The organism is Bacillus cereus group sp. N21 (assembly GCF_016483395.1).
GTDB classification, from domain to species: domain Bacteria; phylum Bacillota; class Bacilli; order Bacillales; family Bacillaceae_G; genus Bacillus_A; species Bacillus_A pseudomycoides.
This window is the reverse complement of the sequence record NZ_JAEHBX010000013.1, coordinates 1-57,671: the sequence shown is the minus strand read 5'-3', so window position 1 is coordinate 57,671 and position 57,671 is coordinate 1. Positions and strand designations below refer to the sequence as shown.

Below are 57,671 nucleotides of genomic sequence, written 5' to 3'. Positions count from 1 at the left end.
TCAGTTATGGAAAAAGATGAACGTTTTAAACAGGCCGAGTTTGGTGCCATTGTTGGAATCGTTGGAAATATTGTCTTAGCGATTGTAAAAGCGGTAATCGGCTATATTGGGAATAGTAAGGCGCTTTTAGCGGACGCAGTTCATTCAGCGTCAGATGTAGTTGGTTCGTTAGCTGTGTTTTTTGGATTGCGTGCAGCGAAGCAACCCCCCGATGAAGATCATCCGTATGGGCACGGAAAAGCGGAATCGATTTCAGCGATTATTGTTGCAGTGTTATTATTTATTGTTGGGATTGAAATTGCGATTTCTTCTATAAAGGCTTTTACGCAGTACCTTGAACCACCGAAGGGAATTACAATTTTTGCGGTTATTCTTTCTATCGTGGTAAAAGAAGGGATGTTTCAGTATAAGTATCGATTAGGGAAACGGATAAATAGTGATGCAATTATTGCAAATGCATATGAGCACCGTTCAGATGTGTTTTCTTCAATTGCAGCTTTAATCGGGATTTGTGCAGCTATTATTGGCAATAAACTAGGTTTAGATTGGCTTGTGTATGCCGATCCTGTTGCGGGATTATTTGTTTCTCTACTTGTTGTAAAGATGGCATGGAGTATTGGAAGAGAAGCGATTCATACAACGCTTGATCATGTACTTCATGAAGAAGATGTTATTCCGCTAAGAGAATCAGTTCTTCAAGTGGAAGGTGTGAAAAAAATTGGTTCTTTGTATGCAAGAGAGCATGGACATTATGTCATTGTTGATATTAAAGTGTCTGTTGATCCATATATCACAGTGGAAGAGGGACATCGCATCGGGAAACATGTAAAAGAGGTATTGATGAAACAAGATAATGTACAAAATGTTTTTGTACATATTAATCCGTATTCTCCTGATTGATACGAAATAAGTAAATATTCATCTGTTTATGGAGATATTCAATCATAACTAATAGAGTTTGTATCATATTGTCACCCCTTAATCTGTCTTGTATAATGGACAGGTTAAGGGGTGATTTCGTGTTACAACCGAAGACGCGTTGGAAAGAAAAGTCATTTAATGAGGAACTGGTGAGTGAATTAGCAAGTAAATTGCAATTATCACCGCTTGTTACTTCGTTATTCCTCAGTAGAGGTTTAGATACAGAAGATAAGATTGTGGATTTTTTAAATACAGGACAGCAAGAATTTCACGATCCATTTTTGCTTGAAGGAATGGACCTTACGGTAGAACGTATAGGGCAAGCCATTCAAAATGGAGAACAAATTTTAATATTCGGAGATTATGATGCGGACGGTGTAAGTAGTACAACCGTTTTATTTCTTGCTCTTCAAGAATTAGGTGCGGATGTTGAGTTCTATATTCCAAACCGATTTACTGAAGGGTATGGACCGAATGAAGAGGCGTTCCGCTGGGCACACCGTGCGGGATTTTCTCTTATCATTACTGTTGATACAGGTATCGCAGCAGTCCATGAGGCGCAAGTAGCAAAAGAGTTTGGTATAGATCTTATTATTACAGATCATCATGAGCCGCCGCCAGAACTGCCAGAAGCACTTGCGATTATTCACCCGAAGCTAAAGGGTGGTGTTTACCCGTTTCATTATTTAGCGGGCGTTGGTGTTGCGTTTAAAGTAGCGCATGCACTACTTGGGCGTGTACCGGAGCATTTATTAGAAATTGCAGTGATTGGTACGGTAGCCGATTTAGTATCACTTCATGGTGAAAATAGATTGCTTGTGCAGCGTGGATTGAAACAAATGCGAATGACAAAAAATATTGGTTTAAAAGCATTATTTAAAGTAGCAAATGTTTCACAAAGTGAGATTACGGAAGAGAGCATTGGTTTCTCAATTGCACCGCGTATTAATGCAATTGGTCGTTTAGAAGATGCGGCTCCGGCAGTTCACCTCCTTTTATCAGAAGATCCAGAAGAAGCGAAAGAGCTTGCTGAAGAAATTGATGAACTGAACAAGCTTCGAAAAGATATTGTAAAGCAAATTACAGAAGAGGCGATTGCAGAGGTAGAAAACAATTATCCGCCAGAGGACAATAAAGTGTTAGTGCTCGCGAAAGAAGGATGGAATCCAGGAGTAATAGGGATTGTTGCTTCTAAATTAGTAGAACGCTTTTATCGTCCGACAATCGTGTTATGTATTGATCCTGAAAAACAAACAGCAAAAGGGTCTGCTCGTAGTATTGCAGGATTTGATTTATTTGCAAACTTATCAGATTGTAGGGAATTGTTACCTCACTTTGGTGGGCATCCAATGGCGGCGGGAATGACGCTTCATATGAATGATGTGGATGAACTGCGCCGCCGCTTAAATGAACAAGCAGATGCGATTTTAACGTCTGAAGATTTTACTCCGATTACAACAGTTGATGCGATTTGCAAAGTGGAGGATGTGACGCTCTCAGCGATTGAGGAAATGCAGAAGCTCGCACCGTTTGGTGTTGGAAATCCGAAGCCGCGTATCGCAATTAGAGATGCGGAGTTAGAAAGTATTCGTGCCATTGGATCTGATGGTTCTCATTTGAAAATGGCACTTCGTGACGGACAGGCGACGTTAGATACGATTGGATTTGGTTTTGGAGCCTATGCGAAAGAAATTTCTCCAGTTGCTCACGTTTCTGTCGTTGGTGAGGCATCAATTAATGAATGGAATAATTTCAAAAAACCGCAACTTATGATTCAAGATATTGCGGTAGATGCATGGCAATTATTTGATTGGCGTAGTATGCGTAATGTGGAATCGAACTTAGCAGAACTTTCACGAGAAAAAATAACAATGGTGTATTTTTCTGAAGAGGTATTAAATAAATTTTCTTTAGAAGAATATAAAGAACAACTTATACATGCTTCAGAAGTGACTGACCTAGATGGTCGTTATATTGTGTTGCTAGATTTACCAAAGTCAACGGATGAATTACGAGGTTTATTTGAGGCAGGATTCCCAGCGCGAATTTATACGCTGTTTTACCAAGAGAATAATCATTTATTTAGTACAGTTCCAACAAGGGAACACTTTAAATGGTACTATTCCTTTTTACACCAAAAAGCACCATTTTCTTTAAGACAACATGGAGAACAGCTATGTCGTCATAAAGGTTGGTCAAAAGATACAGTAAATTTCATGACACAGGTGTTTTTTGAGTTAGAATTTGTTACAATAAAAGACGGTGTCATTTTTATGGCAGAAGAAATGAAAAAGCGTGATTTAATTGAATCGAACACATATCGTGAGAAAATGAACCATTTACAACTAGAAAAAGAGTTGATTTATAGCACATATCAACAATTATATACATGGTTTGAAACGATTCGTAATCATAAAGAAGTAGAACAGTTAGGGTAAAGGCCTTGTATTTACAGACCTTTTATATCTGAGGAGGATTCAGAAATATGGACTTCAAGCAACATATCGCAATTGTACCGGATTATCCGAAAGAAGGTATCGTTTTTAAAGACATCACACCTTTAATGAACGATGGGCAAGCATACAAAGCAGCAACAGATGAAATCGTTGCTTACGCAAAACAAAGAGACATCGACCTTGTAGTAGGACCAGAAGCACGTGGTTTTATTATCGGTTGCCCAGTTTCTTACGCATTAGAAGTAGGATTTGCACCAGTTCGTAAATTAGGGAAATTACCTCGTGAAGTAATTACAGTTGACTACGGTAAAGAGTATGGAAAAGATGTTTTAACAATCCATAAAGATGCAATTAAACCAGGTCAACGCGTATTAATTACAGATGACCTATTAGCTACAGGTGGAACAATCGAAGCGACAATTAAGCTAGTTGAAGAGCTTGGCGGAATTGTAGCAGGGATTGCATTCTTAGTAGAACTTACTTACTTAGATGGCCGCAAAATGTTAGAAGGTTATGATGTATTAGTGTTAGAAAAATACTAATTATTATATAGATAAAACTACGGCGATAGAAAAAAAGTACCCGTGAATCTCTTGGAGAGGAGCGGGTACTTTTGTATAATTGTACAAAAAAGTATGATGAAATATCAGTAAAATCTTTTCCTTTTCACAATTCACAATCATTAGGTTATAATGATAGAATAAAATTTATTCTAATGAGTAAGGGAAAAGTCAATTTTCAATAAAAGGTGATTCGATGGCAAATGAGCAAGTACTAACAGCTGAACAGGTACTCGAGAAGGCAAGTCAATATTTAGCGGACGATGATATTGAGCTGGTGGCACGTGCCTATGAATATGCACGTGATGCACATAGCGAACAGTATAGAAAATCGGGCGAACCATATATTATTCACCCGATTCAAGTAGCAGGTATTTTAGTCGATTTACACATGGATCCATCTACAGTGTCGGCAGGTTTTTTGCATGATGTAGTAGAAGATACCGAGGTTACACTAGAAGATATTGAACGGGAATTTAATAAAGAAATTGCCATGCTTGTTGATGGTGTTACAAAGCTTGGGAAAATTAAATACAAATCTCATGAACAACAGCAAGCAGAGAACCATCGCAAAATGTTTATTGCAATGGCCCAAGATATTCGTGTTATTTTAATCAAATTAGCTGACCGTCTTCATAACATGCGTACACTTAAGCATTTGCCTCAAGAAAAGCAGCGTCGTATCGCAAATGAAACGTTAGAAATTTTTGCACCTTTAGCTCATAGACTCGGAATTAATACTATTAAATGGGAGCTAGAGGATACATCGCTTCGCTATTTGAATCCGCAGCAATACTATCGCATTGTAAACTTAATGAAGCGGAAACGTGCAGAACGTGAAGAATATTTAGATGAAGTCATGACGGGTATTCGTGACAAACTGAAAGAAGTAGCGATTCAACCTGATATTTCAGGTCGCCCAAAGCATATTTATAGTATTTATCGTAAAATGGCACTTCAAAATAAACAATTTAATGAAATTTATGATTTGCTAGCTGTGCGCGTTGTTGTAAATAGTATTAAAGACTGCTATGCAGTGTTAGGAATTATTCATACGTGCTGGAAACCAATGCCAGGTCGTTTTAAAGATTATATTGCAATGCCGAAAGCGAACCTATATCAATCCCTCCATACAACTGTGATTGGTCCAAAAGGTGACCCGCTTGAAGTGCAAATTCGTACGAAAGAAATGCATGAAATTGCAGAATACGGAATTGCGGCACACTGGGCATATAAAGAAGGAAAAGCGGCAGAAGCAACAGGTACACTTGAGAAAAAATTAACGTGGTTCCGTCAAATATTAGAATGGCAAAATGAAGCTTCTAATGCGGAAGAATTTATGGAGTCATTAAAAATTGATTTATTTTCTGATATGGTATTCGTCTTTACACCAAAAGGAGACGTCATGGAATTACCACTAGGTTCTGTTCCAATTGATTTTGCTTACCGTGTCCATTCAGAAATAGGGAATAAAACAATTGGTGCAAAAGTAAACGGGAAAATGGTAACACTTGATTATAAATTAAAAACAGGTGATATCATTGAAATTTTAACATCTAAACATTCATATGGACCAAGTCAGGACTGGGTAAAACTTGCGCAAACATCTCATGCGAAAAATAAAATCCGCCAATTCTTCAAAAAGCAGCGCCGAGATGAGAATATCGAAAAAGGGCGCGAGCTTGTTGAAAAAGAAGTGCGTAGCTTAGAGTATGAAATGAAAGAAATATTAGCACCTGACAATTTAAAGCGAGTGGCTGAGAAATACAACTTTGCAAATGAAGAGGATATGTTTGCGGCAGTTGGGTATAACGGCATTACGGCTGCACAAATTGCAACGCGTCTAACGGACAAGTTCCGCAAACAGCGTGACGAAGAACAAGATATTGTGGAAGTAAAAGAAGTTCGTAAACCGATGAAAATCAGAAAATGGGATTCAGGTGTAAAAGTAAGTGGAGCTGACAATTTATTAATTCGCTTATCGAAATGCTGTAACCCAGTTCCAGGTGACGATATTGTCGGATACATTACGAAAGGACGCGGTGTCTCTATTCACCGTCGTGATTGCGTCAATGTGCATACAGAAGAAGCTAAGGAGCGTTTACTAGAAGTAGAGTGGGAAGGTAGTCCAGAAAAAGAGATTGAGTATAACGTTGATATTGAAATTTCTGGTTATGATCGCCGCGGCTTACTAAATGAAGTTCTGCAAGCTGTAACAGAGACGAAAACATATATTTCAGCTGTTTCAGGTAGAAGCGACCGCAATAAAATGGCAACGATCAATATGTCCATTTCTATTCGTAATTTACATCATTTGAAAAAGGTAGTAGAGCGTATTAAAAGAGTTCCAGAAATTTATGCAGTACGCCGCATGATGCATTAATAGGGAGTGTATAAAATATGAGAGTTGTCTTGCAACGATCAAAAGAAGCGTCTGTTACAGTAGATGGTGAGATTGTAGGGCAAATTCCGTTCGGTTTAACATTGCTAGTTGGCATTACACATGAAGATACAGAAAAAGATGCAACATATATTGCCGAGAAGGTTGCGAATTTACGTATTTTTGAGGATGGGAACGGGAAGATGAACCATTCTGTCCTTGATATGGAGGGACAAGTGCTATCCATTTCACAATTTACATTGTACGGAGATTGCCGTAAAGGAAGACGCCCAAACTTTATGGATGCTGCGAAACCAGACTACGCAGAGAACTTGTATGATTTCTTCAATGAAGAACTGCGCAAACAAGGCCTGCGCGTAGAAACGGGCAGGTTCGGAGCAATGATGGATGTTTCTTTAATTAATGATGGTCCGGTGACCTTAATTTTAGAAAGTAAATAATGATGCTGGAAGAGAGGGTTTTGTAATCCTCTCTTTTTTATGTATAAGCTTTATAGTTCGTGTTATGTTTTTCTAATTTATAATAAAATGGTTGTGAAGGAGAATGGACGATATAGTATAATGTATATATTGGTAAAAATTTGATTTGGGGTATGTGTGTGAAAAGGTATTTAAGGGGGAGCAAGCGTATGAATTGGTCGATCTTTAAAGACACTAAACTTGCTTTAGGATTTAGCGCGGCAATTCTTTTACATGTATTAGGAGTTGTTTTTGCGGTAGCAAGTTATGGCACTTGGGTAGTATTTGTAATGGCAGGAATCATTGTAACGTTCTTTAGTATCCAAAGAGCTGACGGTTTATATAAAAGTAGCATGGAATAGTCTTGCTTGAGAAGATATACGTAATATAATAAAAGCCTGTTGATGAAATAAGCGTTAGTCATTTATGGGTATAACCGGACAATCAATATGGAACAATAAAAGTAAAAACATCCATATTGATTGTGAGGGATACGCGTATGCGCATGAATGAAAAAGGACACTCTGTTACAAACGGTGCAAACCAATTATTTAACGTGAATTTTCATGAGTTTATTGCAAGAGAACAAAATAATACCTCTATGGAGCTTGCATCTGAATTTGGTATTTCATTGCAGGATGTAAAACGGTTAAAGAAGCAGATTGAACGCTCCTAGTGCACTTGACAATCGCCCTGAACAAACGTATAGTAATTTTATATTTACATATGAAGAGAACCGATGATAGAGAAGAGTAGATGAGATACACATGAAAAGAGAGGAAATGTCCTAGGCTGAAAACATTTCTACATGATGACTAATCGAATGACACTCTGTAGGTTTCAACTTGAACGGCACAAATGCTTAGTAGGGGTTGAACGCAAGTTTAAGCGTTATTAAAAAAGTGGAAGCATACGTGCTTCAATTAGGGTGGCACCACGGGTAATAATACTCTCGTCCCTACTGGATAATCAGTAGAGGCGGGAGTTTTTTTATTTTTAATAAGATTAAAACAATTTGAGGAGGAACTGAATATGTCTATTCAAATCCCACGCGGAACGCAAGATATTCTTCCAGGAACCGTTGAGTTATGGCAGTATATCGAAGGGCAAGCACGCGAAATTTGCCGTCGTTACAACTATAAAGAGATTCGTACACCAATTTTTGAGCACACAGAATTATTTTTACGCGGTGTTGGTGATACAACAGATATCGTACAAAAAGAAATGTACTCATTCCAAGATCGTGGCGAACGTAGCTTAACATTACGTCCAGAAGGAACTGCACCTGTTGTACGTTCTTATGTTGAAAATAAAATGTATGGTGATGCAACACAGCCAACGAAATTATATTACATCGGTCAAATGTTCCGTTATGAAAGACCACAAGCGGGTCGCTATCGTCAATTCGTACAATTTGGTATCGAGGCAATCGGTAGTAATGATCCAGCAATTGATGCGGAAGTGATTGCACTTGCTGTAGAATTCTACAGCGGCATGGGATTAAAAAACATTAAAGTTGTCCTAAATAGCTTAGGTGATGCAGCGAGCCGTCAAGCGCACCGTGAGGCGTTAATCGCTCACTTTGAGCCTCGCATCGGCGAATTCTGTTCAGATTGCCAATCTCGTTTAGAGAAAAATCCACTTCGTATTTTAGACTGTAAAAAGGACCGTGATCATGAATTAATGAGCACAGCACCGTCTATTACAGAATACTTAAACGAAGAATCAACAACGTACTATGAAAAAGTACAAGAGTTATTAACAATGATGGGTGTCCCATTTGAAAAAGATCCAAATCTAGTGCGCGGTTTAGATTACTATCAGCACACTGTATTTGAGATTATGAGTGAAGCAGACGGTTTCGGTGCAATCACGACATTAAGTGGCGGTGGTCGCTATAACGGTCTTGTACAAGAAATCGGTGGTCCAGAAATGCCTGGTATTGGTTTTGCGATGAGTATTGAACGTTTAATTATGGCGCTGAAAGCTGAAAATATTGAATTACCAATTGAACATAACATTGATTGCTACGTTGTAGCACTTGGAGATAAAGCGAAAGATCACGCAGCAAAAATTGCATTTGATCTTCGTAAAGCTGGATTATCAGTTGAAAAAGATTATTTAGATCGCAAAATGAAAGCACAATTTAAATCAGCAGATCGTCTAAATGCGAAATATGTAGCTGTATTAGGAGAAGATGAGCTAGATAAAGGCATCATCAACTTAAAAGATATGGCAACAGGTGGACAAGAAGAAGTGGCTTTAGATGTATTTGCTTCATATGTAGCAGAGAAATTAATATAGGGGGAACGAACAATGGCTGAAAGAACACATACATGTGGAAAAGTAACAGTAGAAGCAGTTGGACAAACCGTTCAATTAAAAGGTTGGGTACAAAAACGCCGTGACTTAGGCGGACTCATTTTCATCGACTTACGTGACCGTACAGGTATCGTGCAAGTTGTATTTAACCCAGAAACATCAAAAGAAGCACTAGAAGTAGCAGAAACAATTCGTAGCGAATACGTATTACACGTAGAAGGAACAGTTGTTGAACGTGGTCAAGGTGCAATTAATGAAAATATGGCAACAGGGCGCATTGAAGTACAAGCAACGAAAGTAAATGTATTAAATGCAGCAAAAACAACGCCGATTATTATTGCAGACGATACAGATGCATCAGAAGATGTTCGTTTAAAATATCGTTATTTAGATTTACGTCGCCCTGTTATGTATAACACATTCAAAATGCGTCACGACGTGACAAAAACAATTCGTAACTTCTTAGATTCAGAAGAGTTTTTAGAAGTTGAAACACCAATTTTAACAAAGAGTACACCAGAAGGAGCACGTGACTATTTAGTACCAAGCCGTGTGCATGAAGGTGAATTTTACGCGTTACCTCAATCTCCACAGCTATTTAAACAGCTTCTAATGGTCGGCGGATTTGAGCGTTATTATCAAGTAGCACGTTGTTTCCGCGATGAAGATTTACGTGCCGATCGTCAACCAGAATTCACACAAATTGACATCGAGGCATCATTCTTAACACAAGATGAAATTCTAGAAATGATGGAACGTATGATGACAAAAGTGATGAAAGATGCAAAAGGCGTAGAGGTTCGTGCACCATTCCCTCGTATGAAGTATGCTGATGCAATGGCTCGCTACGGTTCTGATAAACCAGATACACGCTTTGCAATGGAGCTTACTGACTTATCTGAGTTTGCAGCAGATTGCGGCTTCAAAGTGTTCACAAGTGCTGTAGAAAGCGGCGGGCAAGTAAAAGCAATTAATGCAAAAGGTGCAGCAGGTAAATATTCTCGTAAAGACATTGATGCATTAACTGAATTCGTAAAAGTATACGGAGCAAAAGGTTTAGCTTGGTTAAAAGTTGAAGAAGATGGCTTAAAAGGACCAATTGCGAAATTCTTCGGTGAAGAAGATGCAAACGTACTAATGAGCACATTAGATGGGGCTGCTGGTGACTTATTATTATTCGTTGCTGATAAGAAGAGCGTTGTTGCAGATAGCTTAGGTGCACTTCGTTTACGCTTAGGTAAAGAACTTGAGTTAATTGACGAAAGCAAATTTAACTTCCTATGGGTAACAGATTGGCCGCTTCTTGAGTATGATGAAGATGCTGATCGCTACTTCGCAGCGCATCATCCATTCACAATGCCATTCCGTGAAGATGTTGAGTTATTAGAAACAGCACCAGAAAAAGCGCGTGCACAAGCATATGACCTTGTATTAAACGGTTATGAGCTTGGTGGTGGGTCACTTCGTATTTATGAGCGTGATGTACAAGAAAAAATGTTCAAAGCTCTTGGATTCTCTCAAGAAGAAGCACAAGAACAATTCGGATTCTTATTAGAAGCGTTCGAATATGGTACACCACCACATGGCGGAATCGCATTAGGTTTAGACCGTCTCGTAATGTTACTTGCAGGCCGTACAAACCTTCGTGATACAATTGCATTCCCGAAAACAGCAAGCGCAAGCTGCTTATTAACAGATGCTCCAAGCCCTGTTGCAGAAGCGCAGCTTGAAGAGCTATACTTACAATTAAACGTAAAAGAAGAGAAGTAAGAAGGAGTCCTAGATGGTTATACTAAACCCATCTAGGATTTTTTTTAGTGGAAGTTTAAAAAATCTGGTTCAGATAGCAGTCGCATTTCTTCGTTGCTTCGCCAGTCCGGTGCTCGTGTAAGCAATCCTACACTCCGCTCCTCCTGGCGTCAGCGCCTCGAACAGCTCGGCTCTCTGAATCCTCCTTTTTAAACATAGATTGGAAGGGAAATTTAAAAAGTCCGGTTTAGCTAGTAATCCTTTTTTTGAATATGTATTTTTAGGAATTCTATAACTTTTTCTATACAAATAGTCGGAAAAACGCTAGAATACATGGTAGACCATTTTTGTAATAGGAGTGTAGAGCTGAATGTTACATCAATTTTCACGTAATGAATTAGCCTTCGGAAAAGAAGGTCTTGAAATATTAAAAAATAGTACAGTTGGTATTCTAGGAATTGGCGGTGTAGGTTCATTCGCAGCAGAAGCGTTAGCGCGTTCTGGCGTAGGACGTCTTGTATTAGTTGATAAAGACGTTGTAGATATTACAAATGTAAACCGTCAAATTCATGCTTTAGTATCTACTGTAGGACGTTCAAAAGTAGAATTAATGAAAGAGCGCATTGCAGACATTAATCCGGAATGTGAAGTAATTGGACTAGAAATGTTTTATACAGATGAAACATATGAAGAGTTCTTTAAACACGGCTTAGATTTCGTAGTGGATGCATCTGATACAATTACGTTCAAAATTCATTTAATTAAACAATGTTTACGTCGTAAAATTAAAATTATCTCAAGTATGGGCGCAGCAAATAAAATGGACCCAACTCGTTTCCGTATTGCGGACATTTCTAAAACACATACAGATCCAATTGCGAAAGTAATTCGTACGAAGCTTCGTAAAGAGGGTATTAAAAAAGGTGTAAAAGTTGTCTTCTCTGACGAAAACCCAATCGTAATTCGTGAAGAAGTACGTAAAGAAATCGTACCAGACGAAAATGCGAAAATTCGTAAAGCGAAATTACCACCTTCCTCAAATGCCTTCGTACCATCTGTGGCTGGTTTAATTATGGCGAGTCACGTTGTACGTGAACGTATTAAAAACGTAGAAGTGAAGCGTGTAGGGCAAGAATAAAAAATAAAAAAGCGTATATTCCATGAGGAGTATACGCTTTTTTATTTGTATGAAGAGATGTTAAAGAAATATCCATATCGGTAAGACGATAGATTCAAAAGCGATTAAAAATAATAAATAATTCTCGAATTTGTCCGATTTGTATGCAGAAGTCTTTTTTAAACCTCTAATTGTGAAGAATCCTAAAAGTAACACAAGAATCCCAAGTGTAATTTTGAAAATTGTTAATGAAATAGATAACCTCTCCTTTCAGTAACAAGTCTTGTTATGTTTATAATAGCATAAAAGTAATATATTTCCTGTTTCTTTAGAGTATTTTAATTTTCTGCCGAATATATAATATCTAAATTCCCGTTTTGATCCGTTTTAAAAATAGGTGCAATTTGATCTTGCTGTTCATCTACTAACACAAGCTTCCGGGCACGGTCCATAATTCTAACAAGCATCGCATAATCTTCTTCGATTGCTTGTTGTTTTTTCGTTAAAGATGCTAGTTTGACTTCTAGTTCATCGTTTGTTTTTTGTAAGGAGGCAAGCTTTGTATGCAAGTCTTCATTTTCAATTTGTATCTTTTCTAAGTGAGGATTATTATGCCCTAGGTTTTGCAAGAATGAGATTACATCTTGCATTGTAAGAGAATGTTTATTAGAAACGATTGCTTCGGAAAAATCAGCATCAATTACGACTTTTTGTTTTGGTTTTAGCTTTAATAGTTGCTCTTTTTCTACATTTGCTTCCGAACGCTTTAACTCTTTTCTTTGCTTCTTAGCGAGCTGTACAGCATCCTCATAATTTTGTCTGACTTCAGCATTCCAGCGAAAACCACAAGCAGCTGAAGTCCGGTTTAATTTGTCTCCAACTTCATCGAACGCTTTCAGCTGAGTACTTCCACTGCGAATATGTCGTAAAACGGTTTCTGCTAAAAGGAGATCGTCTTCTCTTGTCCATGCATCTTGGCGCGTTTTCATAAGCGAAACCTCCATTATCATGTCGTTTTCGCTTAGATTACCCTTTTGGTTTGCTTTTATACGAACTTTGCAATCTTTCATATACGCCTGAAAGTGCTTGTTCGAATTTCCCCGTTGTTTTCGGCTTATAATATTGCTTGTTTTTTATTTTATCTGGTAAGTATTGCTGCTGTACCCATCCATTTGGATAATCATGTGGATATAAGTATCCAATACCTCTACCTAATGATTCAGCACCTCTATAGTGACTATCTTTTAAATGACTTGGGATATCGCCAGTTTGTCCGTTTCGCAAGTCGTGAAGTGCTGCATCAAGTGCCTTGTATGCTGAATTTGATTTTGGAGAAAGACAAAGTTCGATAACTGCATTGGCAAGCGGAATGCGAGCTTCTGGAAAACCAACACGTTCTGCCGACTCAATCGCAGCAAGTGTACGGGGACCTGCTTGCGGGCTAGCCAGTCCAATGTCTTCATATGCCATAATAAGAAGACGTCTCCCGATACTTTGTAAGTCACCAGCTTCAATAAGGCGCGCTAAATAATGAAGTGCAGCGTTCACATCGCTTCCGCGAACTGATTTTTGAAAGGCAGATAGGACATCATAATGAGCATCTCCGCCTTTGTCGTGAACAAAACTCTTTTTCTGTAAACATTCTTCAGCAATTTCTAATGTGATTTCGGTTGATTGATCGTCTGTTGTAAAGCTAGATAAAACAGCAAGTTCAAGTGCGTTATAAGCCGATCGCATATCTCCGCCAGAGGCATTTGCAAAGTGACACATTGCTTCATCTGTAACAGTTACATGATATTCACCTAAACCTTTTTCTTTATCTTCAAGCGCTCGTTTTAAGCCGATTAAAATATCATTTTCTGTTAGTGCGTGTAGTTCAAAGATTTGACATCGGCTACGAATGGCAGAGTTAATCGCATGGAATGGATTACTTGTTGTTGCGCCAATTAAGGTCAGAAGCCCGCTTTCTAAGTGAGGTAATAAGAAGTCTTGTTTTGCTTTATCTAGGCGGTGAACTTCATCTAAAATTAAAACAAGGTGGCGGTGCATCTTTGCTTCTTGCACGACAACTTCCATGTCTTTTTTATTATGAGTAACAGCATTTAATAGGCGAAAGGGCGTCCCTGTACTGCCGGCAATTGCACTAGCAATCGATGTTTTTCCAGTTCCGGGTGGACCGTATAAAATCATCGATTGGAAATGGTTTGCCTGAACCATTCGCCATAAAATTTTCCCTTCACCAACTAAATGCTCTTGACCAATTATTTCTTTAATATTTGTCGGACGCATTCGGTGTGCGAGTGGTTGTTTCATTATGACCGTCTCCCTTAATATGTAATCATATTCTATGGTATCATCTTTTTTATGGAAAATTGAAATATACTACTGTATTTATAAGTAATTCTGCTTAATTTTTTCATTCTTCTCTTTATTGTAATAATTACCGAGTTTTTCAATGTGATTTTATGTTATCATTTTGATACATAAGTTGAAATTTCTTATAATACTATATTATGCTATAATTTCATAGGATTTTGATTTTAAAATTGTGTTCTTCTTACGAATAAAGATTTAACTAATAGAAGTGAAATTTTGAAAAGAGGTGCGAAATAGATGAAAATTTCAACGAAAGGCCGTTACGGCTTAACAATTATGATTGATCTTGCGAAGAAGTTTGGTGAGGGTCCAATTTCTTTAAAATCAATTGCGCAAGCGCATGACCTATCTGAACATTACTTAGAGCAATTAATCTCTCCACTTCGTAACGCTCGTCTTGTAAAAAGTACGCGTGGTGCATATGGTGGTTATGTATTATCTGACCAACCAGCTAATATTACGGCTGGCGATGTAATTCGTGTTTTAGAAGGCCCAATTAGCGTTGTTGAAATGATAGAAGAGGAAGAACCAGCACAGCGCCAGTTGTGGATGCGTGTTCGTGATGCAGTACAAGAAGTATTAGATAGTACAACTCTAGAAGATTTAGTACGTTATGAGGAAGAGAATCATGGGGGTTATATGTTTTACATTTAATTCCTTGTGAAACGATTTGGAAAGAAGGAGATCTGATGGAACGCATTTACTTAGATCATGCTGCGACATCTCCGGCTCACCCAGAAGTAGTCGAAAAGATGATTCCATATATGACAGAAATATTTGGTAATCCGTCTAGTATTCATTTTTATGGACGCCAAACGCGCCATGCTGTAGATGAAGCAAGACGTGTTTGTGCACGTAGCATTCATGCAAATCCAAATGAAATTATTTTTACAAGCGGTGGTACGGAGGCTGATAATTTAGCACTTTTAGGTGTGGCACGTGCAAACCGCAATAAAGGAAATCATATTATTACGACGCAGATTGAACATCACGCTATTTTGCATACATGTGAAGCGTTAGAGCGAGAAGGCTTTGAGGTGACGTATTTACCGGTTGATGAAACAGGTCGTGTTCAAGTTTCTGATGTAAAAGAGGCGTTAACAGATGAAACGATTCTCGTATCTGTTATGTTTGGAAATAATGAAGTTGGAACGGTTCAACCGATTGCAGAAATTGGAGAACTGTTAAAAGAACATCACGCTTATTTTCACACGGATGCTGTACAAGCCTACGGTTTAACAGCAATTGATGTTAAAGAGTTAGGCATTGATTTATTATCAATCTCAGCTCATAAAATTAATGGTCCAAAAGGTGTAGGTTATTTATATGCTAGCGCGCAAGTGAAGTTTGAATCGTTATTAACGGGCGGGGAGCAAGAGCGAAAACGTCGTGCAGGTACTGAGAATGTACCTAGCATCGTTGGGCTAGAGCAAGCTGTTAAGTTGGCAGAATCAACGCGTGAGCAAAAAATTGCCCAATATGAAGGATTTAAAGATATAATGGTATCTGTCTTTCAAAAAGAAGACATTACTTTCGAGGTAAACGGAAACTTAGAATATCGCTTACCACATGTGTTTAATGTAAGTTTCACAGGAATGGATATTGAGCCGTTTCTTGTAAACTTAGACTTAGCAGGTATTGCAGTATCAAGTGGTTCTGCATGTACAGCTGGTTCTATTGACCCATCGCATGTGTTAGTGGCGATGTTTGGAAAAGATTCCGATCAAATACGTTCATCCGTACGTTTTAGCTTTGGTCTTGGTAATACGAAAGAACAAGTGGAAAAAGCAGCGTACGAAACAGTGAAAATCGTGAAGCGATTAACACAAAAATAGCATGGGAGGTGACATGATGAACAAACTACCTCACGAAACGCGCGTTGTCATTGGGATGTCCGGTGGCGTCGATTCATCTGTAGCAGCTCTTTTATTAAAAGAGCAAGGTTATGATGTAATCGGGATTTTTATGAAAAACTGGGATGATACAGACGAGAATGGTTTCTGTACAGCAACGGAAGATTACAATGATGTAATCGAAGTGTGCAATCAAATCGGTATCCCCTATTATGCAGTAAACTTTGAAAAACAATATTGGGATAAAGTATTTACGTACTTTTTAGATGAGTACCGAGCTGGTCGTACGCCAAACCCAGATGTAATGTGTAACAAAGAAATTAAATTTAAAGCCTTTTTAGAACATGCGATTGCGCTTGGTGCCGATTATGTAGCGACAGGTCATTATGCACGTGTTGCTTATATCGATGGCGAATATAAAATGCTACGCGGTGTTGATGATAATAAGGATCAAACATATTTCTTGAATCAATTAAGCCAAGAGCAACTATCAAAAACAATGTTCCCGTTAGGCGAATTAAAGAAACCACAAATTCGTGAAATGGCAAAAGAAGCTGGTTTAGCAACAGCGACGAAAAAAGATAGTACAGGTATCTGCTTTATTGGTGAGCGTAACTTTAAAGATTTCTTAAGTAACTACTTACCAGCTCAGCCAGGTGTGATGCAAACACTATCTGGCGAAGTGAAAGGGAAACATGACGGTTTAATGTACTATACAATTGGACAACGTCATGGTCTTGGTATTGGTGGTAATGGTGATCCTTGGTTCGCTGTTGGGAAAAACTTGAAAGAAAATATTTTATATGTTGATCAAGGATTCCACAATGAGCTTTTATATGGTGATGAAGTCATTGCTACGAATATAGGTTGGGTAAGCAACAGAGCGAAAGAAAAGGAATTTAAGTGCACAGCGAAATTCCGTTATCGTCAAGAGGATAACAAGGTAACGGTTCAAATCGTTGATGATAATACAGTTCGTATTCTTTGCGATGAACCAATTCGTGCGATTACGCCAGGACAAGCAGTTGTTTTCTATGATGGAGATGAATGCTTAGGCGGTGCTACAATTGATGAAGTATACCGTAGTGGTAAGAAACTAGACTATTTAGGATGAAAAACGAGAAGCCTCTGCCGATTAGCGGTTAGAGGTTTCTTTTTCATAACAGCGAATTTTTGTTCGCTTGGAAAATAGATTATTTGTTATAATTTGTTGTAGAGGTGAAGAACATGTCAAATAAGCTTGAAGCAGGCATTCAATATATGCAAGAAGGAAACTGGGAAGAAGCAGCTAAAAATTTTACAGAGGCAATTGAAGAAAATCCGAAAGATGCACTTGGATACATTAACTTTGCGAATTTATTAGATGTGTTAGGAGATAGCGAACGTGCGATTTTATTTTATAAACGCGCATTAGAACTAGATGGGAAATCAGCTACTGCCTATTATGGACTTGGAAGCATATATTATGGACAAGAGCAATTTACAGAAGCAAAAGCTGCATTTGAGCAAGCAATGCAAGCTGGATTACAATCAGCTGATGTGACATTTATGCTAGGGATTACGTATGTACAGCTTGGAAATGATCGTCTTGCACTGCCATTTTTACAAAGAGCAACTGAATTAGATAGGGCAGATGTAGAAGCGGTATTCCAATGCGGATTATGCTTTGCACGACTAGAACATATTCAGGAAGCGAAACCTTATTTTGAAAAGGTTTTACAAATGGATGAAGAACATGCAGATGCGTACTATAATTTAGGTGTTGCGTACGTGTTTGAGGAAAATAATGAGAAAGCACTTGCTTTATTTAAGAAGGCGACTGAAATTCAACCAGATCACTTTTTAGCAGGGAATGGCATTCGTTTATTAGAGCAAGAAGCCGAATAGAAATCGTACCTTAACGCGCAGTTACCCCTCATCTAATGATAAGTAGAGAGGTGGGGGCTTTACTGCTCGTTAGAGTGAGAGAAATCGGAAAGGAGAGGAAACATGGGAAATCAACATGCAATGGATTTGTTTGAGGAAGAGCAAAAATTTATAAAAGCACAAGTTCTTCATACCATTTTCCACAACGAAGAAAACCTCTATTCCGTTGTCAGTATGAAAATCATTGAAACAAATGAAACATACGACGAAAAAAAAGTGATGATCAACGGTCACTTTCCCCGTATGCATGAAGATGAAGTATTTACATTGACAGGTCACTTTAAAGACCACCCAAAGTACGGAAAGCAATACTTAGTTGAAACATTTAAAAAAGAATTACCTCAAACAAAAACAGGTATGGTGCAATATTTAGCGAGTGATTTATTTAAAGGAATTGGGAAGCGAACAGCAGAAAAGATTGTTGATCATCTCGGAGAACATGCGATTTCTAAAATTATGGACGACCCTGCTGCATTAGAAGGTGTTGTAAACAAGCAGAAAGCGCAAGAAATTTATGACACAATTATTGAACACCAAGGGCTTGAAAAGGTCATGAGCTTTTTAAATGGTTATGGTTTTGGAACGAAGCTCTCGATTAAGATTTATCAGCAGTATAAAGAAATGACGCTTGAAGTGATTCGAAATAATCCATATCAGTTGATTGAAGAAGTCGATGGCATCGGTTTTGGAAGAGCTGACGATATAGGACGAGCGCTAGGGATATCTGGTAACCATAATGATCGTGTGAGAGCAGGATGTTTCTATACGTTAGAAAATGTTTCGCTCCAAGAAGGTCATGTGTTTATGGAAAAGGGTCAACTAGTTCGAGAAACCGTATCGCTTTTAAATAATCAAGAGGGTAATGTGACGGAAGAAGATATTTTGCAATGCGTTGAAATGATGCAAGGTGAAGGGAAAATCATTATAGAAGAAGACCGCATTTATTTAGCTTCGTTATTCTATTCCGAAAAGGGCGTTGTCAAATCAATCCGCCGTCTCATGAACCAAGAAGAGACGCCTTCATTTCCTGAAGCGGAAGTATTATTAACGTTAGGGAAAATTGAAGAGCAGCTAAAAGTACAGTATGCGCCGCTTCAACAAGAGGCAATTCAAACTGCGCTTCATAAGCCGATGATGTTATTAACCGGCGGACCTGGTACAGGGAAGACGACCGTTATTAAAGGAATTGTCGAAATGTATGCTTCCTTGCATGGTTTATCATTAAGCCCGCAAGATTACAGTGATGATAATCCGTTTCCGATTCTGTTAACAGCTCCGACAGGCCGCGCTGCGAAGCGGATGAGTGAGTCAACAGGGCTTCCTGCTTGTACGATTCACCGCTTACTTGGTTGGACGCCAGAAGGATCTTTCCAGCGTAATGAAACGGACCCTGTACAAGGAAAGTTACTTATCATTGATGAGTTTTCAATGGTTGATATTTGGCTCGCAAATCAATTGTTTAAATCATTACCAACAAACATTCAAGTAATTGTTGTAGGTGATGAAGATCAATTACCTTCTGTAGGGCCTGGACAAGTGTTGAAAGATTTATTAGATGCTGGTGCAATTCCGACAGTGAAGTTAACAGAGATTTACCGTCAAGCAGAAGGGTCATCCGTTATTCGGCTTGCCCATGCGATAAAAAATGGTACGCTGCCACCAGACTTAGCACAAAATAAAAAAGATCGTTCGTTTATTGGTTGCTCAGGTGCTCAAATTGTTGAGGTTGTAAAACAAGTATGTGAAAACGCGAAGACGAAAGGGTTTAATGCAAGAGATGTCCAAGTGTTAGCGCCTATGTATCGCGGTCCGGCAGGTATTAATGTGCTAAATGAGGCACTCCAAGAAGTATTTAATCCGAAGAAAGAAAAGAGTAGAGAAATTGCCTACGGTGATGTTGTGTATCGAACGGGTGATAAAGTATTGCAGCTCGTAAATCAACCAGAAAGCCAAGTGTTTAATGGTGACATTGGAGAAATTGTTTCTGTATTTTATGCAAAGGAAAATGTGGAGAAACAAGATATGGTTGTTGTTTCGTTCGATGGGATTGAAGTAACGTATATAAAGCCAGATTTAAATCAAATTACACATGCGTATTGTTGTTCAATTCATAAGTCACAAGGAAGTGAATTTCCAATTGTAATTATGCCGATTGTAAAGAGTTATTACCGCATGTTACGCCGTAATTTAATTTATACAGGTATTACGAGAAGTAAAAAGTTTCTAATTATTTGCGGAGAAGAATCAGCCTTTCAATCTGGTGTGAATCGTCTTGATGATTCCATGCGGCAAACAACGTTAGCTGGTCGCTTGCAGGAATCAAAAGGGGAAGTGCAAATGGTTACGATTGATGGCCAGGAGATGGATGTGGAAAACATTTCACCGTATGATTTTATGTAGCAAGGTGAAATTATATAGTGAAACTTTCAATATAGAGAGCGTTATTTTGAAAGTGTAAGGCAGTTCTAGTATGTATAAATGAGTGCAGTTTGGACATAATGGCGAATAGAATCTGGGAGACTGTAAGGAGATGAAAGCCATATGTTCAGTTGTCCAAATTGCAAAGGGAAAGACATTGGAAAAATAGGTGTCAACCAATTTTATTGCTGGAATTGTTATATTGAATTATCGGTTTCAAAGGGGAAAATCCATACGCATCAAGTAGAAGAAGATGGATCGCTTAGTTCTCTTGATGATTTATTTGATGAGAATGAACGAACCATCGGATAGTCAAAAAGGGGGATTTACTTTGAACGTACGCAATTCATTAATCGCATTAGGTATTGGAGCTGCGGCATATCAATATGCACGTAAACAAGATGTGTTTTCCAAACGTAATATGAAAAGAGCACGCAAAATGATTAAGTCTTATTTATAATCATTTCTATAAAGTGAAAAACTCCCTTCATTCTCAGGGAGTTTTTTCATGTGCTCGTATATAAATAAAAAAGTCCAATTTCAGAAAAAAGATAAGAAAGTCCGTAACATCCAATACCAAGAACTCCGTAATACCACAGCTGTTTCGCACGTTCTTTTCGTGTTGAACGCGTGAAGAGTCCCTTCCAAATACCAAAGCCAATACAGATCCATTCTAGTATCATGAAAAGTGTTGAAAGAATTAACATAAGCCAAACCATTTTATTCCTCCTCACATATTTGCGAGCTGACCTAAGTGCTTGTCCGTATGATGTTAAATATATGTAAGTTTTTTTAAAAACAGTATGGTCTGTATGGAAATGTTTTAGTTCAGTAATTTTTTAAAAGTTTTACACATAACCTTCTCTATTTCTTTTCAAAATAAGGATGGAGGAGGTTTTTCGCTTGAAGAATCTTAAAATTATTTGGATCTATCGATTAGGGTTATTGTTATTAGTGTTTTTATGTTTGCTCGTCTTTTTAAAAATTAAACCACTATGGGCGCCAATCATATTCGTGTTTAAAGTAGCAATTACACCATTTTTAATTGCTTGTTTCATCGCGTATTTACTGCATCCTTTAATTGAAAAATTATATAAAGAGGGAATGCCACGTACACTTGCGATTTTGCTTATTTATATTCTCTTTTTTGGTGGTCTCGGTTATGGAATTTATAAAGGGACACCGGTTGTGATTGCGCAGCTACAAGAAATCAATAAGCAATTCCCGCAGTTTATGAAAATGTATGATTCTTGGATGGACGGTGTGACAGAACAGACAGACAATTTCCCATCGTTTATTCATGAGAAAGTAAAGCAAATATTTGTCGGCATTGAGATGAAGATACAAGCACTTTTAAATAAGGTGATGAGTACAGCGCGTGGTGTACTGGATTCATTACTCATCATTTTCTTGATTCCTTTCATTGTATTTTACATATTAAAAGACTATGGAGAGTTTTATCACGTTTTTTGGAAGCTTGTTCCGAGTAAATGGCGTAGTACAGGACAAGTATTGGCGAAGGAGATCGATAAGTCACTTGGAAGTTATATTCGAGGGCAATTATTTGTTTGTTTAGTTTTAGGAGGAGTGTCCGCTCTTTCATTTTGGTTTATTGGGATGAAGTACCCACTGTTATTAGGCATTATTGTTGGGGTTACCGATATTATTCCTTACTTTGGACCAATTTTAGGAGCGATTCCGACGTTGATGATTGCGGCAACCGTATCCACGAACCTTTTTATTAAAGCGGGCATTGCACTTGCTATTTTACAATTTGTTGAAAGTAACATTCTCTCCCCATATATTGTTGGGAAGTCGTTACGTATGCATCCTGTTATTATTATGCTTGCTCTTTTGATTGGGGGAGAAATAGGTGGAATCGTCGGTCTTTTAATAGCAGTTCCTATTTTGGCGGTGATTCGAACCGTCATTGTTCATATAAAGCCACTCTGGAAACATTGACAAATGGAAACGGATTCGCTACAATTTTGGCATATAGCATATGATTTTAAATTGATGACGGAACGAGTATGTCACAGTCCATTTTTAGAGAGAAACTTCCATCGGCTGAAAGAAGTTTTAAATGAAGGGTGACAGAACGCTAATCCTGAGAGCAGCTAATCCCTGCCGTCTTGCCACGTTACGGCACCATGAGGTGATGAATCGAGAATGTATAAATCGGTTCATAATTAGGGTGGTATCGCGAGTTAACTCTCGTCCCTTTTATAGGGACGGGAGTTTTTTGTTTTTATGAAATTTCTTAAAGGAGGAAATATAGATGAAACAGTTAACAGGAGCACAAATTCGTCAAATGTTTTTAGACTTTTTCGAGGGAAAAGGGCATGCAATTGAACCAAGTGCATCATTAGTTCCGCATGAGGATCCATCTCTTTTATGGATCAACAGTGGTGTAGCGACATTAAAGAAATACTTTGATGGTCGTGTAATCCCGCAAAACCCACGTATTACAAATGCGCAAAAATCAATTCGTACAAACGATATTGAAAACGTTGGGAAAACAGCTCGTCACCATACATTCTTTGAAATGTTAGGAAACTTCTCAATTGGTGACTACTTTAAAGAAGAAGCAATTACATGGGCTTGGGAATTTTTAACGAGCGACAAATGGATTGGATTCGATAAAGAGTTACTATCTGTAACAATCCATCCAGAAGATGAAGAAGCATTTACAATTTGGAATGAGAAAATGGGTGTTCCGAAAGAGCGCATCATTCGTTTAGAAGAAAACTTCTGGGATATTGGTGAAGGACCAAGTGGACCGAACACAGAAATTTTCTATGACCGCGGTGAAGCTTACGGTAACGATTTTAGCGATCCTGAGTTGTATCCGGGTGGAGAAAACGAACGTTACTTAGAAGTATGGAACCTTGTATTCTCTCAATTTAACCATAATCCGGATGGCTCATATACGCCACTTCCAAAGAAAAACATCGATACAGGGATGGGTCTAGAGCGTATGACATCTATCGTTCAAGATGTACCTACAAACTTTGATACAGACCTATTTATGCCAATGATTGGTGCAACAGAATCAATTTCTGGTGAGAAATATCGCGGTGGCGATGTAGAAAAAGATATGGCGTTTAAAGTAATTGCAGACCATATCCGTACAGTAACATTTGCTGTTGGTGATGGAGCTCTTCCTTCTAACGAAGGCCGTGGCTATGTATTACGCCGTTTATTACGCCGTGCTGTACGTTATGCGAAGAAATTAAACATTAACCGTCCATTCATGTTTGAATTAGTACCGGTTGTTGGCGAAGTAATGAAAGACTTCTATCCAGAAGTTCTTGAAAAGAAAGACTTTATTGCAAAAGTTGTGAAAAATGAAGAAGAGCGTTTCCATGAAACACTTCATGATGGAGAAGCAATTTTAGCAGAGGTTATTGCAAAAGCAAAAGAAGAAAAAACGACTGCTATTTCTGGAGTAGATGCGTTCCGTCTATATGACACATATGGTTTCCCAATTGAATTAACAGAAGAATATGCAGAAGAAGCTGGTATGACGGTTGATCATACAGGTTTTGAAGCAGAGATGGAAAAACAACGTGAACGTGCACGTGCAGCTCGTCAAGACGTTGATTCTATGCAAGTTCAAGGCGGCGTACTTGGAGAAATTAAAGTAGCGAGTGAATTCGTTGGTTATGGTACAGTTGCGACAGAAAGTAATGTTGTTGCACTTGTGAAAAATGGCGAGTACACAGATAGCTTACAAGCAGGCGAAGAAGGACAATTAATGCTTGATGTAACACCATTCTATGCTGAGAGTGGCGGACAAATCGCAGACCGCGGTTACCTTCTTGCTGACGGTGTGAAAGTTCTTGTAAAAGACGTACAAAAAGCACCAAATGGTCAAAGCTTACACAAAATAGTTGTGGAAGAAGGAACGTTAACAAAAGAATCAGCTGTAAAAGCTATTATTGATACGAAGAACCGTAGCAGTGTTGTGAAAAACCATACAGCAACGCATATTTTACACCAAGCATTAAAAGATGTACTTGGAACACATGTTAACCAAGCTGGTTCTCTTGTAACATCAGAACGTCTACGCTTTGACTTCTCTCACTTCGGTCAAGTACAAGCTGACGAATTAGAAAAAATTGAGCGTATTGTAAACGAAAAAATTTGGGAAAGTATTGATGTTGAGATTTCTCAAAAAGCAATTGAAGAAGCAAAAGAAATGGGTGCAATGGCATTATTCGGTGAAAAATACGGAGATGTTGTACGCGTTGTCCAAGTAGGCGATTATAGCTTAGAACTTTGCGGTGGTTGTCACGTTGATAACACAGCATCTATCGGTATTTTCAAAATTGTTGCTGAGTCTGGTATCGGTGCTGGAACTCGTCGTATTGAGGCAGTGACTGGTAAATCTGCATACGAATTAATGAACGATCAAGTAAGTTTATTAAAAGAAGCTGCAGGCAAAATGAAAACAAATCCGAAAGATATTTTAACAAGAGTAGACGGTCTATTTACTGAAGTGAAACAACTTCAAAAAGAGAATGAATCTCTTGCTGCAAAATTAAGTAACATTGAAGCTGGAAACTTAACAGATTCAGTTGTTACAGTGGATGGAGTAAATGTATTAGCAACAAAAGTAAATGTTGCAGATATGAATAACTTACGTACAATGATGGATGACCTGAAAAATAAATTAGAGTCTGCAGTCGTTGTATTAGCAGCTGTAAATGAGGATAAAGTGAATATTCTAGCAGGTGTAACGAAAGATTTAATCAATCAAGGTTACCATGCAGGTAAACTTGTGAAAGAAGTTGCTTCTCGCTGCGGCGGTGGCGGTGGCGGCCGTCCTGACATGGCTCAAGCAGGTGGTAAAAACCCAGCGCAAGTGGATGATGCACTTGCATTTGTAGAAGAGTACGTTAAATCTGTTTCAAAATAAAGAGATAGTAGTGTACAATAGTAGGGAGAGGAGAGATTCTTCTCCCTATACTTACTACTTATAAGTGAGGTGCTTAAAATGGACGGTTTTGATAAAACAATGAAGTTTAACTTTCAAGATGAAAAACAGAGTGTCCATGTAAACGATGTACTTTTAACTGTGTATGATGCACTTCAAGAAAAAGGCTATAATCCGATTAACCAAATCGTCGGTTATTTATTAAGTGGAGACCCAGCATACATACCTCGTCATAAAGATGCACGAAGCATTATTCGCAAGTTAGAACGTGATGAATTGATTGAAGAGCTTGTGAAGTCTTATTTGAAACAACATCGTGAGGAGTAGTTTATGCGGATATTAGGTTTAGATGTTGGTACAAAAACAGTCGGCGTTGCGATTAGTGACGAAATGGGCTGGACAGCACAAGGTTTAGAAACGATTAAAATTAACGAAGAACGAGGTCAATTTGGTTTTGATCGTATTTCTGAGTTAGTAAAACAGTACAATGTGGACAAGATAATAGTAGGATTGCCAAAGAACATGAATGGTACAATCGGACCACGTGGTGAGGCTTGCCAGCAATTTGCACAATCCTTACGTGAACTGTTACAATTAGACGTCATGATGTGGGACGAGCGTCTGTCAACGATGGCAGCGGAACGTCTTCTTATTTCGGCTGATGTAAGTCGAAAGAAGCGAAAGCAAGTGATCGATAAGATGGCTGCAGTCGTGATTTTGCAAGGATATTTAGATAGTAAATAAGAGGTGACCAGAATGGAAGAAAATCAAATTACAATTGTAGACGAAAAAGGTAACGAGCATTTATGTGAAATTATTTTCACTTTCGATGCTGAAAAATTTGGCAAAAAATCTTATGTAGTCTTTTCTCCGATTGGTGAAGTTGACGAAGATGGCGAACAAATTTATGATGCAATGGCTTTCGAACAAAACGAAGAAGAGTCAGGTGGAACATTACTTCCAATCGAATCTGAAGAAGAGTGGGAAATGGTACAAGAAATGTTTAACACACTTGCTGAAGAAGAAGAGGGCGAAGCGTAATTCAGGTGAAGAAGATGGGCTGTACATGCAGTCCATCTTTTTTTGTATTCTCGTGCAAAATGACAGATTTTTTGTCGAAACTACATAATTGTTTGTAGTATAATGAGACGGATTGTATAAAATAAAAAACTATCTGCAAATGAATGAGCTTTGCTTTGGGTTTGTAGGGCATTGTATAGAGGATGTACATATGGTCTACAATGGAATAAGGAGGAAGAACTTTGATAGAGAATCAAGTGAAGAAGAAGCGTAGACACACACTTTTAATAGTGGTTATTGCACTACTTGTGGTCTGCGTGTCAGTCTATGCGTATATTTCATCTGCGTTAAAACCAGTTGATAGCGGGAATAAAAAAGAAATTGAAGTAGAGATTCCAAAAGGTTCATCTACAAGTAAAATCGGAGAGATTTTAGAAGAAAAAGGCGCTATTAAAAACGGTACAGTATTTAGCTTCTATGCAAAAGCTAAATCTAAAAATTTGCAGGCAGGTACATATTTGCTAAATTCGTCAATGAATGTAGATGATGTAATGGAACAAATGTCATCGGGTAATGTCCATCGTCCAGTTGCTTATAAATTGACGATTAAGGAAGGTGCACAAGTTGTTGAAATCGCAGATATAATTGCGAAGGAACTGAAATGGAATAAAGATGATGTTGTGCGCCAATTAAACGATAAGGCTTTTATTCAAAAAATGCAGCAAAAATATCCGATATTATTAACAAATAAAATTTTTGATGCCAATATTAAATATCCGTTAGAAGGCTACTTATACCCAGCGACATATTCTTTCTATAAAAAAGATACAACATTGGAAGAAATTGTGACGTCAATGCTTGAAAAAACGAATGCATTAATTGTTCAAAATGAGGCGAAAATGAAAGAAAAGCAGCTGGACGTTCACCAGCTTTTAACATTATCTTCTTTAATTGAGGAAGAGGCGACAGGGTTTACAGATCGTCAAAAGATCTCTAGCGTCTTTTATAATCGTTTAGCGAAAGGGATGCCGTTACAAACAGATCCGACAGTATTATATGCGCTTGGAAAGCATAAAGAACGTGTATTATATGAGGATTTAAAAGTAAATTCACCGTATAATACGTATGTTATAAAAGGATTACCTGTTGGACCAATTGCGAATTCTGGCAAGCATTCAGTACAAGCAGCGTTAGAACCTGCACAAACAGATTATTACTATTTCTTAGCAGCACCAAGTGGTGAAGTGTATTATGCAAAAACGTTAGAAGAACATAATGCATTAAAACAAAAATATATTACACAAAAGAAATGAAAATAGGAGGGAGAGCGAAAAGGGTCGCATATCCCTCTTTTTTATGATAAAATATATCGGGTTAAAAACTGGCAGAAGAATCGTTTTTAATATCAAAACGGGACGTACAAGCTAAGGGTGAAGCTGGCTTGTATTTTTATTGCATTCTATGTGTGAAAAGATAGAAACTGACACGTCATAGAGGCACTTCTCCATGTAAATAAGGAGGACCATTTATGGAGGATGCAGTTAACGAGTACCTATTATCATTTATTGATCCAAAAGATAAACTTATTCTTGAAATGGAACAGTACGCAGGTGAACATCATGTGCCAATTATGGATCGTCTTGGAATGGAGTTTATGTTGCAATTTTTACGTTTAATTGGGCCAAAAAGCATCTTAGAGCTCGGAACAGCAATTGGTTACTCCAGTATTCGTATGATGCAAGCTATCCCTAATTCTCGCATTGTGACAGTAGAACGAAATAGCGATCGATATGAAAAAGCACTTGAATATATAGAGCGTTCTTCTGTAAAAGAGCGTATTTCCGTTATTTATGGTGATGCATTAGAAACAGGTGAACAAGTGAATGAACATGGAACATTTGATGTTATTTTTATTGATGCCGCAAAAGGACAATATCGTCGCTTTTTTGACTTATATGAACCGTTATTAAATCCGGGGGGTGTCATTATTTCAGATAATGTTATGTACCATGGACTTGTAACGACAAAAGAAAAAATTGAAAATAGACGTACGCGTGGTTTGATTCGTCGTATTAAGACGTACAATGAATGGCTAATGAACCATGAAGGATATGATACAACTATTTTTCCGATTGGTGATGGAGTAGCCGTGAGTAAAAAGAGAGGGTGACAACAGTATGAAAAAACCTGAATTGTTAGTAACGCCAAGAGCGGTGGCGGACATTGAACCTCTTGCAAAAGCAGGGGCAAGTGCAGTAATGATCGGTGAGCAAAAGTTTGGCTTACGTTTAGCAGGGGAGTTCACGCGTGATGATGTGAAACAAGCTGTAAGCATTGCACATGAAAATGGTATGAAAGTATACGTAGCGATGAACGCTATGTTCCATAACGACAAAGTAGAAGAATTAAAAGACTACGTTGCATTCCTGCAAGAAGTACAGGTAGATGCAATCGTCTTTGGAGATCCTGCAGTATTAATGACTGTGCGTGAAGTAGCACCAAACATGCAAATGCATTGGAATACAGAAACGACAGCAACGAACTGGTTCACATGTAACTATTGGGGCCGTAAAGGTGCAAAACGTGCTGTGCTTGCACGTGAATTGAGCTTAGATGAAATTGTTGAATTAAAAGAAAACGCTGAAGTTGAAGTAGAAGTACAAATTCACGGTATGACATGCATGTTCCAATCAAAGCGTTCATTAGTTGGAAACTATTTTGAATATCAAGATCGTAATCTGGAGATTGAAAAGAAAAAGTATGAAGAAAATATGTTTTTACATGATCCAGAGCGTAATAACAAGTATCCGATTTATGAGGACGAAAATGGTACTCATATTATGAGTCCGAATGATATTTGTTTCATTGATGAGTTAGATGAACTTATCGATGCTGAAATCGATAGCTTGAAAATTGATGGTGTGTTAAAAAGTTCTGAATACATTATCCAAGTGACAAAGAAATATCGTAAAGCTATTGATTTATGTGTAGAAGATCGCGATGCGTATTATGACATGAAAGACGATTTATATAAAGAGATAGAAGAAATTCAACCAGTAAATCGTCCGTTAGATACAGGATTCTTCTTTAAAGAAACGGTTTACTAAACGAGGAGGGTGTAGGATATGACTGTACAAGAAATTTCACGAGTAATCGATGGAAAACGCGTTATTGTGAAAAAACCTGAATTGTTAATCCCTGCAGGTAATTTAGAGAAATTAAAAGTAGCTATTCATTACGGTGCAGATGCTGTATATTTAGGTGGACAGGAATTTGGTCTGCGTTCAAATGCAGGGAACTTTACGCTAGAAGAAATGGCAGAAGGCGTAGAATTTGCAAAGAAATATGGCGCGAAAATATATGTAACAACAAATATCTTTGCACATAATGAAAATATGGATGGATTAGAAGATTATTTAAGAGGGATTGAAAAAGCTGGTGTAACAGGTATTATTGTTGCAGACCCGCTTATTATCGAGACGTGTAAACGTGTAGCTCCTTCTGTTGAAGTACATTTAAGTACACAACAGTCTCTATCCAACTGGAAAGCAGCGCAGTATTGGAAAGAAGAAGGCTTGCATCGTCTTGTATTAGCTCGTGAAGTCGGCTATGAAGAAATGAAGGAAATTAAAGAAAACGTTGATATTGAAATTGAAGCGTTCGTCCATGGGGCAATGTGCATTGCATACTCTGGAAGATGTACATTAAGTAATCATATGACAGCACGTGACTCGAACCGTGGTGGTTGTTGTCAGTCATGTCGTTGGGATTATGACCTAGTTCAAGCAGTATCACAACATAAAGAAGCAGAAGAGCTTCCTTTATTCCAAGAAGGCGATGCACACTTTGCAATGAGTCCAAAAGACTTAAACTTGATCCTTTCAATTCCGAAAATGATTGAAATTGGAATTGACAGCTTGAAGATTGAAGGACGCATGAAATCTATTCACTACGTAGCAACAGTAGCAACTGTGTACCGCAAAGTAATTGATGCATATTGCGCGGATCCTGATAACTTTGAGTTTAAACAAGAATGGTTAGATGAGCTCGATAAATGTGCAAATCGTGATACAGCGCCTGCATTCTTTGAAGGAGTTCCAGGATACCAAGAACAAATGTATGGAAATCATAGTAAGAAAACAACGTATGATTTTGCTGGTTTAGTGTTAGATTATAATGAAGAAACAGGCATTGTCACAATCGAACAACGTAACTACTTCAAACCAGGGCATGAGGTTGAGTTCTTTGGGCCAGAAATAGAAAACTTTACACAAACGGTGGAGAAAATTTGGGATGAGGATGGAAACGAATTAGATGCAGCGAGACATCCGTTGCAAATCGTGAAATTCAAAGTGGATCAACCAGTGTATGTGAATAATATGATGCGAAAAAGCATACATCAATAAGAAAGAGTGGTAGTTGAATGGGGACGAATAAGCCGGTTGTAATTGGAATCGCTGGTGGTTCAGGATCAGGTAAAACAAGTGTAACAAAAGCAATTTTTGATCAATTTCAAGGTCATTCCATTTTAATTTTGGAGCAAGATTATTATTACAAAGACCAAAGTCATCTGCCAATGGAAGAGCGTTTAAAAACAAATTACGATCATCCATTAGCGTTTGATAATGACTTATTAATTGAGCACTTACATCAGTTGCTTGCATATAAGCCGGTTGAGAAACCCGTATATGATTATACATTGCATACACGCTCAGAAGAAATTATTCCAGTTGAACCGAAAGATGTAATTATTTTAGAAGGGATTCTTATCTTAGAAGACCCGCGTCTTTGTGATTTAATGGATATTAAGGTGTTTGTTGATACGGATGCTGACCTTCGTATTTTACGTCGCATGCAACGTGATATTAAAGAGCGTGGCCGTACAATGGACTCTGTTGTTGAGCAGTATGTAAATGTTGTACGTCCAATGCACAACCAATTTATTGAGCCTTCTAAGAAATTTGCGGATATAATTATTCCAGAAGGCGGACAAAATCATGTTGCAATCGATATTATGGTCACAAAAATTGCAACAATTCTTGAACAAAAAGTGAATTTGTAATAGCATAGTAAAAGATATACGATAGGAAGGGATTTTTTCCCTTCCTATCGAATACAATGAAACATGCCAACCTCATCTATCTATAGGTGAGGGCATATTTATATGAACTTTCCATACATATCTTCTTTATATGAGGAAGAATTGGAAAATACGGGGTTGTATGTGACAACTCCGCTAGTGCATGTGTACTAGAAACCTCCGCTATAGGATAAAGCGGAGGAGTTTTCATATTGAACTCCTCTTTTTTTCGGGGGATTGGTATATAAAAGGAGTGGAAAACATGGCAACAGAAAAAACATACCCTATGACGCAAGAGGGTAAACAAAAATTAGAAAACGAAATTGAGCAATTAAAAACAGTAAGACGTAAAGAAGTTGTAGAGCGTATTAAAATCGCACGTAGCTTCGGTGATCTTTCTGAGAACTCGGAGTACGATGCAGCGAAAGATGAGCAAGCATTCGTAGAAGGACGTATTACACAACTAGAAAATATGATTCGTAACGCAGTTATCATTGAAGATAATGGCGAAGAGTCTACAGTTGTAACATTAGGTAAAACTGTAGTATTCAAAGAATTACCAGATGGAGATGAAGAAGCTTACACAATCGTTGGTAGCGCAGAAGCTGATCCATTTGAAGGAAGAATTTCTAACGATTCTCCAATCGCAAAAAGCTTATTAGGTAAGCAAATTGGTGAAAAGGTAGCAATCCAAACGCCAGGCGGAGAAATGCAAGTAGAGATTATCTCTGTAAAATAATAAAAAAGGTTCACTCATATGGGTGAACCTTTTTTATTTTTTCTCTTTTATTATCCCATTGCTCTCAAGATTCTGAGTGAAAAGTGCTATATAATCGTCCATGATAGTTTAGTTTGAGCGATAAAAGAGAAAGGATCCTTAAGGGAGTTTTCACTTTATTCGACATAATATGACGATGTAAGAGCTTTAATTCTGATATTATAAGTGAGGAATTTTATACTTTTATGTTTTGAAGTGTGAAGAGAGTTTAAAAGGGATAAGGAAGAGGGGCAGTTCATGAAAAAGAAATTATTTGCAGCACTCACTTGTGGCGTTATGATGACAGGATTAGCGGCATGTGGATCTATTGAGAAAACAAGTGTATCAAACGAATCGAAACCGAAACAAGAAGAAAAAAAGGATGATGCAGCAACTTCGTCTTCAAACAGCACACCGAATACAAAGGGGAACACGGAATTAGATAAGGATAAAAAGGAACAGAAATTCGAAGACTTTGCTCTAGAGTATCAGTTAGCTATTGTAATGAGAATGTTTCAGGATGTGACGATTAAGTATGATTATGCGATTGGTAATTCAGAATATTTGTTACAGGATACAATGGATCAGAAGACAATAGATGATATGAAGAATATGTTACAAGAACAGGCAAAGAATAATGATAAACTTTTTAAAGATGAAGTGAATCAAGCGTATACTTACTTAAATCAATCTAAAGTAAGTAATAAAGATGAAATTCAAAAGTTAATTAACGCAGAAAATGAATATTTAAAGATCGTAGACAAGATGATCGCATGTATTGATTCTGTAACGGTTGAGAATGCAAAAGAAAAAAGAAGTGAAATGCAAGCTTTACAACCGGATTATTTAAAAGCAGCAGCTCAAGTAACAACTACTACAATTGAGGTTGCAAAAAATTCAGGAATAGATGAAGAGAGTTTTAGGTCAATTCTTATGAAATTTCTAAAGCAGCCAAAAGATTTATAAAAATCATTCAATCATACAAGAAAAATACAAACTCTAATAATATTTCGTTCTGTATAAAAGGAATGACACCTCGTCTAAACTGAAAAGACGAGGTGTTTTTTATGAAAATCAAACGGAGAATTATCATCACCTTATTATGCTTTACATGCATCATGTTGCTATTGCTTGGAAGATTGGTACAAATACAGCTTATATCTACTGAATCATTTACAGATAAACATATAAATTTAATTGAAAAGAGTGTTACCCAGCGTACACAAGCAGTTACAGTGGATGATGGTAGGGGGCGTTTTATTGATCGAAATGGAGTAGAACTTGGTGAAGAAAAGTATTCAGTGTTAATTATTTTTCCATTTCTACAAATAAAAAATGACATGTTAGAGAAAATTGCGCATATCATTAGTGTGCCGGGACAAGACATAAATCTGCAAATGAAAGACAAACGAAAACCATTTATATTTCAAAGAGGTGATAAACCGTTTCAATTAACGAAAGAACAGGTGGAAAAGATTAATCGTGCGGATATGTTAGGCATGGTTGCAACTGAAGTAAGGGTGAAACAAATACCAGAAGCAGAACATTTAATTGGTGCAGTAGGAGAAAACGAGAATGAAATTCAAAAGCGATACGGGGAAATGAAGAAGTTCCCTATTCAAACACCGATTGGTATTTCAGGACTTCAACAATCATTTGATGAATTTTTAATGACTGATGGTGAAACGAAAGTGTTGTATCAAGTGGACAGACAGGGCGAACCGATTTTTGGGAAACGTGCAAAATATACATCTCCTGGAAATCCTTTTTATCCAGTTACGATTCAAACAACGATAGAAAAGTCTTTGCAACAAAAAGCAGAAGAGCTTGTGCAAATGCATGGAATAAAAAACGGTGGATTGGTACTACTTGATGTGAAGAAGAGTGAAATTTTAGCAATGGTGAGTAAACCATCTTTACAGACGAATGATAAGCGTACGTATCAAAAAACGATGGAAAACCAAATGCTAACGCCTCATTTTCCTGGTTCTATTTTTAAAACAGTTGTAGCGGCCGCGGCAATTGATAATGATATAATTCAATCTCATCGTATGTTTAACTGTGATACAGATCCGTATGGCGAAAATACTCCGCAGGTTATGATGGGGAAATTAAGCTTCACAGAGAGCTTTGCTAGGAGTTGTAACAGGACATTTGCTGTGCTTGGTGATGAATTGATGCAAAAGGATAAACATGTAATGGAAACGTATTTAGAAGCGCTAGGAGCGAGTGAGAAGGTAGGATGGAAAGGGCAAGTGTTTCATACGTCTGGGTTTAAACAGTTGATAGAAGAGAAAAAAGCAATTGTTTGGAATGAAGAAGAAACTAAGATGAGTCACAAAGCAATCGCCCAAACGGCGATTGGGCAAAAGGATGTAAGAATATCCCCTTTAGCTGTTGCAAATATGATGGCGACGATTGCAAGAAATGGAGAGAAGAAAGAAGTAAAAGCTGTAAAAGAAATACGGTACAAAAATGGCACAAGATTTTTTCATTTTGAAGATCATAAATTGCAGGGGCGACAACTCTCTTATCATACAGTGAAACAAGTGCAATCACTATTAAGAAAAGTAGTAACGATGGAGAAAGGAACAGGTACTACTTTTCAGTCATTACCGCTATCTGTTGCCGGAAAATCTGGGACGGCACAAACAGGAAAAGAAAATCGTGTAAATCGTTGGTTTGCGGGTTACTTCCCGTATGAAAACCCAAGATATGCGTTAGTAGTTGTTGACTTAGAAACGAATAATGAACAAAATACTGTAACACCGATTTTTAAAGAATTTGTAGAAGAGATTGCTCACTTGGAAAGTAGAAGGTAATCTTGCAATTTATTATCAAATGTTTTCATTTCGTGAAAAAATTACTGTAGTTATTCAACCTTTTAAGATTTAGTGTTACAATAGCAAGTAGGAAAAACTGCATGGAGGTTTGAAGAATGGCAGGAGGATCTAGATTCCAACAGAAACAACAAAAACGTCGTCAAAACGGTGTTTTAAATATTGCAATTGCTATTGTGTTATTAGCAGTACTTGTTGTAGCGTATCAAGTATTCTTTACTTCTGATACAACAGAGCAAGCATCTTCTCCAGACAAGAAAGTATCTCAGCAAACAACGAAAGATAATAAAACTGAGAAAACGAAAGAGAAAGAAGAAGCTAAGAAACAAGAGCAAGCAGCAGCGAAGAAAAAAGAGGACGAAGAGAAACAAAAAGCTGAGGAAGAAGCAAAAGCAAATGAAAAGGCCCCAGCTGAAAAAACACAGCCTAAAGCAACAGATGCTTATACGAAACCTTCTTGGAAGCCAGTTGGTACAACGCAAGGTGCAACACCGGCAATGACATTTCAACAAGGATCAGCAGATTGGAATGAGATGAAACAAGCAATTTCCGCTGCAATCGAAGTTCCAGTGGAACAATTGGTTATTCACCGCATTGGGAATAACGGTAAGCAAAAAGCGTACGGTAATGTTCAAGATAAACAAACTGGTAAAAGATATTATGTAAATATTGATTGGGTAGAAAATGAGGGTTGGAAACCAGCACTTGTTCAAACTCTAAACTAAAAAAGAGAGAGGTTCTTAGAACCTCTCTCTTTTTTAGTTAGCGTAATTTTTTTAATTTAAAATGAACAACTGCGCTGTAATAAGGTCTTTTGCTCTCGGGATCCATAACCATTTGATGAGAAATATGATGAACTTCCAGCATAAGTGCTTTGTTATTGTCAATTTGTTCGTTAATTTTCTTTTCTAAGGAAACTAAGTTTGGTGCTTCAAAAAATTCTACTTTATCTTCCAGCATTTCAAACGTAAATGACACAAAAAACGCTCCTCTCCATATAATCAAGTTAAGTGTAACAAAGAAAAGAAGGAAATACCATTTCCGTTTCAATTGACATTTTCGTAAAGAAAGCATATCATACTGATAAAACCGATAAGAAAAAGGGGAATTTTATATGGGTACAGAATTTAACGGTTTATTTGATGAGTGGGCTCATACGTACGATTCATTCGTACAAGGCGAAGATATACAATATAAAGAAGTTTTCGCTCGTTATGAGGAGATTTTAGAGGATGTAGTAAATAAATCATTTGGAAATGTATTAGAATTTGGTGTTGGTACTGGTAATTTAACAAATAAATTATTACTTGCTGGCCATACTGTTTACGGCATAGAGCCGTCACGTGAAATGCGTACAATCGCAAAGCAAAAGCTACCAGAAGGATTTTCAATTACAGAGGGAGATTTTCTTTCTTTTGATGTTCCCGATTCTATTGATACAATTGTAAGCACTTATGCGTTTCATCATCTAACAGATGAAGAAAAAGATGAAGCAATTGCGAGGTATAGTCAATTGCTTCATAAAGGTGGTAAAATAGTGTTTGCTGATACGATATTTGCAGATCAAGAAGCGTATGATAAAACTGTTGAAACTGCAAAACAAAGAGGTTTTCATCAGTTAGCAAACGATTTGCAAACAGAATACTATACACGTATTCCGATCATGCAATCTATTTTTGAAAACAATGGCTTCCATGTAACATTTACGAGATTAAATCATTTCGTTTGGGTAATGGAGGCAACTAAGCAATAGAAAGAGGGATTAGATTGAGAATTGCTGTAATTGGAGCAATGGAAGAAGAAGTACGTATTTTACGTGACAAATTAGAACAAGCAGAAACAGAAACCGTTGCAGGTTGTGAATTTACGAAAGGGACATTAGCAGGACATGAAGTAATCTTGTTAAAGTCTGGTATTGGTAAAGTAAATGCGGCTATGTCGACGACAATTTTATTAGAGAGATACCAACCTGAAAAAGTAATTAATACAGGCTCAGCTGGTGGATTCCATCAATCTTTAAATGTTGGGGATGTTGTCATCTCAACAGAAGTTCGCCATCATGACGTGGATGTAACTGCATTTGATTACGAATATGGTCAAGTGCCAGGGATGCCACCAGGATTTAAAGCGGATGAAGCACTAATAGCATTAGCTGAGAAATGTATGAAATCCGAAGAGAACATTCAAGTTGTGAAAGGAATGATTGCAACAGGAGATTCATTTATGAGTGATCCAAACCGAGTTGCAGCAATCCGTGATAAATTTGAAAATCTTTACGCAGTAGAAATGGAAGCAGCAGCGGTTGCGCAAGTATGTCATCAATACAAAGTACCATTTGTAATTATTCGTGCACTTTCTGATATTGCTGGTAAAGAATCAAACGTTTCATTTGATCAATTTTTAGATCAAGCAGCTCTTCATTCTACAAACTTTATTGTAAAAGTGTTAGAAGAGTTAAAGTAATGTAACAAAAAGGCAACTGTCTCATATAAAGAAGATACATACAGTTGCCTTTTCTTTATTGGCAAATAAGGAGGAGAACACGATGAAGGTGTATCGTGGAGTTCATGAATTAATCGGTCATACACCGATTGTAGAAATTATTCGTTTTTCACTTCCAGAGGGCGTTCGTTTATTTGCAAAGCTTGAATTTTATAATCCAGGTGGAAGCGTGAAAGATCGCTTAGGAAGAGAATTGATTGAAGATGCACTAGCAAAAGGACTTGTAAAGCCAGGGGGAACAATTATTGAACCGACGGCAGGGAATACTGGCATTGGACTGGCACTCGCAGCACTAGAGCATGATTTACATGTAATTGTTTGTGTTCCAGAAAAATTCAGTATTGAAAAGCAAGAGCTGATGAAAGCACTTGGTGCAACAGTTGTGCATACGCCAACTGAACAAGGAATGACAGGCGCAATTGCGAAGGCGAAAGAATTAGTAAAAGAAATTCCAAATTCATACTCTCCAAGTCAATTTGCAAATGATGCAAATCCACGTGCCTATTTCAAAACATTAGGACCAGAGCTGTGGGAAGCGTTGGATGGAGAGATTAACATATTCGTAGCAGGTGCAGGTACTGGCGGTACATTTATGGGAACTGCCTCCTATTTAAAAGAACAAAATCGTGAAATTAAAACGGTGATTGTAGAACCAGAAGGATCTATTTTAAATGGTGGTGAAGCAGGTTCACATGAAACAGAAGGAATCGGTCTTGAATTTATTCCGCCATTTTTAAAATCATCATATTTCGATGAAATTCATACCATTTCTGATCGAAATGCATTCAGACGTGTGAAAGAATTAGCGCAGAAAGAAGGCCTTCTTGTTGGTAGTTCTTCAGGAGCAGCATTTCATGCGAGCCTATTAGAGGCTGAAAAGGCAAAACCAGGTACAAATATTGTAACGATTTTTCCAGATAGCAGTGAGCGTTATTTAAGTAAAGATATATACAAAGGGTGGGAATAAAAAATGAGAGCAAAAACAAAGTTAATTCATGGTATTCGCATAGGAGAACCTTCAAATGGATCTGTAAACGTACCGATTTATCAAACAAGTACGTACAAACAAGAAGCAGTTGGTAAACATCAAGGATACGAATATTCACGTACAGGTAATCCAACGCGTTCAGCATTAGAAGAAATGATTGCCGTATTAGAAAACGGTCATGCAGGATTTGCATTTGGTTCAGGAATGGCTGCTATTACAGCAACTATTATGTTATTCTCAAAAGGAGATCATGTCATTTTAACAGATGACGTATATGGCGGAACATATCGTGTGATTACAAAAGTATTGAATCGTTTCGGTATTGAACATACATTTGTAGATACAACAAATTTAGATGAAGTAGCAGAAGCAGTTCGTCCGAATACGAAAGCAATCTATGTAGAAACACCAACAAACCCATTATTAAAAATTACAGATATTAAGCAAATTTCCGCGTTTGCAAAAGAAAAAGGTTTACTAACAATTATTGATAACACATTCATGACGCCATACTGGCAGTCACCAATTTCTTTAGGAGCAGATATTGTACTTCACAGTGCAACGAAATATTTAGGTGGACATAGCGATGTTGTTGCCGGATTAGTTGTTGTAAATAGCCCACAATTAGCAGAAGACCTTCATTTCGTTCAAAACTCAACAGGTGGTATTCTTGGACCACAAGATAGCTTCTTGTTACTTCGTGGTTTAAAAACATTAGGAATTCGTATGGAAGAACATGAAATAAATTCACGCGCGATTGCTGAGTTTTTAAATAATCATCCAAAAGTTAATAAAGTATACTATCCAGGCCTTGAATCACATCCGAATCATGCATTAGCAACTGAACAAGCGAATGGATATGGTGCAATTATTTCATTCGATGTCGATAGTGAAGAAACGCTAAATAAAGTACTTGAGAAACTGCAGTATTTTACGCTTGCTGAAAGTTTAGGAGCAGTAGAAAGCTTAATTTCTATTCCAGCTCAAATGACACATGCATCTATTCCAGCAGATCGTCGTAAAGAGCTAGGAATTACAGATACATTAATTCGTATTTCTGTCGGTATTGAAGATGGCGAAGATTTAATTGAAGATTTAGCCCAAGCATTAGCATAATAAAAAAGCACTGCTAAAAAGGCAGTGTTTTTTTAAATACAATTTGTGAAATTTTTCACAAATTAGACACACACAATTAAAAATATTTCGTGTATAGTAAAATCATGAAATAATACTTCACACATAAATATGTGAAACATTTCACAAATAATAGGATTCATGTAGGAAAAGTAACTCTATTTTTTTACGCTAATAGGGACGTATTAAGACCCTTAGGGTCTATTTAAGTCCATATAGCAGAATAGGAGGAAATTACATGGTAGTCAAAGAGAAAGTTGTAAATGAAACGCAAGAAGTGGCAGAAATGATTGAGACGTTAGTAAAGAATGGTAAAAAAGCTTTACAAGCATTAGAAGGTTTTACACAGGAACAAATTGATAAAATTGTACATGAAATGGCACTTGCGGGCGTGGATCAACATATGCCGCTTGCAAAAATGGCTGTTGAAGAAACGGGACGCGGTGTGTATGAGGATAAATGTATTAAAAATATTTTTGCAACTGAATATATTTGGAATAGCATAAAAAATGACAAAACAGTGGGGATTATTCGTGAGGATCCACATGAGGAAGTAATAGAAATTGCAGAGCCGGTCGGTGTGGTTGCTGGGGTAACGCCAGTAACAAATCCAACGTCAACAACGATGTTTAAAGCGATCATTGCGATAAAAACGAGAAACCCAATTATTTTTGCATTCCACCCTTCAGCGCAGCAATGTTCTATCGCAGCTGCAAAAACAGTGCGCGATGCTGCAGTGAAAGCTGGTGCACCAGAGAACTGTATTCAATGGATTGAAAAGCCTTCTGTTGAGGCAACAAAACAATTAATGAATCATGAAGGTGTAGCACTTGTTCTGGCAACAGGAGGAGCAGGAATGGTAAAATCAGCATATTCAACTGGTAAACCAGCTTTAGGAGTAGGACCAGGTAACGTTCCATGTTATATGGAAAAATCAGCGAATGTGAAACGTGCTGTGAATGATGTAATCTTATCAAAAACATTTGATAACGGTATGATTTGTGCTTCTGAACAAGCAATTATTGTAGACAAAGAGATCTATAATGATGTGAAACAAGAAATGATAGCAAACAATTGTTATTTTGTAACAGAAGATGAACGGAAAAAATTAGAGAAACTTGTCATTAATGAAAATACATGTGCAGTAAATAGCGATATTGTTGGGAAATCTGCTCACTACATTGCATCACTAGTAGGAATTGCAGTACCAGAAGATACAAAAATGCTGGTTGCAGAAATTAAAGGAGTCGGCGCAAATTATCCGCTATCCCGCGAAAAATTAAGCCCAGTATTAGCTTGTATAAAAGCAAATTCATTAGAAGAAGGATTGCAGCATTGTGAAAACATGTTAGAGCTTGGCGGTTTAGGACATTCTGCAGTTATTCATTCTACAAATACAGAAGTACAAAAACAGTTTGGTTTACGTATGAAAGCATGTCGCCTTATTGTGAATGCTCCGTCAGCACAAGGCGGAATTGGTGATATATATAATGCTTTCATTCCATCGCTTACACTTGGATGCGGATCATACGGAAAGAACTCTGTATCTCAAAACGTAACGGCAACTCATTTAATGAACGTAAAGAGACTTGCAAATAGAAAAAAGAATATGCAGTGGTTCAAGCTGCCACCAAAAATTTATTTTGAAAAACACGCTACACAATATTTAGCAAGTATGCCAAACATTTCACGAGCATTCATTGTAACAGATCCTGGAATGGTTCAACATGGATATATTGATGTAGTAACGCATTATTTAGGTCAACATAGAAATGATGTAAAAGTAGAAATATTCTCTGAAGTAGAACCAGATCCATCAGATGAAACTGTATTTAAAGGTGCAGAAATGATGAGAAGCTTCAAGCCAGACGTGATTATTGCTCTTGGCGGCGGATCAGCGATGGATGCAGCAAAAGGAATGTGGCTATTTTATGAGCATCCAGAAACAGAATTCTTTGGTATCAAACAAAAGTTTTTAGATATTAGAAAACGTACATGCAAATATCCAAAACTAGGAACTAAAGCGCAGTTTGTTGCGATTCCTACAACATCTGGAACAGGATCAGAAGTGACACCATTTGCGGTTATTACAGATAAAAAGAATAATATCAAATACCCGCTTGCTGATTATGAATTAACACCAGACGTTGCAATCGTTGACCCGCAGTTCGTTAAGACAGTACCACCACATGTAACTGCTGATACAGGAATGGACGTATTAACACATGCGATTGAAGCGTACGTATCTATTATGGCAAACGATTATACAGATGGATTAGCTTTAAAAGCAATTGATCTTGTCTTTAAATATTTACCACGTGCATATAAAGATGGAAATGACGAAGAAGCTCGTGAAAAAATGCATAATGCTTCAGCAATTGCTGGGATGGCATTTGCCAATGCGTTTCTTGGTATTAACCATAGCTTAGCGCATAAAATTGGACCGGAGTTTCATATTCCGCATGGACGTGCTAATGCAATCTTAATGCCGCATGTTATTCGCTATAATGCAATTAAGCCAAGAAAACATGCACTATTCCCTAAATATGAGCACTTTGTTGCGGATGAGCGTTATGCACATATCGCAAGAATGCTTGGTCTTAAAGCACGTACAGTAGAAGAAGGCGTGGAATCATTAGTACAAGCTATTATCGCCCTTGGAAAAGAATTAAATATCAATATGAGTGTTGCTGGTCAAGGTGTTGAAAAAGAAGCATTTGAAGCGGTTGTTGATATACTTTCTGAACGAGCATTTGAAGATCAATGTACAACAGCAAATCCGAAATTACCGCTTATTTCAGAGTTGAAAGAAGTGTATATGCAAGCTTATAAAGGTGTATAGAAAATTTGAAAGAGCCGTTTAGCAGCGGCTCTTTTTACTTTGGAAAACATCTCCCTCATTGGCTGGATTTACTTGCCTTAAAAACTATTAGAATATGATAAAGTGAGAGGGAGGAGTGGTAGAAGTATGAAAGAATTACAACAGAAAATAGCAGATTATATTCGCTTCGGTCAAGTTCTTCTTGCGCTAGCCACATTTTTAATGATTGGTCTATTGATTCCAAATGAAGGAAGAGAAACTGTACAATCCTTTGCGATGATGGGTGTTATTGTTTTATTTTTAGGGATGTCATTTTTCTTCTTCAAACGTGTTAAAGTATTGCGTGACAGGTTAGAGGAGAACGAGTATGAATAAGATTGATAGATGAAACGCTACGAAAAGAGTGTATCTTTTTGTAGCGTTTTTTCGTATAAGTAAAATTTGTAGAAAATGTATGTGTTTTATATTGACAATGATAATCTTTATCAATTAAAATATAATAGAACTAAGTTCTAATTCAAGGTCATTTGTGAACGGGAAGTTCTTGTACGTTGTTAGAACAAGATAAATACCTAGTATATAATTGAAAATCCTCCCCCTCCCTCAATTGTAGTTTTCTTTATACTAGTTATGATATGGATGCAGTAGACAAGTCTTTGTCTACTGCTTTTTTTTCGTTAAAACTTGTATATCACTGTAATCTTTGATGATAAAATCTGCATACGGTGTTAACTCTTCTATTGCATGTTCATGATTAGCAATGCCTACAGCAATACTTCCGGCCTCTTTAGCCATTTTTACATCTACAACAGTATCTCCAACCATTACTAGCTCATTTGGTCTAATATCAAGCTGTTCACATGCTTTTGTAATCATTTCTGGATGAGGCTTTCCGTTTTCTACATCTTCTGGCGTAAAGAGAAATTGAAGAGATGGTATGTTAAGTAAATCAATACATTTTTTTGTTCTCACCTTATTGTCCGAGGTAAGAATACCTGTGTATATTTCTTCTTTTTGCAAAGAAATAATGCATTCAGTTATCCCTTGAATAGGATGAAAAGCTTGTTCAATGGATAATTGCTCATTACTTTCTTCAAATATGGTAGTAGCGAGCTCTTTGCAACGGTGCCATGGATATTTTTTGATTTGATATAAAAGGCTGGCGACAACAATAATTTCTTCTTCTTCAGATGCGACCGCTAACAGGCCTTTAAAATCAACTTTGTTTGGAGGTACAAATCCAACTGCTTTTTCCCACAGAGGTTCATACTTTTTACCAACAATTTGTGAAAATTTGTATTTTCGCAGTCTATCAATTTCCTGCCAAAATGGAATCGCGTGAAATAATGTACCATCCTTATCAAAGGCAATTGCTTTCGTTTCAATAACCTCTCCAGAAATTTGAATTTTTCCCATATTTCATGTCACCTCGTTTATAATAGTTACCATATACTGTACATTCTGAAATGCATTACAGGTCAAGGGGGAAGTTAAGATTTCTACAATTGAAGATATCGCTAAATTAGCCGGAGTGTCTAAAGCAACCGTTTCCCGTGTGATCAATCATCATCCGTATGTACGTCCAGAATTAAGGGCGAGAGTGCAAGCGATTATTGATGAAAAAAATTATGTACCTGTGGCGACAGCGAAAGATCTACGTCGTCTACAAACAAAATTAATCGGTGTAGTCGTACCAAATTTACATCATCCCTTTTTTAGTCAGTTAATTCAAGAGTTAAGTGGTATTTTAAAAATAGATCGTTATGATATCGTGATATTACAATCAAATTATGAAATTGAGAGAGAAAGAGAATTTTTACAATATATTAGGACGAAAAAGTTAGATGGGCTTATTTTTACTACACTTTCTTTGCCAATAGAGGAAATAGAGCGTGCGATAACTTCAGGAGCTATTGTTATTTGTAATGAACATGTAGAAACAGAACTCGTATCTACAGTTCAATTTGATGAAGAGCTAGCTGGTTACATTGGAACGAGGCATCTTTTGGAAAATGGATATACACGTATAGGATTTTGTTACGATACATTAAAAAGTAAAGCGCAGAGAAAAAGATATCAAGGGTATAAAAGAGCTTTAAAGGAGTATGGTCTACAGTTACAGCAAGAATGGGTATTTCCAAATTGCTATGGGCTGAAGGATGGGAAGAGGGTAATAGATAGCATTCACTCCATGCAAAATGCCCCAGATTCCATCTTTACAGGCAGTGATGAAATAGCTGCTGGAATTATTATGGAGGCTCAAAAGTTGAAAATTGCGATCCCACAAGATTTTGGTGTTATAGGATTTGATAATCAAGAACTTTCGATGATAATGCATCCTAATATAACAACGATTAATACCTCCATTACAAGTATGGCAAAGAATTCTATCGTATTATTACATAAACAATTGCGAGGAGAGCCTGTACAACGTATACAATTACCTATTTCAATTATAGAAAGAGAATCTACAAGAAGGGAGTAGGATATGTTCCATACAGATCGTTTACAATTTCGAAAATATACAATGGATGACTTAGATTTCTATGCTTCCTTATGGGGAAATGTGAAAGTAATGCGCTACATTGGGAACGGAACGCCAAAAACATATGTGCAGTGTAAGAAAAGTCTGGAAAGCTGGGTTCTTCCTAGTTATAAAAACGGTTTAGGATTATTTCTAATGATTGAAAAGGATACAGGTACTCCAATTGGTCACGCAGGACTCGTTAGGCAACAAGTAGATGGAAGAGAAGAAATTGAAATTGGGTACTGGTTACTTCCAGAGTATTGGGGAAATGGATATGCAAAGGAAGCAGCAACAGCTTTTCGAGATTATGGTTTTCAAGTGTTAAGTTTGAATAAGCTCATTTCTCTTATTAATCCAGATCATCCTGCTTCTATCTTTGTTGCCCGAAAAACAGGAATGAGTTATGAGAAGACAGCATCATTTCATGGAATAGATGTTCTTGTATATGCAATTAAAAGAACAGGATAAATCCTGCTCTTTTAAAGAATGAGACTACTAAATACCATTAATATGTTTAAAATTACATGCCATATAATAGCTGGAATGATACTATTTGATTTCACAACTATTCCTCCATAAAATATACCAGCTATAATAAAAGCGGTGGAAACACTCCAAGAAAAACCTAAGGAGTAATGCTGCAAACCAAAACCAATGCTTGTAAGCAAAATAGCCCATTTTTCATCAAACTGATTTGTAAACTGATGTAGTAGGATTCCCCGCCAAATACATTCTTTTAATACGCCATTGATAATAGAAAACAATACGGCAAATAGCATGATATGTTGTATATAAGATATTTCTATTTGTAGTAGAAAAGGTGTAAAGGTGACGATGTTAATAGAAATCGCGATGATAAGAAATATATAAATTTTAACTTGATGAGGACCACTCCAAATAAAAGGCATGTGCAAAGTATTGTTCCATTTTGGTTGATTCCAATTTAGAGATATTCGCTGTTTGCGTACAAGAGCATCTATGAGAAATGGCACAAAAACAAGAAGTAGGCAAAGACGTTTCACAATAATTGTTAGTTCTCTTGAAGAAAAGGGAATTTGATCAATAGTAAATAAATAGAGAAAGAATCCACTCCCAAATAATAGAGTAATCCATATGAAATGATGATAGTTTTTCTTTTTTAGTAGTAGAAGTAGTAATGTAAGGATCCATAAACAAAAGAATGCTATATTAGTAGTTTGTATAGTAATCATAAGAGGTGTAAAAGAATAATAAAAATCCCTTCATCTTTTTCTCCTTTTAAAAAGGTAATATTCAACTTTTAAAGAATAGTATATAACAATAAAAGGGGGAGTGGGATTGTATATTTATCATAATGGACTCATTATTCGAGAAGGAACGACAGGTGTGCCAGCTTATGCAATTAAAAGTTTATTTGAAGATGCGGGCTGGAGTAACAATAGCATTCCATCATGGCAAATTGAAAAATTTACGATAGCATTTGAAAATTCTACGTGGGCTTTTACGATTTGGGATGAGGAAGAAATGATTGCGATGGTTCGTGTTATTTCTGATCAGATAATGGCTGCAAATATTATGGATTTAGTTGTGAAGTATGAATATAGAGGAAAAGGATTAGGAAAGAAGCTCGTTTCCCTTTGTATGCAGAAACTCCCTCATGGAGATTGGTTTGCTCATACTTCTGCGAATAATTTTGATTTTTATCGTAGTTGTGGTTTTGAGGTGCGGGATTTATCTCAAAATGGGACGTGTGCTTATTATGGTTATAATGAAGCGAAAAAAGCAGGACATCGATAATCCCATTAGATAATAGAAAGCGTGTAAAAAGGATTGCTAGACGATAGCGATCCTTTTGTATTTACACAAATAAACTATTTTATTGTACAAAAAAGAAGTAGTGAATTGCGAATGAGAGAGTAAACAAGGGGAGTAGGAATATCATTTTCTTTTTGAAACCTTTAAAGAAGGAGTTATTATTGGGAGCAAGCCAAACTTCTAATGTGGAATAGAAGAGTAATGAAACTGCCAATAATATGCCACTAACTAATTCAAATGTCATTGTTAAGACCTCCAATTTCACCAAAGATACTTAAATAATAACATGAAAATGTTAATTATTAACAGTTTGTAACGATACTTTTAGTGATTAAAATGAAGGTCTATTCATTTTGTGGTAAAATAATAAAGAAAATTCAGAAATTTAAAAAGGAGGATAAAATGAATATTAAAGTAGGAGATACGTTTCGGTACGAAAGAACATTTACAGAAGAAGAGGTTTTGGAATTTGCTCATCTTACAGGTGATAAAGGGAGACATCATATGGAACATGATGAGCAGGGACGTTTAATGGTGCATGGTTTATTAACTGCAAGTATTGGAACGAAAATTGGTGGAGAGGTACATTACATAGCACGGGAATTAGTAAGTGAATTCATCAGGCCTGTTTTTACTGGAGATACAATTACTTGTGATGTAACTCTTACAAGTGTGGAACAAATGGAAGGGTACAAAAAGGTATCGATAGAGTCGATTTATCGTAATCAAAAAGGGAAAGAAGTATTAGTAGGATCAAGCTATGGAATTATACGAGAATAATGCAAAAAGCCTGTTTTTCATTTTTGAAAACAGGCTTTTTACATTGCCTTTTAATATACACGTTTTCGATTTTCAGCATGGCTCGAGATGAGTAATAATGCGGAGTCTTCGCCAATATTACGCACAATATGTGGCACACATGCACTCCAGGAGAAAGAATCTCCTTCTTCCACAATCGCGATATCTTCTCCGTGCTGTACTTCTAATTTACCGCGCAAAACAAGATGGCATTCTTCACCTTCATGAGCATTTGGTATATTTTCTTTTGGGAATCCAGCTGGGATTTCTACTAAAGATAAACGAAGGCCTCCTTGCTCAGCGACATGTTCAATCCTTTGTTCATCTTTTCCATACACACTGTATTTTCGTTCTTCCTTTTTTACAATTTTCATGTGATCTTTTTGCTCAAGTAATAAATAAGGAAGAGGAACGTTTAAAAATTTGGAAATGGTTTCTAAAGTTGAGATAGATGGAGAAGTTTTATTATTCTCGACCTGGCTCATAAAACCTTTAGAAAGTCCTGTTCCTTCACAAATTTGGGCGATAGTGACGCCTCTGCGCTGACGAATTTCACGTATTGCAGAACCGATATTCATAATAATCAAGCTCCTTTTTTGTAGACAACTATTTGTATCATAGCAAAAAAAAACATTTTTTTCTCAAGAAAAATAAATTGACGAATAAAAAAAATATTGTATGTTTTATAATATAAACAAAAGTTTTATATTATAAAACTAAAAAGGAGAGAACAAAATGAATCAACATATTGGTAATTTAATTATTCGTATTGTATTAGGAGTAACGTTTTTTATGCATGGTTTGGCAAAGTTCCAATCAGGCATTGATAATATTGCAGGATGGTTTACAAGCATTGGTTTACCAGGTGCTCTTGCATACGGCGTAGCGACAGTAGAATTAGTTGGTGGTCTGTTATTGATTATCGGTTTAGGTGTACGTTATATTGGATTATTATTCGCACTTATTTTAGTTGGAGCAATTGTAAAAGTAAAATGGTCTGCTGGTTTATTAGGAGATGGAAAGAATCCAGGATACGAATTAGACCTTGCATTGTTGGCAATGGGTCTTTACTTATTCGTTGTTAAAGCTGAAGGTTTTGTAGATAACTTCTTAAAAGCAACTGTATTCAAAAAAGACTAATCGAAATGGGGGCATAACAATATGGACTTTCGACTTCATCCCAGTACAACACTCGGTGCAGTTCATTTATATGTATCGAACTTACAACAGTCTCTAGCATTTTATACAGATGTGTTACGATTGAAAGTGGTAAGAGAAGAGGAGCATATCGCTACACTTGGTAATGAAAGTAATGAACCACTTCTTATAATAGAAGAGAAAGAAAATGCTCTTCCAAAACAAAGAAGTCGCACTGGTTTATATCACTTTGCAATCTTACTACCAAGTAGACAAGATTTAGCAAATATTCTTCTTCATCTTGTGCAGAAAGTGTATCCGTTACATGGCGGGGCAGATCATTACTTTAGCGAAGCAATTTATTTAGCTGACCCAGATGGAAATGGAATCGAAATTTATCATGATCGTCAAAGAGAAGTATGGCGTGATGAAAAGGGAGAGCTTCCGTTTGTTAGCAACCCATTAGATGGAGAAGGATTATTACAACAAGGAAATGAGTGGAATGGATTTCCAAGCGGAACAGTAATGGGACATATCCATTTACATGTTGCTGATTTAGAAGAAGCAAAACGTTTTTATGTAGATGGGCTTGGATTTGAAGTGACGATTCCAGTCCGAAACGGTGTATTATTTGTTTCAGCAGGTGGCTATCATCACCATGTTGGTTTAAATACATGGCAAGGTGAAGGTGTGCCGCCGCAAATGCCAAATTCCGTTGGCTTGAAATATTTCACAATTGTACTAGTAGATGAAAAAGAAAAAGAGCAAGTGTGTGAAAGCTTAAAATATATTGGCGCGATTGCTACGTATAAAGATGGAATAATGCAAGTAGAAGATCCGTTTGGTCACTGTATTCAATTGATTGTAAAAGGAGAAGCCTAAATAAAGGCTTCTCCTTTTTTACTTTCTTATAATTGCTTTTTCATTTTGTAAAAAGAGTTCATTAAACTGTCTTGCTAGCTCGAAATCAAGTTTTGTTAAACCTTTTGCATTCCAGGATGACAAAGTAATAATGACTGCTTTATACTGGATAAGGATAAATGGATGGTGATTGTGTTCTTCTGATAGTTTGGCGGCTTCAGAGACAAATTCGACACCTTTTAAGTAGTCGGAAAACATATATTTTCTTTCAATCCATTTTTCATCTTTCACTGTCCATTTATCTAGCTTTGCTAATTCCTCTTGCACTTCTTCATCTGTTAGTCGTTGCATTATTGTTCACATCCTTTATTGAGAGTAGGGCAAGACCATTGCTAATCAAACGTTTTACAGATTCATTTTCTGTAAAAGTAGAAAGTTGTTGTAATAGAGCAGTAGATGCGTCGTGCCCTTTGTTATGCTCTAAAAGTAATTCTAAAATTTCAAGACGAAGTAACCATTCTTTCGTATAGAACTTATTTAGTACCTCTTGAATTGCTACTAATTGTTCCACATGTGAATCTTGTAACACACCTTCATTTCGAATATCACGAACGGTTTGATACATACGATCAAGCTCAGTTAATGTAAGTGGTTCTGGTGTTTCTTCTACTTCTTCAGTCACTTCGAAGAATGCGGCTGCATCGGCTGCGCCTGGGAATACAGAAGTGATTTTTGAACCAACTGCCATGTCAAAAGCTCCCCATGAAGCATCAAATAATAGACGATCTTTGTAAACCACTGTGCAATCTGTAAATGAAATAAGAGCGATTTTTTCATCGTTTTTCATAATATCGGTTACTGTTCCTTTTACATGAACACCGCTTGCAAAGTATAGTTCCGTACGATTACCAATGATAATGCCTAATGCTTGTAACTCCTCATCTGTGCAATCTTCGAGTGAAACATTGCCTTCTAATAAACCAACTGGTGTACCAAATCCATCTTGATGTACAGCTGTAGAATGATTCGGTAGTTGTTTATTGTTTAGTGCTAATGCAGTCGGTGTATTTGTTTTCATGTAAATCACTCTACCTGCATCATTTTGAATATTTTCTGCAAATGTACCTGTAATTTGTAACCCACTACTTAATTGAGCAGTTGCATTGTTTTCAGAACGAATTGCTTTTTCTAATCCTTCTGCGTCACCTGTTTTAAAAGCCATTGTTTCAGAGAAGTTCTCAAGTGCCTCTGTTAATTCTTCAAATGACTTGCATACAAATAGCTGTGGTTGCATTTTTGTAACATCATAGGTCGTTTTTGTACAAGCTTCAATTGAGAATGGGACTTTTTCTACAGCATCTGTTAAACAATGTTTGCTCTCACCGACAGAGGAGAGAAGACCGGCACCGTAAATTTTCGGGTTATTTATATCTCCAATTAAGCCGTACTCGACTGTCCACCAGAAAAGGCGAGAAATTTGTTCCGCTTCTGATAAGCCAGAAACAAGCTTTTGCTTTTCGACAACTTCTTTTTCAGCTGCTGCAACTTCTTCTGGTGTAGAAGTTGGACTTTCTTTCACAATTGTCAAAGTACGCACAGCTTCAAAAGCATCGTGTTCTTCTTTAGTTGAAAATGCTTTTGCTCCAATTTGGCCAAATCGTTTTACATATTTTGCATATGTAGGATCAAGTAAAATCGGTGCATGTCCAGCTGCTTCGTGAACGATATCAGGAGCTGGAGTATATTCAATGTTTTCCACTTTACGAATATCTGTTGCGATTGGTAATAAACCATGTCCTTGGAAATCAAAGAACGCTACGCCGGGAATAAGGCCGTCAATCGTTACTGCACCCCAACCACTTGGTGCTAAGCATTCATTCATTTCTTCAACCTTTGGAATTGCATCTATATTAATACCAGATGATTGTAGTCCGTTAACATAGGCTGGATGAGCAACATCTTTTAAAAAGTTATGGTTTTGTCTCATAATGTAACGCCACACAGCGTGATTAACCGGTGTGTACTGATCGTAATGCTGCGTGGATACAAATGGTTTTAAATGTGATGGAATTTCTGTTTTCTTTGTCATTAATACATCCTCCTTTTTTATCTGTAAAAACTGCTGTGATTACTTTTGGGTATATCACCCCCTTTCAATTATTGTAAGCGCTTATAAGATTTTATCATAAGATTCGGAATTATTTAACATTTGTTTTTGTGAGAAATAGAAAAAGCCCCTATCGGAAAATCCGATAGGGGCGAAGAAATCGCGGTACCACCCTATTTGTAAGTGAAAATCCACCTACTTCTCAGTTACTGATAACGGAAAAATCCGTCTTTTCCTTCATGCAAAAATAGCACTACGAAAAAGAAACTCCAGAATTGTAATTCGCACTTGTATATGTACTGATTCGCACCAAACATCAGCTCTCTGAAACAGGGATATAAGTTACTACTGCGATTCTTTCAACGCGTAATATATGAAATTGTTTAAAAGGGGAAGACGCAAAAAAGTCCCTATCGGAAAATCCGATAGGGACGATAGAAATCGCGGTACCACCCTACTTGTAAACAAAAAATTGTTTACCACTTACTTTAAGATAACGGAAAGATCCGTCTTTCTCTTCATGCATAATCGCACTACGGGAAAGAAGCTCCAGAATTGTAATTCACGCTTGTATATGTACTGATTTGCACCAACCATCAGTTCTCTGAGTCAGGGATATAAGTCGCTACTAGGTTTCCTTCAAAGCCGATATATAATTCGTTCAACTAAACTATGTTTCGTATTATAAAACTACATTTGAATAGTTGTCAACAATAATTTTATTTAAATATAGTAGATAAGGGGAACGATAAGTGGGAATTATCTATAGGAGGATAGGAAAAGATGTGGAGAAAAATAATTGTTTTGATTGTCTGTGTTTGCTGCTTATGTGAAGCTGTGCCTACTGTTCAAGCTGAAACAAAAAATATACAAGTAGCTTTTATTCGTAACCATAATCTCTGGATAAAAATCGATGGGAACGAAAAACAAATAACAAAAGGAGAGTACATAACAAAGCCAAAATGGTCACATGATGGAAAATGGATCGCATACGCAAAGGGAGAGGAACAAAATCAGCTTGAATTGTACCGTGTTGCGGATGGAAAAAAAGTTGTTCCGTCTCAGACAGAAGCAACGAATTATCAATGGTCACCGGCAGAGAATATAATTGCATTTGAATTTACAAGCACGTTAAATACATTTGATGCAGAGAAGAAGAATGCAACGTTTGAAAATGTATCATCGGGTGTAGGAGACTATGCATGGTATCCAGACGGAAAGAAATTTCTTGTTTCGTCTGAGGCTCAGTTGCTTCCAACAGGTTGGACAGGAGCGCAGTTATATGAAGTACAAAAGGATGCAGGAATGAATCCGAATAAAATGAAACACCTGTATACATTACCGAGTATGCAGGAAGATTTCTTAGCTTATATTGCAAGTGATTTCAAGTGGTCTCCAAATCAAAAGTGGATTGCTTTTTTAGCTGTACCAACTGCTTCGTGGTCAGCTGATAGTAATACACTTTGTCTTTTGAAAGCGGACGGAAGTTATTTTGAAAAAGTAGATCAAATGTTATTAAACAGCCAATGGATACAATGGGCTCCATCGAAAAATATATTAGCTTATATTGAAGGAAGTGGAAGATTTGCGTTAGAGAATAAACATTTAAAAGTAAAGGAATTACCCGCTCTCCAGCAAGAAAAATTCACTCCAAAAGGATATGTTGATTGGGATTTTACATGGCAGGATAATGAACTTATTACTCTTTCAAGAGCGAAGGAAATGGAATGGTCGAACGAAGAAAAAAAAAGATCATTGCCTTCTTTATACCAAGTAAATATTCAATCAAATCGACAGCGTCAAATTACAACTCCTTCAAAAAAATATGGAGATTACAATCCACTTTATATAAAAAGTGAAAATCAGCTGACATGGATGCGCTCTGACCGTAAAAAGGCAGATATGTGGTTGGCGAATGGAGATGGATCGAAAGCGAAGAAATGGATTGAAAATATTGATGTCCCCCAGTGGTATTATGAAAAATGGAATTGGGAGGAAGTTATTTCTGTAAAAGAAGGTTAAAAAAGGCTGCCTAGAATATTTTTTAGGCAGCTTTTTTATAGTTATTTGTGCGTTTTATTCGGCTTCTTTTTCCCAGGATTTCCATTCCCTTGGCGTTTTCTATTTTGCTCGTCTTTCGCTTGTTTTTCGTGTATTGTGTCTAAAAAATCATTTGAGTTACTCATTGATATATCCTCCTCAGAATTTCGTTTTATCTCTGTTACTATAACCATTTGAGAGGAGAATCATGAATTGGTATTCGGATTAAAAAATGTATAACTCTGTATAGATTTTTCAGCTTTCAAACATTTGTGAATTCCTCCCTAAATATATAAGAATTATAAAGTGAAACTTTAATCAGTGGGGGTTTTCTTCATCCCCCACTGATGATTATTAGCCCTCACCAATCGGGCTTTTACGGGCAGTTGATCCCCACCTAACTTCTTTGCTTTCACTGAATTTTGAGGTGGAGGTCTTACTGCCCGTTAATGCGGGATAAAAATGGTTTACATATTTTATTGTAATAATTGCTAATATGGGTGTCAGGTATTTTTTACAGCATCATTCATAATTGTGATTAAAAATAATGCAAAAGGAATATAGAAGAGAAAGGAGAAAAGATAGAAAGATATATTTATTTTCATAGAAAGGACTAAAACTATGAAACTTATTTTCATAAGGCATGGCGAGGGAACACATACAAAAGATTTACCTATGAGCTTGCAATTAGAGAATCCAGCTTTGACAAAAGAAGGCGAAAAACAAGCATTGTTACTTCAAAGTAGTTTACCACTACAAGAAAGCGATGTATTAATAGCGAGTCCTACGCTTCGAACATTACAAACTGCTGCGATATGGAGCTCACAAGTAGTTTGCCGCAAAATAACACATCCTTATATTTCTCCACGTATTTTCCCTTATCGTGAAGGAGCGAGAACATTACCGTGTGACAGGTTGTTAGATACAAAGGTAATTCAAGAGTTATTTCCTAGTTTTTCTTTAAGAGAAAATACAAACGATATGTTATGGAATCAGGGGATAAATATGATTTCAGAGAAGGAATTTCAGAATATAGCAGATGAATTCATCGATTGGTGTTATACATTACATACAGAAAGAATTTGTATCGTTTTACACGATGGAACGATTACAGCATATAGGCAGTATTTACAAAACTTAGTTCTAACCAGAGAGGATTTTTTAGAAGAAACAGGTGTGTATGAAATAAACTTATGAATGGAGGTTTTTTATTTGAATATTGCGTTAGTAGTTGGCGATAATTCAGATTTAGAAGCACAATCGCTTCGAGCGACGCTTGAGTATTTTGGAGCAAGAGTTATTACATATTGGATTGGTCGACCGCGGGATTTGATGGATGTTCTTTCAGGGAAAAGTTTGTATGAAGATATAGATTATATTATCTTTTGCTTTCATGGTGAAGAAGGGGAATTTGTAATGGAAGAATTAGGGGAAGATGTGTATGAGAAAGATGAGCTGAGAGGAAACTTTGGTGTAACTGAAATTAAACAATATGCAAAATTGCATAACAAGTATATTATCAATAGCGGGTGTACTTTAGGAGATCCAAAACTTGCGACAGCATTTTTAAATAGTGGTGTAAAAGCTTATATAGGCTCAACAGATTATGTGGATGGAAATGCAGCACTTATGTTTACAATGCGTTTATTTTACGGGCTTATTAATCATCAAAAAACAATAGATGATGCATTTCAAGATGCAAAATCATTAGATAACGGGACTCTTACATTTGAATTATATAGAGAATGAAACGTGCTTATCCGAATATAGGATAAGCACGTTTCACATTTACCGCATAATTTTTTTTGCGAAAAATAATGAAAATCATTATCAATTATGGTATGATATTTTCAAGTTTTTTGCAAGGAAATAAAAGCAACTATATAAATGTTAGTTTTTAACATTCTATGTAATTGTCACGATTTATTCATAATTAACATTTGAAAAATAAGTAACTAATGTTAAGATATTACCTGTAACTAACTTAATTACATCTTTAGGAGGAAGATATGGTTATTCAATTTTTAAGAGAAAACAAAGCAGTTTCTTTTGTGTTAACGATTATCCGTGTTTATCTGGGGTACACATGGTTGATGGCTGGAATCGGAAAGTTACAAGGAAAGGGATTTGATGCGACAGGTTATTTGCAGGGGGCTATTGAAAAGTCAAAAGGAGCACAACCAGCTGTTCAATCTTGGTGGGCAGCATTCTTACAAGACTTTGCAATTCCGAATGTTGATCTATTTAACACGCTTGTAACATGGGGAGAAATTCTAGTTGGAATAGGTTTAATTGTAGGTTGTTTAACGAAAACAGCTGTCTTTTTTGGTCTTGTAATGAACTTTTCCTATATGTTTAGTGGGTCTCTAGGTGTGAATCCACAAATGGTTATTTTATCTATGTTTGTTTTAGTTGCTGGCATGAATGCTGGAAAACTTGGAATTGATGGTTGGATTGGACCTAAATTACTAGGTTCAAAAACGCAAAAAAGACAGAGGCAAGCTGCTTAATATATGAAACGGGTATCTCAAAGGTGAGATACCCGTTTTTATTACTTTGTCGTTTCGGTTGGATTCTTTTCAAAGAATTCTTTTACATAGCCCATAAATTCTTTCGGTTCTTGGCGGAATGGGGCATGATAACCTTTTTCAATAATATGAAAGGCGCTGTTTTTTAAAAACTGATGATAAGATTCGCCGTCTTTCCATGATACACTACTATCATTTCTGCCCCAAATAATTAAAGTCGGAAGCTTGATTTCACTAGCATTAATCTTAAGGCGTCTAGGCCACATTTTCATTTGGTTATAATGTTCTGTATCATCACGTTTAAATTTCACTTTACTTTCATCATAATTTGTAATTGAAGAAACAGTATTTAAATCAGTTGATAACTGTGGCTTAGGTGAAGCATTTCTGTTCGTTAATGATACAGCTCCTGTAGCGTCCGTTAAAATGAGATGGGTAACTGCATTTGGATATAAGTATGTTAAATTAAGAGAAATTTCTCCACCCATAGAATGACCAAGCACTGCAAATGTATCATATCCTAATTTTTTCATTAACTTATAATAAAGATTGGCATGGTTAGGGAAAGAATATGGAAAATCCATCGGCTTGGAAGAATGGCCAAATCCTAAAACATCAACGGAGATAATCGTATGATCTTTTGCTAAGTCTGCATAAATATCGCTAAATCCGTTGGATGATCCACCAAATCCATGAAGCATAAGTAATGGTGGTTTCTTTTTCCCAATTTGTTTAAAGTAAATAGTTTGTCCATCTATTTCGACCATTTTTTCATCTGTTGTTAACTTTGTTTCAATTGTATTTTTTACCTGTTTTACTGTTTCTACTGGTTTTTCTGCCGCATTACAACCCACTAATAATGTAAGAGTAAGACAGCTTACTATATAAGATTTCATTCGTTTCAAGCATTTGACCCCTTTCTAACATAACGCTGCATCCATCATAGCAAATAAATGGTCACGATTTCCAGATAGGTGACTTCAATTTTTTATCATAAGGGGTGAAAGCAGTGTTTCTTGAAATCCTTTCGATTCCAAGTGTGCTCGAAATGTACATTGTGAGTGTGGAACATCTATACGTACAGTTCCATTCCAACCTTTGCAAATGGATTGTAATAATTGGATTGCATCTCCCTCATTTTTTGCGATCAGAGGGGTAATGCACCATGCCCATCAACCTAACAGAACAGGTTACCCCCAAAACGAGAAAAATGAACTTCGTTGCTATAAAAGACATAAAAT

Annotated in this window: 58 protein-coding genes, 1 pseudogene and 4 other annotated features; of the genes and pseudogenes, 47 read left to right on the top strand and 12 right to left on the bottom strand. The window is 36.9% G+C overall.

Annotated elements, in window-relative coordinates; genetic code table 11:
• Positions 1 to 6: 6 nt before the first annotated feature.
• The 10 genes from JDS96_RS10065 (at position 7) to JDS96_RS10020 (ending at position 12,005) form a co-directional block, all read left to right on the top strand.
• The gene (locus JDS96_RS10065; protein ID WP_018765899.1) at positions 7 to 900 is read left to right on the top strand and encodes a cation diffusion facilitator family transporter; all 894 of its coding nucleotides are present in this window, start codon (positions 7 to 9) and stop codon (positions 898 to 900) included.
• 119 nt (positions 901 to 1,019) lie between these two features.
• Positions 1,020 to 3,359 (top strand): single-stranded-DNA-specific exonuclease RecJ, encoded by a 2,340-nt coding sequence (gene recJ / locus JDS96_RS10060; RefSeq protein ID WP_199666706.1) that lies wholly within the window; start codon positions 1,020 to 1,022, stop codon positions 3,357 to 3,359.
• Between the two features lie 47 nt (positions 3,360 to 3,406).
• Positions 3,407 to 3,919, top strand: a complete 513-nt coding sequence (locus JDS96_RS10055; RefSeq protein ID WP_199666705.1) for an adenine phosphoribosyltransferase — start codon at positions 3,407 to 3,409, stop codon at positions 3,917 to 3,919.
• 214 nt (positions 3,920 to 4,133) lie between these two features.
• Positions 4,134 to 6,320 carry a GTP diphosphokinase gene (relA, locus tag JDS96_RS10050; RefSeq protein ID WP_003200467.1) on the top strand — a complete coding sequence of 729 codons (2,187 nt, stop codon included), beginning with the start codon at positions 4,134 to 4,136 and terminating at the stop codon, positions 6,318 to 6,320.
• Between the two features lie 17 nt (positions 6,321 to 6,337).
• Entirely contained in the window at positions 6,338 to 6,778 is a 441-nt protein-coding gene (gene dtd / locus JDS96_RS10045) for a D-aminoacyl-tRNA deacylase (RefSeq protein WP_003200469.1), read from the top strand.
• Between the two features lie 188 nt (positions 6,779 to 6,966).
• Positions 6,967 to 7,158, top strand: a complete 192-nt coding sequence (locus tag JDS96_RS10040) for a hypothetical protein (RefSeq protein ID WP_003200471.1) — start codon at positions 6,967 to 6,969, stop codon at positions 7,156 to 7,158.
• Between the two features lie 137 nt (positions 7,159 to 7,295).
• The gene (locus JDS96_RS10035) at positions 7,296 to 7,472 is read left to right on the top strand and encodes a hypothetical protein (protein WP_003200475.1); all 177 of its coding nucleotides are present in this window, start codon (positions 7,296 to 7,298) and stop codon (positions 7,470 to 7,472) included.
• Between the two features lie 54 nt (positions 7,473 to 7,526).
• Positions 7,527 to 7,759: a binding site (T-box leader), on the top strand.
• 69 nt (positions 7,760 to 7,828) lie between these two features.
• A complete protein-coding gene (gene hisS / locus JDS96_RS10030) occupies positions 7,829 to 9,100 on the top strand; it encodes a histidine--tRNA ligase (protein WP_088094356.1) in 1,272 nt (423 codons plus the stop codon).
• Positions 9,101 to 9,112: 12 nt separating this feature from the next.
• On the top strand, positions 9,113 to 10,888 hold the full coding sequence (gene aspS / locus JDS96_RS10025) for an aspartate--tRNA ligase (protein ID WP_199666704.1): 1,776 nt from the start codon (positions 9,113 to 9,115) through the stop codon (positions 10,886 to 10,888).
• Between the two features lie 349 nt (positions 10,889 to 11,237).
• Positions 11,238 to 12,005: a tRNA threonylcarbamoyladenosine dehydratase gene (locus tag JDS96_RS10020; protein ID WP_000903177.1), complete on the top strand. Its 768-nt coding sequence runs from the start codon at positions 11,238 to 11,240 to the stop codon at positions 12,003 to 12,005.
• Between the two features lie 317 nt (positions 12,006 to 12,322).
• Here the strand turns inward: JDS96_RS10020 and JDS96_RS10015 are convergent, their stop codons facing one another.
• Both JDS96_RS10015 and JDS96_RS10010 read right to left on the bottom strand, forming a co-directional pair.
• Positions 12,323 to 12,973, bottom strand: a complete 651-nt coding sequence (locus JDS96_RS10015) for an RsfA family transcriptional regulator (protein WP_018765894.1) — start codon at positions 12,971 to 12,973, stop codon at positions 12,323 to 12,325.
• 37 nt (positions 12,974 to 13,010) lie between these two features.
• The gene (locus tag JDS96_RS10010; RefSeq protein WP_199666703.1) at positions 13,011 to 14,297 is read right to left on the bottom strand and encodes a replication-associated recombination protein A; all 1,287 of its coding nucleotides are present in this window, start codon (positions 14,295 to 14,297) and stop codon (positions 13,011 to 13,013) included.
• A gap of 300 nt (positions 14,298 to 14,597) precedes the next feature.
• Here JDS96_RS10010 and cymR point away from each other — a divergent pair, with 300 nt between their 5' ends.
• The 7 genes from cymR to JDS96_RS09975 all read left to right on the top strand — a co-directional run bounded on the left by cymR (position 14,598) and on the right by JDS96_RS09975 (position 21,017).
• Positions 14,598 to 15,014, top strand: coding sequence for a cysteine metabolism transcriptional regulator CymR (cymR, locus tag JDS96_RS10005; protein ID WP_000704116.1), 417 nt, complete (start codon positions 14,598 to 14,600; stop codon positions 15,012 to 15,014).
• Positions 15,015 to 15,049: 35 nt separating this feature from the next.
• Entirely contained in the window at positions 15,050 to 16,195 is a 1,146-nt protein-coding gene (locus tag JDS96_RS10000; protein WP_199666702.1) for a cysteine desulfurase family protein, read from the top strand.
• 16 nt (positions 16,196 to 16,211) lie between these two features.
• Positions 16,212 to 17,327: a tRNA 2-thiouridine(34) synthase MnmA gene (mnmA, locus tag JDS96_RS09995; RefSeq protein WP_018782988.1), complete on the top strand. Its 1,116-nt coding sequence runs from the start codon at positions 16,212 to 16,214 to the stop codon at positions 17,325 to 17,327.
• A 113-nt stretch (positions 17,328 to 17,440) separates the two neighbouring features.
• Positions 17,441 to 18,100: a tetratricopeptide repeat protein gene (locus JDS96_RS09990; protein WP_003200488.1), complete on the top strand. Its 660-nt coding sequence runs from the start codon at positions 17,441 to 17,443 to the stop codon at positions 18,098 to 18,100.
• A 102-nt stretch (positions 18,101 to 18,202) separates the two neighbouring features.
• Complete coding sequence (gene recD2 / locus JDS96_RS09985) at positions 18,203 to 20,539, top strand: SF1B family DNA helicase RecD2 (RefSeq protein WP_199666701.1); 2,337 nt, start codon at positions 18,203 to 18,205, stop codon at positions 20,537 to 20,539.
• 141 nt (positions 20,540 to 20,680) lie between these two features.
• Complete coding sequence (locus tag JDS96_RS09980) at positions 20,681 to 20,869, top strand: hypothetical protein (RefSeq protein WP_000490499.1); 189 nt, start codon at positions 20,681 to 20,683, stop codon at positions 20,867 to 20,869.
• Positions 20,870 to 20,888: 19 nt separating this feature from the next.
• On the top strand, positions 20,889 to 21,017 hold the full coding sequence (locus JDS96_RS09975) for a YrzQ family protein (RefSeq protein ID WP_001102898.1): 129 nt from the start codon (positions 20,889 to 20,891) through the stop codon (positions 21,015 to 21,017).
• A gap of 46 nt (positions 21,018 to 21,063) precedes the next feature.
• On the opposite strand, the gene JDS96_RS09970 is transcribed toward JDS96_RS09975, so the two are convergent.
• Complete coding sequence (locus JDS96_RS09970; protein WP_018765889.1) at positions 21,064 to 21,276, bottom strand: hypothetical protein; 213 nt, start codon at positions 21,274 to 21,276, stop codon at positions 21,064 to 21,066.
• Between the two features lie 166 nt (positions 21,277 to 21,442).
• On the opposite strand from JDS96_RS09970, the gene JDS96_RS09965 reads away from it, so the two are divergent.
• The 14 genes from JDS96_RS09965 to JDS96_RS09900 all read left to right on the top strand — a co-directional run bounded on the left by JDS96_RS09965 (position 21,443) and on the right by JDS96_RS09900 (position 35,918).
• The gene (locus JDS96_RS09965; RefSeq protein WP_170957066.1) at positions 21,443 to 22,519 is read left to right on the top strand and encodes an AI-2E family transporter; all 1,077 of its coding nucleotides are present in this window, start codon (positions 21,443 to 21,445) and stop codon (positions 22,517 to 22,519) included.
• A gap of 45 nt (positions 22,520 to 22,564) precedes the next feature.
• Positions 22,565 to 22,782 (top strand) — a binding site (T-box leader).
• Between the two features lie 53 nt (positions 22,783 to 22,835).
• A complete protein-coding gene (gene alaS / locus JDS96_RS09960) occupies positions 22,836 to 25,478 on the top strand; it encodes an alanine--tRNA ligase (protein WP_097794463.1) in 2,643 nt (880 codons plus the stop codon).
• A 78-nt stretch (positions 25,479 to 25,556) separates the two neighbouring features.
• Positions 25,557 to 25,823 carry an IreB family regulatory phosphoprotein gene (locus tag JDS96_RS09955; protein WP_000348589.1) on the top strand — a complete coding sequence of 89 codons (267 nt, stop codon included), beginning with the start codon at positions 25,557 to 25,559 and terminating at the stop codon, positions 25,821 to 25,823.
• 3 nt (positions 25,824 to 25,826) lie between these two features.
• Positions 25,827 to 26,240, top strand: coding sequence for a Holliday junction resolvase RuvX (gene ruvX / locus JDS96_RS09950; protein WP_003200502.1), 414 nt, complete (start codon positions 25,827 to 25,829; stop codon positions 26,238 to 26,240).
• Between the two features lie 12 nt (positions 26,241 to 26,252).
• On the top strand, positions 26,253 to 26,537 hold the full coding sequence (locus JDS96_RS09945) for a DUF1292 domain-containing protein (protein ID WP_003200504.1): 285 nt from the start codon (positions 26,253 to 26,255) through the stop codon (positions 26,535 to 26,537).
• Positions 26,538 to 26,758: 221 nt separating this feature from the next.
• A complete protein-coding gene (gene mltG / locus JDS96_RS09940) occupies positions 26,759 to 27,829 on the top strand; it encodes an endolytic transglycosylase MltG (protein WP_018765887.1) in 1,071 nt (356 codons plus the stop codon).
• Positions 27,830 to 28,044: 215 nt separating this feature from the next.
• Entirely contained in the window at positions 28,045 to 28,686 is a 642-nt protein-coding gene (locus JDS96_RS09935; RefSeq protein ID WP_003200510.1) for an O-methyltransferase, read from the top strand.
• A 7-nt stretch (positions 28,687 to 28,693) separates the two neighbouring features.
• Complete coding sequence (locus JDS96_RS09930) at positions 28,694 to 29,623, top strand: peptidase U32 family protein (RefSeq protein ID WP_097836811.1); 930 nt, start codon at positions 28,694 to 28,696, stop codon at positions 29,621 to 29,623.
• A gap of 18 nt (positions 29,624 to 29,641) precedes the next feature.
• Positions 29,642 to 30,922 (top strand): peptidase U32 family protein, encoded by a 1,281-nt coding sequence (locus JDS96_RS09925; protein WP_003200513.1) that lies wholly within the window; start codon positions 29,642 to 29,644, stop codon positions 30,920 to 30,922.
• A gap of 17 nt (positions 30,923 to 30,939) precedes the next feature.
• Positions 30,940 to 31,578 carry a uridine kinase gene (gene udk, locus JDS96_RS09920; RefSeq protein ID WP_003200515.1) on the top strand — a complete coding sequence of 213 codons (639 nt, stop codon included), beginning with the start codon at positions 30,940 to 30,942 and terminating at the stop codon, positions 31,576 to 31,578.
• A 280-nt stretch (positions 31,579 to 31,858) separates the two neighbouring features.
• On the top strand, positions 31,859 to 32,335 hold the full coding sequence (greA, locus tag JDS96_RS09915; RefSeq protein ID WP_003208577.1) for a transcription elongation factor GreA: 477 nt from the start codon (positions 31,859 to 31,861) through the stop codon (positions 32,333 to 32,335).
• Between the two features lie 276 nt (positions 32,336 to 32,611).
• The gene (locus JDS96_RS09910; protein ID WP_199666700.1) at positions 32,612 to 33,319 is read left to right on the top strand and encodes a hypothetical protein; all 708 of its coding nucleotides are present in this window, start codon (positions 32,612 to 32,614) and stop codon (positions 33,317 to 33,319) included.
• Between the two features lie 101 nt (positions 33,320 to 33,420).
• Positions 33,421 to 35,175 carry a peptidoglycan D,D-transpeptidase FtsI family protein gene (locus tag JDS96_RS09905; protein WP_199666699.1) on the top strand — a complete coding sequence of 585 codons (1,755 nt, stop codon included), beginning with the start codon at positions 33,421 to 33,423 and terminating at the stop codon, positions 35,173 to 35,175.
• Positions 35,176 to 35,291: 116 nt separating this feature from the next.
• Complete coding sequence (locus JDS96_RS09900) at positions 35,292 to 35,918, top strand: YrrS family protein (protein ID WP_003200523.1); 627 nt, start codon at positions 35,292 to 35,294, stop codon at positions 35,916 to 35,918.
• A gap of 37 nt (positions 35,919 to 35,955) precedes the next feature.
• On the opposite strand, the gene JDS96_RS09895 is transcribed toward JDS96_RS09900, so the two are convergent.
• Positions 35,956 to 36,171 carry a YrzA family protein gene (locus tag JDS96_RS09895; RefSeq protein ID WP_000010988.1) on the bottom strand — a complete coding sequence of 72 codons (216 nt, stop codon included), beginning with the start codon at positions 36,169 to 36,171 and terminating at the stop codon, positions 35,956 to 35,958.
• A 136-nt stretch (positions 36,172 to 36,307) separates the two neighbouring features.
• On the opposite strand from JDS96_RS09895, the gene JDS96_RS09890 reads away from it, so the two are divergent.
• The 6 genes from JDS96_RS09890 to JDS96_RS09865 all read left to right on the top strand — a co-directional run bounded on the left by JDS96_RS09890 (position 36,308) and on the right by JDS96_RS09865 (position 43,013).
• Complete coding sequence (locus JDS96_RS09890) at positions 36,308 to 36,946, top strand: class I SAM-dependent methyltransferase (RefSeq protein WP_199666698.1); 639 nt, start codon at positions 36,308 to 36,310, stop codon at positions 36,944 to 36,946.
• A gap of 14 nt (positions 36,947 to 36,960) precedes the next feature.
• Positions 36,961 to 37,656: a 5'-methylthioadenosine/S-adenosylhomocysteine nucleosidase gene (gene mtnN, locus JDS96_RS09885; protein ID WP_003200530.1), complete on the top strand. Its 696-nt coding sequence runs from the start codon at positions 36,961 to 36,963 to the stop codon at positions 37,654 to 37,656.
• Between the two features lie 82 nt (positions 37,657 to 37,738).
• Entirely contained in the window at positions 37,739 to 38,662 is a 924-nt protein-coding gene (locus tag JDS96_RS09880; RefSeq protein WP_199666697.1) for an O-acetylserine dependent cystathionine beta-synthase, read from the top strand.
• Positions 38,663 to 38,665: 3 nt separating this feature from the next.
• Positions 38,666 to 39,799 (top strand): bifunctional cystathionine gamma-lyase/homocysteine desulfhydrase, encoded by a 1,134-nt coding sequence (locus tag JDS96_RS09875; protein ID WP_199666696.1) that lies wholly within the window; start codon positions 38,666 to 38,668, stop codon positions 39,797 to 39,799.
• A 256-nt stretch (positions 39,800 to 40,055) separates the two neighbouring features.
• On the top strand, positions 40,056 to 42,659 hold the full coding sequence (gene adhE / locus JDS96_RS09870; protein ID WP_199666695.1) for a bifunctional acetaldehyde-CoA/alcohol dehydrogenase: 2,604 nt from the start codon (positions 40,056 to 40,058) through the stop codon (positions 42,657 to 42,659).
• 126 nt (positions 42,660 to 42,785) lie between these two features.
• Complete coding sequence (locus tag JDS96_RS09865; protein WP_199666694.1) at positions 42,786 to 43,013, top strand: YrhC family protein; 228 nt, start codon at positions 42,786 to 42,788, stop codon at positions 43,011 to 43,013.
• Positions 43,014 to 43,298: 285 nt separating this feature from the next.
• On the opposite strand, the gene JDS96_RS09860 is transcribed toward JDS96_RS09865, so the two are convergent.
• Positions 43,299 to 44,054, bottom strand: a complete 756-nt coding sequence (locus JDS96_RS09860) for an HAD family hydrolase (RefSeq protein ID WP_199666693.1) — start codon at positions 44,052 to 44,054, stop codon at positions 43,299 to 43,301.
• A 115-nt stretch (positions 44,055 to 44,169) separates the two neighbouring features.
• Between JDS96_RS09860 and JDS96_RS09855 the strand changes: the two genes are divergently transcribed.
• On the top strand, positions 44,170 to 45,123 hold the full coding sequence (locus JDS96_RS09855; RefSeq protein ID WP_307838173.1) for a LacI family DNA-binding transcriptional regulator: 954 nt from the start codon (positions 44,170 to 44,172) through the stop codon (positions 45,121 to 45,123).
• 3 nt (positions 45,124 to 45,126) lie between these two features.
• The gene (locus JDS96_RS09850; RefSeq protein WP_199666692.1) at positions 45,127 to 45,633 is read left to right on the top strand and encodes a GNAT family N-acetyltransferase; all 507 of its coding nucleotides are present in this window, start codon (positions 45,127 to 45,129) and stop codon (positions 45,631 to 45,633) included.
• A gap of 11 nt (positions 45,634 to 45,644) precedes the next feature.
• On the opposite strand, the gene JDS96_RS33005 is transcribed toward JDS96_RS09850, so the two are convergent.
• Positions 45,645 to 46,187 (bottom strand): CPBP family intramembrane glutamic endopeptidase, encoded by a 543-nt coding sequence (locus JDS96_RS33005; protein ID WP_199666691.1) that lies wholly within the window; start codon positions 46,185 to 46,187, stop codon positions 45,645 to 45,647.
• Between the two features lie 295 nt (positions 46,188 to 46,482).
• On the opposite strand from JDS96_RS33005, the gene JDS96_RS09840 reads away from it, so the two are divergent.
• A complete protein-coding gene (locus tag JDS96_RS09840) occupies positions 46,483 to 46,941 on the top strand; it encodes a GNAT family N-acetyltransferase (RefSeq protein WP_018765876.1) in 459 nt (152 codons plus the stop codon).
• Between the two features lie 420 nt (positions 46,942 to 47,361).
• Complete coding sequence (locus tag JDS96_RS09835; RefSeq protein ID WP_016132059.1) at positions 47,362 to 47,739, top strand: MaoC family dehydratase; 378 nt, start codon at positions 47,362 to 47,364, stop codon at positions 47,737 to 47,739.
• A 50-nt stretch (positions 47,740 to 47,789) separates the two neighbouring features.
• On the opposite strand, the gene JDS96_RS09830 is transcribed toward JDS96_RS09835, so the two are convergent.
• The gene (locus JDS96_RS09830; RefSeq protein ID WP_003200551.1) at positions 47,790 to 48,335 is read right to left on the bottom strand and encodes a helix-turn-helix domain-containing protein; all 546 of its coding nucleotides are present in this window, start codon (positions 48,333 to 48,335) and stop codon (positions 47,790 to 47,792) included.
• A 157-nt stretch (positions 48,336 to 48,492) separates the two neighbouring features.
• Between JDS96_RS09830 and JDS96_RS09825 the strand changes: the two genes are divergently transcribed.
• Both JDS96_RS09825 and JDS96_RS09820 read left to right on the top strand, forming a co-directional pair.
• Entirely contained in the window at positions 48,493 to 48,897 is a 405-nt protein-coding gene (locus tag JDS96_RS09825) for a DoxX family protein (RefSeq protein WP_003200553.1), read from the top strand.
• Between the two features lie 21 nt (positions 48,898 to 48,918).
• Positions 48,919 to 49,776, top strand: coding sequence for a VOC family protein (locus JDS96_RS09820; RefSeq protein ID WP_199666690.1), 858 nt, complete (start codon positions 48,919 to 48,921; stop codon positions 49,774 to 49,776).
• Positions 49,777 to 49,794: 18 nt separating this feature from the next.
• Here the strand turns inward: JDS96_RS09820 and JDS96_RS09815 are convergent, their stop codons facing one another.
• Entirely contained in the window at positions 49,795 to 50,109 is a 315-nt protein-coding gene (locus tag JDS96_RS09815; RefSeq protein ID WP_029427556.1) for a 4a-hydroxytetrahydrobiopterin dehydratase, read from the bottom strand.
• Positions 50,087 to 51,844 carry an aromatic amino acid hydroxylase gene (locus JDS96_RS09810; protein ID WP_199666689.1) on the bottom strand — a complete coding sequence of 586 codons (1,758 nt, stop codon included), beginning with the start codon at positions 51,842 to 51,844 and terminating at the stop codon, positions 50,087 to 50,089. The genes JDS96_RS09815 and JDS96_RS09810 overlap by 23 nt, the downstream gene beginning before the upstream one ends.
• Positions 51,845 to 52,006: 162 nt before the next feature.
• Positions 52,007 to 52,234 (bottom strand) — a binding site (T-box leader).
• A 52-nt stretch (positions 52,235 to 52,286) separates the two neighbouring features.
• Positions 52,287 to 52,514, bottom strand: a binding site (T-box leader).
• 131 nt (positions 52,515 to 52,645) lie between these two features.
• On the opposite strand from JDS96_RS09810, the gene JDS96_RS09805 reads away from it, so the two are divergent.
• The gene (locus JDS96_RS09805) at positions 52,646 to 53,884 is read left to right on the top strand and encodes a TolB family protein (RefSeq protein WP_199666688.1); all 1,239 of its coding nucleotides are present in this window, start codon (positions 52,646 to 52,648) and stop codon (positions 53,882 to 53,884) included.
• 41 nt (positions 53,885 to 53,925) lie between these two features.
• Here JDS96_RS09805 and JDS96_RS09800 read toward each other — a convergent pair whose 3' ends face one another.
• A complete protein-coding gene (locus tag JDS96_RS09800) occupies positions 53,926 to 54,048 on the bottom strand; it encodes a DUF4023 domain-containing protein (RefSeq protein ID WP_003200562.1) in 123 nt (40 codons plus the stop codon).
• 475 nt (positions 54,049 to 54,523) lie between these two features.
• Here JDS96_RS09800 and JDS96_RS09795 point away from each other — a divergent pair, with 475 nt between their 5' ends.
• From JDS96_RS09795 to JDS96_RS09785, 3 genes are all read left to right on the top strand, one after another.
• A complete protein-coding gene (locus tag JDS96_RS09795) occupies positions 54,524 to 55,099 on the top strand; it encodes a histidine phosphatase family protein (RefSeq protein ID WP_199666687.1) in 576 nt (191 codons plus the stop codon).
• Complete coding sequence (locus JDS96_RS09790; RefSeq protein ID WP_006095972.1) at positions 55,100 to 55,651, top strand: hypothetical protein; 552 nt, start codon at positions 55,100 to 55,102, stop codon at positions 55,649 to 55,651.
• Between the two features lie 260 nt (positions 55,652 to 55,911).
• Positions 55,912 to 56,412 carry a DoxX family protein gene (locus JDS96_RS09785; RefSeq protein WP_199666686.1) on the top strand — a complete coding sequence of 167 codons (501 nt, stop codon included), beginning with the start codon at positions 55,912 to 55,914 and terminating at the stop codon, positions 56,410 to 56,412.
• A gap of 41 nt (positions 56,413 to 56,453) precedes the next feature.
• On the opposite strand, the gene JDS96_RS09780 is transcribed toward JDS96_RS09785, so the two are convergent.
• Positions 56,454 to 57,326, bottom strand: a complete 873-nt coding sequence (locus tag JDS96_RS09780; protein WP_374220996.1) for an alpha/beta fold hydrolase — start codon at positions 57,324 to 57,326, stop codon at positions 56,454 to 56,456.
• Positions 57,327 to 57,410: 84 nt separating this feature from the next.
• Positions 57,411 to 57,593 (bottom strand): annotated as a pseudogene (locus tag JDS96_RS09775) (GNAT family N-acetyltransferase); the annotation flags it as partial.
• Between the last annotated feature and the right edge of the window lie 78 nt (positions 57,594 to 57,671).

Bases quoted from the DNA above. Each gene is read 5' to 3' on its own strand.
- JDS96_RS10065 (WP_018765899.1), top strand. From the start codon at position 7: ATGGAAAAAGATGAACGTTTTAAACAGGCCGAGTTTGGTGCCATTGTT.
- JDS96_RS09905 (WP_199666699.1), top strand. From the start codon at position 33,421: ATGAAAATCAAACGGAGAATTATCATCACCTTATTATGCTTTACATGC.
- JDS96_RS09825 (WP_003200553.1), top strand. From the start codon at position 48,493: ATGAATCAACATATTGGTAATTTAATTATTCGTATTGTATTAGGAGTA.
- JDS96_RS10035 (WP_003200475.1), top strand. From the start codon at position 7,296: ATGCGCATGAATGAAAAAGGACACTCTGTTACAAACGGTGCAAACCAA.
- JDS96_RS10055 (WP_199666705.1), top strand. From the start codon at position 3,407: ATGGACTTCAAGCAACATATCGCAATTGTACCGGATTATCCGAAAGAA.
- JDS96_RS09850 (WP_199666692.1), top strand. From the start codon at position 45,127: ATGTTCCATACAGATCGTTTACAATTTCGAAAATATACAATGGATGAC.
- JDS96_RS10010 (WP_199666703.1), bottom strand. From the start codon at position 14,297: ATGAAACAACCACTCGCACACCGAATGCGTCCGACAAATATTAAAGAA.
- greA (WP_003208577.1), top strand. From the start codon at position 31,859: ATGGCAACAGAAAAAACATACCCTATGACGCAAGAGGGTAAACAAAAA.
- JDS96_RS10020 (WP_000903177.1), top strand. From the start codon at position 11,238: ATGTTACATCAATTTTCACGTAATGAATTAGCCTTCGGAAAAGAAGGT.
- JDS96_RS09865 (WP_199666694.1), top strand. From the start codon at position 42,786: ATGAAAGAATTACAACAGAAAATAGCAGATTATATTCGCTTCGGTCAA.
- JDS96_RS09820 (WP_199666690.1), top strand. From the start codon at position 48,919: ATGGACTTTCGACTTCATCCCAGTACAACACTCGGTGCAGTTCATTTA.
- ruvX (WP_003200502.1), top strand. From the start codon at position 25,827: ATGCGGATATTAGGTTTAGATGTTGGTACAAAAACAGTCGGCGTTGCG.
- hisS (WP_088094356.1), top strand. From the start codon at position 7,829: ATGTCTATTCAAATCCCACGCGGAACGCAAGATATTCTTCCAGGAACC.
- dtd (WP_003200469.1), top strand. From the start codon at position 6,338: ATGAGAGTTGTCTTGCAACGATCAAAAGAAGCGTCTGTTACAGTAGAT.
- JDS96_RS09990 (WP_003200488.1), top strand. From the start codon at position 17,441: ATGTCAAATAAGCTTGAAGCAGGCATTCAATATATGCAAGAAGGAAAC.
- JDS96_RS09890 (WP_199666698.1), top strand. From the start codon at position 36,308: ATGGGTACAGAATTTAACGGTTTATTTGATGAGTGGGCTCATACGTAC.
- JDS96_RS09970 (WP_018765889.1), bottom strand. From the start codon at position 21,276: ATGGTTTGGCTTATGTTAATTCTTTCAACACTTTTCATGATACTAGAA.
- JDS96_RS09795 (WP_199666687.1), top strand. From the start codon at position 54,524: ATGAAACTTATTTTCATAAGGCATGGCGAGGGAACACATACAAAAGAT.
- JDS96_RS09860 (WP_199666693.1), bottom strand. From the start codon at position 44,054: ATGGGAAAAATTCAAATTTCTGGAGAGGTTATTGAAACGAAAGCAATT.
- JDS96_RS09835 (WP_016132059.1), top strand. From the start codon at position 47,362: ATGAATATTAAAGTAGGAGATACGTTTCGGTACGAAAGAACATTTACA.
- JDS96_RS09880 (WP_199666697.1), top strand. From the start codon at position 37,739: ATGAAGGTGTATCGTGGAGTTCATGAATTAATCGGTCATACACCGATT.
- JDS96_RS09800 (WP_003200562.1), bottom strand. From the start codon at position 54,048: ATGAGTAACTCAAATGATTTTTTAGACACAATACACGAAAAACAAGCG.
- JDS96_RS10015 (WP_018765894.1), bottom strand. From the start codon at position 12,973: ATGAAAACGCGCCAAGATGCATGGACAAGAGAAGACGATCTCCTTTTA.
- JDS96_RS09810 (WP_199666689.1), bottom strand. From the start codon at position 51,844: ATGACAAAGAAAACAGAAATTCCATCACATTTAAAACCATTTGTATCC.
- JDS96_RS09965 (WP_170957066.1), top strand. From the start codon at position 21,443: ATGGAGGAGGTTTTTCGCTTGAAGAATCTTAAAATTATTTGGATCTAT.
- JDS96_RS09910 (WP_199666700.1), top strand. From the start codon at position 32,612: ATGAAAAAGAAATTATTTGCAGCACTCACTTGTGGCGTTATGATGACA.
- cymR (WP_000704116.1), top strand. From the start codon at position 14,598: ATGAAAATTTCAACGAAAGGCCGTTACGGCTTAACAATTATGATTGAT.
- JDS96_RS09945 (WP_003200504.1), top strand. From the start codon at position 26,253: ATGGAAGAAAATCAAATTACAATTGTAGACGAAAAAGGTAACGAGCAT.
- JDS96_RS09925 (WP_003200513.1), top strand. From the start codon at position 29,642: ATGACTGTACAAGAAATTTCACGAGTAATCGATGGAAAACGCGTTATT.
- JDS96_RS09805 (WP_199666688.1), top strand. From the start codon at position 52,646: ATGTGGAGAAAAATAATTGTTTTGATTGTCTGTGTTTGCTGCTTATGT.
- JDS96_RS09790 (WP_006095972.1), top strand. From the start codon at position 55,100: ATGGAGGTTTTTTATTTGAATATTGCGTTAGTAGTTGGCGATAATTCA.
- JDS96_RS09955 (WP_000348589.1), top strand. From the start codon at position 25,557: ATGGACGGTTTTGATAAAACAATGAAGTTTAACTTTCAAGATGAAAAA.
- JDS96_RS09980 (WP_000490499.1), top strand. From the start codon at position 20,681: ATGTTCAGTTGTCCAAATTGCAAAGGGAAAGACATTGGAAAAATAGGT.
- JDS96_RS09875 (WP_199666696.1), top strand. From the start codon at position 38,666: ATGAGAGCAAAAACAAAGTTAATTCATGGTATTCGCATAGGAGAACCT.
- mnmA (WP_018782988.1), top strand. From the start codon at position 16,212: ATGAACAAACTACCTCACGAAACGCGCGTTGTCATTGGGATGTCCGGT.
- JDS96_RS10000 (WP_199666702.1), top strand. From the start codon at position 15,050: ATGGAACGCATTTACTTAGATCATGCTGCGACATCTCCGGCTCACCCA.
- JDS96_RS09785 (WP_199666686.1), top strand. From the start codon at position 55,912: ATGGTTATTCAATTTTTAAGAGAAAACAAAGCAGTTTCTTTTGTGTTA.
- JDS96_RS09930 (WP_097836811.1), top strand. From the start codon at position 28,694: ATGAAAAAACCTGAATTGTTAGTAACGCCAAGAGCGGTGGCGGACATT.
- JDS96_RS09900 (WP_003200523.1), top strand. From the start codon at position 35,292: ATGGCAGGAGGATCTAGATTCCAACAGAAACAACAAAAACGTCGTCAA.
- JDS96_RS10040 (WP_003200471.1), top strand. From the start codon at position 6,967: ATGAATTGGTCGATCTTTAAAGACACTAAACTTGCTTTAGGATTTAGC.
- relA (WP_003200467.1), top strand. From the start codon at position 4,134: ATGGCAAATGAGCAAGTACTAACAGCTGAACAGGTACTCGAGAAGGCA.
- JDS96_RS09780 (WP_374220996.1), bottom strand. From the start codon at position 57,326: ATGAAATCTTATATAGTAAGCTGTCTTACTCTTACATTATTAGTGGGT.
- JDS96_RS09935 (WP_003200510.1), top strand. From the start codon at position 28,045: ATGGAGGATGCAGTTAACGAGTACCTATTATCATTTATTGATCCAAAA.
- alaS (WP_097794463.1), top strand. From the start codon at position 22,836: ATGAAACAGTTAACAGGAGCACAAATTCGTCAAATGTTTTTAGACTTT.
- JDS96_RS09830 (WP_003200551.1), bottom strand. From the start codon at position 48,335: ATGAATATCGGTTCTGCAATACGTGAAATTCGTCAGCGCAGAGGCGTC.
- recD2 (WP_199666701.1), top strand. From the start codon at position 18,203: ATGGGAAATCAACATGCAATGGATTTGTTTGAGGAAGAGCAAAAATTT.
- adhE (WP_199666695.1), top strand. From the start codon at position 40,056: ATGGTAGTCAAAGAGAAAGTTGTAAATGAAACGCAAGAAGTGGCAGAA.
- udk (WP_003200515.1), top strand. From the start codon at position 30,940: ATGGGGACGAATAAGCCGGTTGTAATTGGAATCGCTGGTGGTTCAGGA.
- aspS (WP_199666704.1), top strand. From the start codon at position 9,113: ATGGCTGAAAGAACACATACATGTGGAAAAGTAACAGTAGAAGCAGTT.